At 63.4% G+C, this 56,830-nt stretch carries 54 protein-coding genes; 29 read left to right on the top strand and 25 right to left on the bottom strand.

Translation table 11 applies throughout. From position 1 onward, the window contains the following. Positions 1-557 precede the first annotated feature (557 nt). From rpsF to VB618_RS09310, 12 genes are all read left to right on the top strand, one after another. The gene (gene rpsF / locus VB618_RS09365) at positions 558-962 is read left to right on the top strand and encodes a 30S ribosomal protein S6 (protein ID WP_036353515.1); all 405 of its coding nucleotides are present in this window, start codon (positions 558-560) and stop codon (positions 960-962) included. Between the two features lie 2 nt (positions 963-964). Continuing rightward, on the top strand, positions 965-1,225 hold the full coding sequence (gene rpsR / locus VB618_RS09360; RefSeq protein ID WP_329796353.1) for a 30S ribosomal protein S18: 261 nt from the start codon (positions 965-967) through the stop codon (positions 1,223-1,225). Positions 1,226-1,354: 129 nt separating this feature from the next. Next, a complete protein-coding gene (locus tag VB618_RS09355; protein ID WP_329796352.1) occupies positions 1,355-2,317 on the top strand; it encodes a DUF2232 domain-containing protein in 963 nt (320 codons plus the stop codon). A gap of 23 nt (positions 2,318-2,340) precedes the next feature. After that, positions 2,341-2,907, top strand: coding sequence for a 50S ribosomal protein L9 (gene rplI / locus VB618_RS09350; RefSeq protein ID WP_329796351.1), 567 nt, complete (start codon positions 2,341-2,343; stop codon positions 2,905-2,907). Positions 2,908-3,164: 257 nt separating this feature from the next. After that, a complete protein-coding gene (locus VB618_RS09345) occupies positions 3,165-4,658 on the top strand; it encodes a replicative DNA helicase (RefSeq protein WP_329796350.1) in 1,494 nt (497 codons plus the stop codon). Further along, entirely contained in the window at positions 4,655-5,821 is a 1,167-nt protein-coding gene (gene alr, locus VB618_RS09340; protein WP_329796349.1) for an alanine racemase, read from the top strand. The genes VB618_RS09345 and alr overlap by 4 nt, the downstream gene beginning before the upstream one ends. Then, positions 5,821-7,233, top strand: a complete 1,413-nt coding sequence (radA, locus tag VB618_RS09335) for a DNA repair protein RadA (RefSeq protein ID WP_329796348.1) — start codon at positions 5,821-5,823, stop codon at positions 7,231-7,233. Before alr ends, radA begins: the two co-directional genes overlap by 1 nt. A gap of 137 nt (positions 7,234-7,370) precedes the next feature. Next, a complete protein-coding gene (locus tag VB618_RS09330; RefSeq protein ID WP_329796347.1) occupies positions 7,371-8,909 on the top strand; it encodes a cadherin domain-containing protein in 1,539 nt (512 codons plus the stop codon). 157 nt (positions 8,910-9,066) lie between these two features. Continuing rightward, positions 9,067-10,083: an NADP-dependent oxidoreductase gene (locus VB618_RS09325; protein WP_329796346.1), complete on the top strand. Its 1,017-nt coding sequence runs from the start codon at positions 9,067-9,069 to the stop codon at positions 10,081-10,083. Positions 10,084-10,232: 149 nt separating this feature from the next. Further along, positions 10,233-10,841 carry a CvpA family protein gene (locus VB618_RS09320; RefSeq protein WP_329796345.1) on the top strand — a complete coding sequence of 203 codons (609 nt, stop codon included), beginning with the start codon at positions 10,233-10,235 and terminating at the stop codon, positions 10,839-10,841. A 107-nt stretch (positions 10,842-10,948) separates the two neighbouring features. Continuing rightward, entirely contained in the window at positions 10,949-12,436 is a 1,488-nt protein-coding gene (gene purF, locus VB618_RS09315) for an amidophosphoribosyltransferase (protein ID WP_329796344.1), read from the top strand. A gap of 6 nt (positions 12,437-12,442) precedes the next feature. Then, positions 12,443-13,186 carry an SDR family NAD(P)-dependent oxidoreductase gene (locus tag VB618_RS09310; protein WP_329796343.1) on the top strand — a complete coding sequence of 248 codons (744 nt, stop codon included), beginning with the start codon at positions 12,443-12,445 and terminating at the stop codon, positions 13,184-13,186. Here VB618_RS09310 and VB618_RS09305 read toward each other — a convergent pair whose 3' ends face one another. Continuing rightward, on the bottom strand, positions 13,187-14,491 hold the full coding sequence (locus tag VB618_RS09305; RefSeq protein ID WP_329796342.1) for an NAD(P)H-dependent oxidoreductase: 1,305 nt from the start codon (positions 14,489-14,491) through the stop codon (positions 13,187-13,189). A gap of 189 nt (positions 14,492-14,680) precedes the next feature. Between VB618_RS09305 and VB618_RS09300 the strand changes: the two genes are divergently transcribed. After that, the gene (locus VB618_RS09300; protein WP_329796341.1) at positions 14,681-15,244 is read left to right on the top strand and encodes a calcium-binding protein; all 564 of its coding nucleotides are present in this window, start codon (positions 14,681-14,683) and stop codon (positions 15,242-15,244) included. A 110-nt stretch (positions 15,245-15,354) separates the two neighbouring features. Here the strand turns inward: VB618_RS09300 and VB618_RS09295 are convergent, their stop codons facing one another. Further along, positions 15,355-16,200, bottom strand: coding sequence for a class I SAM-dependent methyltransferase (locus VB618_RS09295; RefSeq protein ID WP_329796340.1), 846 nt, complete (start codon positions 16,198-16,200; stop codon positions 15,355-15,357). A gap of 103 nt (positions 16,201-16,303) precedes the next feature. Between VB618_RS09295 and VB618_RS09290 the strand changes: the two genes are divergently transcribed. Further along, entirely contained in the window at positions 16,304-18,328 is a 2,025-nt protein-coding gene (locus VB618_RS09290) for a BTAD domain-containing putative transcriptional regulator (RefSeq protein WP_329796339.1), read from the top strand. A 62-nt stretch (positions 18,329-18,390) separates the two neighbouring features. Here the strand turns inward: VB618_RS09290 and VB618_RS09285 are convergent, their stop codons facing one another. Then, positions 18,391-18,651: a hypothetical protein gene (locus VB618_RS09285; RefSeq protein WP_329796338.1), complete on the bottom strand. Its 261-nt coding sequence runs from the start codon at positions 18,649-18,651 to the stop codon at positions 18,391-18,393. Positions 18,652-19,199: 548 nt separating this feature from the next. Between VB618_RS09285 and VB618_RS09280 the strand changes: the two genes are divergently transcribed. Both VB618_RS09280 and VB618_RS09275 read left to right on the top strand, forming a co-directional pair. Then, positions 19,200-19,826 carry a hypothetical protein gene (locus tag VB618_RS09280; RefSeq protein ID WP_329796337.1) on the top strand — a complete coding sequence of 209 codons (627 nt, stop codon included), beginning with the start codon at positions 19,200-19,202 and terminating at the stop codon, positions 19,824-19,826. After that, the gene (locus tag VB618_RS09275; RefSeq protein WP_329796336.1) at positions 19,780-21,402 is read left to right on the top strand and encodes a hypothetical protein; all 1,623 of its coding nucleotides are present in this window, start codon (positions 19,780-19,782) and stop codon (positions 21,400-21,402) included. Before VB618_RS09280 ends, VB618_RS09275 begins: the two co-directional genes overlap by 47 nt. 361 nt (positions 21,403-21,763) lie before the next feature. Here VB618_RS09275 and VB618_RS09270 read toward each other — a convergent pair whose 3' ends face one another. From VB618_RS09270 to VB618_RS09255, 4 genes are all read right to left on the bottom strand, one after another. Beyond that, entirely contained in the window at positions 21,764-22,057 is a 294-nt protein-coding gene (locus tag VB618_RS09270) for a GIY-YIG nuclease family protein (RefSeq protein WP_329796335.1), read from the bottom strand. A 251-nt stretch (positions 22,058-22,308) separates the two neighbouring features. Further along, positions 22,309-23,658 carry a ribosome biogenesis GTPase Der gene (gene der, locus VB618_RS09265; RefSeq protein ID WP_329796334.1) on the bottom strand — a complete coding sequence of 450 codons (1,350 nt, stop codon included), beginning with the start codon at positions 23,656-23,658 and terminating at the stop codon, positions 22,309-22,311. Between the two features lie 30 nt (positions 23,659-23,688). Then, positions 23,689-24,363: a tetratricopeptide repeat protein gene (locus tag VB618_RS09260; protein ID WP_329796333.1), complete on the bottom strand. Its 675-nt coding sequence runs from the start codon at positions 24,361-24,363 to the stop codon at positions 23,689-23,691. Between the two features lie 83 nt (positions 24,364-24,446). Continuing rightward, positions 24,447-25,037 carry an NnrU family protein gene (locus VB618_RS09255; protein WP_329796332.1) on the bottom strand — a complete coding sequence of 197 codons (591 nt, stop codon included), beginning with the start codon at positions 25,035-25,037 and terminating at the stop codon, positions 24,447-24,449. Positions 25,038-25,327: 290 nt separating this feature from the next. Here VB618_RS09255 and VB618_RS09250 point away from each other — a divergent pair, with 290 nt between their 5' ends. Both VB618_RS09250 and VB618_RS09245 read left to right on the top strand, forming a co-directional pair. Further along, positions 25,328-25,957, top strand: coding sequence for a TRAP transporter small permease subunit (locus VB618_RS09250; RefSeq protein ID WP_329796331.1), 630 nt, complete (start codon positions 25,328-25,330; stop codon positions 25,955-25,957). 38 nt (positions 25,958-25,995) lie between these two features. Beyond that, entirely contained in the window at positions 25,996-27,888 is a 1,893-nt protein-coding gene (locus VB618_RS09245) for a TRAP transporter large permease (protein WP_329796330.1), read from the top strand. Between the two features lie 538 nt (positions 27,889-28,426). On the opposite strand, the gene VB618_RS09240 is transcribed toward VB618_RS09245, so the two are convergent. The 4 genes from VB618_RS09240 to VB618_RS09225 form a co-directional block, all read right to left on the bottom strand. Next, positions 28,427-28,777, bottom strand: a complete 351-nt coding sequence (locus VB618_RS09240; protein ID WP_329796329.1) for an ArsC family reductase — start codon at positions 28,775-28,777, stop codon at positions 28,427-28,429. 3 nt (positions 28,778-28,780) lie between these two features. Continuing rightward, positions 28,781-30,337, bottom strand: coding sequence for a glutamine-hydrolyzing GMP synthase (gene guaA, locus VB618_RS09235; protein WP_329796328.1), 1,557 nt, complete (start codon positions 30,335-30,337; stop codon positions 28,781-28,783). Between the two features lie 218 nt (positions 30,338-30,555). Beyond that, positions 30,556-31,779, bottom strand: a complete 1,224-nt coding sequence (locus VB618_RS09230; protein WP_329796327.1) for a calcium-binding protein — start codon at positions 31,777-31,779, stop codon at positions 30,556-30,558. Between the two features lie 241 nt (positions 31,780-32,020). Further along, positions 32,021-33,319, bottom strand: coding sequence for an RsmB/NOP family class I SAM-dependent RNA methyltransferase (locus VB618_RS09225; protein WP_329796326.1), 1,299 nt, complete (start codon positions 33,317-33,319; stop codon positions 32,021-32,023). A 123-nt stretch (positions 33,320-33,442) separates the two neighbouring features. Here VB618_RS09225 and VB618_RS09220 point away from each other — a divergent pair, with 123 nt between their 5' ends. After that, positions 33,443-33,592 carry a hypothetical protein gene (locus VB618_RS09220; RefSeq protein WP_329796325.1) on the top strand — a complete coding sequence of 50 codons (150 nt, stop codon included), beginning with the start codon at positions 33,443-33,445 and terminating at the stop codon, positions 33,590-33,592. A 41-nt stretch (positions 33,593-33,633) separates the two neighbouring features. Here the strand turns inward: VB618_RS09220 and VB618_RS09215 are convergent, their stop codons facing one another. Both VB618_RS09215 and guaB read right to left on the bottom strand, forming a co-directional pair. After that, complete coding sequence (locus VB618_RS09215; RefSeq protein WP_329796324.1) at positions 33,634-34,065, bottom strand: MAPEG family protein; 432 nt, start codon at positions 34,063-34,065, stop codon at positions 33,634-33,636. 19 nt (positions 34,066-34,084) lie between these two features. Then, positions 34,085-35,578 carry an IMP dehydrogenase gene (gene guaB / locus VB618_RS09210; RefSeq protein ID WP_329796323.1) on the bottom strand — a complete coding sequence of 498 codons (1,494 nt, stop codon included), beginning with the start codon at positions 35,576-35,578 and terminating at the stop codon, positions 34,085-34,087. A gap of 174 nt (positions 35,579-35,752) precedes the next feature. Here guaB and VB618_RS09205 point away from each other — a divergent pair, with 174 nt between their 5' ends. Next, entirely contained in the window at positions 35,753-37,189 is a 1,437-nt protein-coding gene (locus VB618_RS09205) for a DHA2 family efflux MFS transporter permease subunit (protein WP_329796322.1), read from the top strand. Positions 37,190-37,226: 37 nt separating this feature from the next. Further along, positions 37,227-38,084, top strand: coding sequence for a dienelactone hydrolase family protein (locus VB618_RS09200; protein ID WP_329796321.1), 858 nt, complete (start codon positions 37,227-37,229; stop codon positions 38,082-38,084). A gap of 246 nt (positions 38,085-38,330) precedes the next feature. On the opposite strand, the gene VB618_RS09195 is transcribed toward VB618_RS09200, so the two are convergent. The 5 genes from VB618_RS09195 to efp form a co-directional block, all read right to left on the bottom strand. Next, the gene (locus tag VB618_RS09195; RefSeq protein WP_329796320.1) at positions 38,331-39,266 is read right to left on the bottom strand and encodes a Gfo/Idh/MocA family protein; all 936 of its coding nucleotides are present in this window, start codon (positions 39,264-39,266) and stop codon (positions 38,331-38,333) included. A 41-nt stretch (positions 39,267-39,307) separates the two neighbouring features. Then, positions 39,308-40,018: an RlmE family RNA methyltransferase gene (locus VB618_RS09190; RefSeq protein ID WP_329796319.1), complete on the bottom strand. Its 711-nt coding sequence runs from the start codon at positions 40,016-40,018 to the stop codon at positions 39,308-39,310. Beyond that, positions 40,015-41,133: a Ppx/GppA phosphatase family protein gene (locus VB618_RS09185; RefSeq protein WP_442931724.1), complete on the bottom strand. Its 1,119-nt coding sequence runs from the start codon at positions 41,131-41,133 to the stop codon at positions 40,015-40,017. The genes VB618_RS09190 and VB618_RS09185 overlap by 4 nt, the downstream gene beginning before the upstream one ends. A 227-nt stretch (positions 41,134-41,360) precedes the next feature. Then, complete coding sequence (locus tag VB618_RS09180; RefSeq protein WP_329796318.1) at positions 41,361-42,545, bottom strand: aminotransferase; 1,185 nt, start codon at positions 42,543-42,545, stop codon at positions 41,361-41,363. A 125-nt stretch (positions 42,546-42,670) separates the two neighbouring features. Continuing rightward, positions 42,671-43,192 (bottom strand): elongation factor P, encoded by a 522-nt coding sequence (gene efp / locus VB618_RS09175; RefSeq protein ID WP_329796518.1) that lies wholly within the window; start codon positions 43,190-43,192, stop codon positions 42,671-42,673. A 187-nt stretch (positions 43,193-43,379) separates the two neighbouring features. Between efp and epmA the strand changes: the two genes are divergently transcribed. The 4 genes from epmA (at position 43,380) to VB618_RS09155 (ending at position 46,481) form a co-directional block, all read left to right on the top strand. Beyond that, positions 43,380-44,444 (top strand): EF-P lysine aminoacylase EpmA, encoded by a 1,065-nt coding sequence (epmA, locus tag VB618_RS09170; RefSeq protein WP_442931723.1) that lies wholly within the window; start codon positions 43,380-43,382, stop codon positions 44,442-44,444. After that, a complete protein-coding gene (locus VB618_RS09165) occupies positions 44,441-45,490 on the top strand; it encodes a lysine-2,3-aminomutase-like protein (protein ID WP_329796317.1) in 1,050 nt (349 codons plus the stop codon). The genes epmA and VB618_RS09165 overlap by 4 nt, the downstream gene beginning before the upstream one ends. Before the next feature lie 134 nt (positions 45,491-45,624). Further along, positions 45,625-46,005, top strand: a complete 381-nt coding sequence (locus tag VB618_RS09160) for an SPW repeat domain-containing protein (RefSeq protein WP_329796316.1) — start codon at positions 45,625-45,627, stop codon at positions 46,003-46,005. 107 nt (positions 46,006-46,112) lie between these two features. Next, entirely contained in the window at positions 46,113-46,481 is a 369-nt protein-coding gene (locus tag VB618_RS09155) for a hypothetical protein (RefSeq protein WP_329796315.1), read from the top strand. Positions 46,482-46,578: 97 nt separating this feature from the next. Here the strand turns inward: VB618_RS09155 and arfB are convergent, their stop codons facing one another. Next, complete coding sequence (arfB, locus tag VB618_RS09150; RefSeq protein ID WP_329796314.1) at positions 46,579-47,001, bottom strand: alternative ribosome rescue aminoacyl-tRNA hydrolase ArfB; 423 nt, start codon at positions 46,999-47,001, stop codon at positions 46,579-46,581. Between the two features lie 160 nt (positions 47,002-47,161). On the opposite strand from arfB, the gene VB618_RS09145 reads away from it, so the two are divergent. Both VB618_RS09145 and VB618_RS09140 read left to right on the top strand, forming a co-directional pair. Next, the gene (locus tag VB618_RS09145) at positions 47,162-48,088 is read left to right on the top strand and encodes an AEC family transporter (protein ID WP_329796313.1); all 927 of its coding nucleotides are present in this window, start codon (positions 47,162-47,164) and stop codon (positions 48,086-48,088) included. A gap of 107 nt (positions 48,089-48,195) precedes the next feature. Continuing rightward, positions 48,196-48,438 carry a hypothetical protein gene (locus tag VB618_RS09140; RefSeq protein WP_329796312.1) on the top strand — a complete coding sequence of 81 codons (243 nt, stop codon included), beginning with the start codon at positions 48,196-48,198 and terminating at the stop codon, positions 48,436-48,438. A 55-nt stretch (positions 48,439-48,493) separates the two neighbouring features. On the opposite strand, the gene dprA is transcribed toward VB618_RS09140, so the two are convergent. From dprA to VB618_RS09115, 5 genes are read right to left on the bottom strand one after another with little or no spacing between them, the layout of a single operon-like run. After that, the gene (dprA, locus tag VB618_RS09135; RefSeq protein WP_329796311.1) at positions 48,494-49,678 is read right to left on the bottom strand and encodes a DNA-processing protein DprA; all 1,185 of its coding nucleotides are present in this window, start codon (positions 49,676-49,678) and stop codon (positions 48,494-48,496) included. A 3-nt stretch (positions 49,679-49,681) separates the two neighbouring features. After that, positions 49,682-50,284 carry a glycerol-3-phosphate 1-O-acyltransferase PlsY gene (plsY, locus tag VB618_RS09130; protein ID WP_329796310.1) on the bottom strand — a complete coding sequence of 201 codons (603 nt, stop codon included), beginning with the start codon at positions 50,282-50,284 and terminating at the stop codon, positions 49,682-49,684. A gap of 10 nt (positions 50,285-50,294) precedes the next feature. Further along, entirely contained in the window at positions 50,295-51,590 is a 1,296-nt protein-coding gene (locus VB618_RS09125) for a dihydroorotase (RefSeq protein WP_329796309.1), read from the bottom strand. Beyond that, on the bottom strand, positions 51,587-52,030 hold the full coding sequence (locus VB618_RS09120) for an endonuclease domain-containing protein (RefSeq protein WP_329796308.1): 444 nt from the start codon (positions 52,028-52,030) through the stop codon (positions 51,587-51,589). The genes VB618_RS09125 and VB618_RS09120 overlap by 4 nt, the downstream gene beginning before the upstream one ends. 53 nt (positions 52,031-52,083) lie before the next feature. Beyond that, positions 52,084-53,031: an aspartate carbamoyltransferase catalytic subunit gene (locus tag VB618_RS09115; RefSeq protein WP_329796307.1), complete on the bottom strand. Its 948-nt coding sequence runs from the start codon at positions 53,029-53,031 to the stop codon at positions 52,084-52,086. Positions 53,032-53,314: 283 nt separating this feature from the next. Here VB618_RS09115 and topA point away from each other — a divergent pair, with 283 nt between their 5' ends. Continuing rightward, on the top strand, positions 53,315-56,023 hold the full coding sequence (gene topA, locus VB618_RS09110) for a type I DNA topoisomerase (RefSeq protein ID WP_329796306.1): 2,709 nt from the start codon (positions 53,315-53,317) through the stop codon (positions 56,021-56,023). Between the two features lie 5 nt (positions 56,024-56,028). After that, a complete protein-coding gene (locus VB618_RS09105) occupies positions 56,029-56,535 on the top strand; it encodes an MgtC/SapB family protein (RefSeq protein WP_329796305.1) in 507 nt (168 codons plus the stop codon). Here the strand turns inward: VB618_RS09105 and VB618_RS09100 are convergent. Then, positions 56,524-56,718: a hypothetical protein gene (locus VB618_RS09100; RefSeq protein ID WP_329796304.1), complete on the bottom strand. Its 195-nt coding sequence runs from the start codon at positions 56,716-56,718 to the stop codon at positions 56,524-56,526. The genes VB618_RS09105 and VB618_RS09100 overlap by 12 nt on opposite strands. Positions 56,719-56,830 lie beyond the last annotated feature (112 nt).

Genomic DNA, 56,830 nt, shown 5'->3' with positions numbered 1-56,830 from the left:
CTAAAGCAGTAGCAGCACTTGCAGAGCAACAGACCTCTCGGCTGCAAGGGCTTATTCAAGAGGCCTGTCGCGGGTGCGGTTGTCGCGGAGGAGCAGGTTATAGGCTTGCGAACGGCAAGTGCGCTCCTCGTCGGCGATAGGCAAATTCATCTACTGGTCCTGCCTTCCGGGCTACAGCTATAGGGATGCCGTCTTCCCAGTCATGGCCGGGCTCGTCCCGGCCATCCCGATCCTGAAAAGCGCAGCACCTCTCCAATCGTCATCACCGGCACAAGGCCGATGATGACGAAGGGCGCGATTGAACGTGACGACCCTTGCCTTCCAGGCCCAAATCAACTATAGCCCCCGCTTCGCGTTCGCTCCGGCCGGGGGCTGAACGGACGGTATGGCTTGGCCATGCAGGGTTTTTACGAGCCCGTCGTCCCGTGTCTCCGCCTTCGACAATCGCTCGGGCCTTGCAGGCTCGAAGGGCTTGGCGCCGATCGGATGCGCGAAACGGCCGAGACACTCCTCAAAACAGTGCAAGGCTTGAACCTCAAACCTGAGAAAGGCCCACTATGCCTCTCTATGAGCATATCTTTATGGCTCGCCAGGATGTCACCCCGCAGCAGGTCGAGACCATGGTCGACCAGTACAAGGGCGTCATCGAGCAGAATGGCGGCACCGTTGACAAGACCGAGATGTGGGGCGTGAAGTCCCTCGCCTACCGCATCAAGAAGAACCGCAAGGCGCATTTCACGATGTTCAACCTCAACGCTCCGGCTCCGGCCGTTGCCGAGATGGAGCGTCAGATGCGCATCAACGAAGACATCCTTCGCTTCATGACCATCAAGGTCGAAGAGCTCGAGACCGAGCCGTCCGTGATGATGCAGAAGCGCGACCGTGACGAGCGCAAGGACCGCGAGCGCCGTGAGCGCGACGGTGGCGGCTTCGATGGCGCCGGCGAAGGCGAGGAGGCTTAATCATGGCATTTGGTGCAACCGGTGGCGCCGCTGGCGGCGGCCGTCGTCCGTTCTTCCGCCGTCGCAAGACCTGCCCGTTCTCGGGTGCCAACGCGCCGAAGATCGACTACAAGGACACGAAGCTCCTGTCCCGCTACATCTCCGAGCGCGGCAAGATCGTTCCGTCCCGCATCACGGCCGTATCGGCCAAGAAGCAGCGTGAGCTCGCTCAGGCGATCAAGCGCGCCCGCTTCCTGGGCCTGCTGCCCTACGTGATCCGCTAATCAAGACCTCGATGCGGGCCGTCTCAAACGGCCCGCATCTCCATGATGATCGCCCAGCGGTGGAACCCCGCCGGGTCAGTTGAGGCGGAAGCCTCTAACCCTGCCGGTGAGCAGCGGGACAGCGAGACGATGAATTTTATTGCTACAGGCATAGGCGCGGGCCTCGTATCGGCCCTTCTGACCGCGGTGATCGTCAAGGCGACTCCGCTGGCGGCCATGCTGTATCTGCTTGCCCCCATTCCCGTCCTGATCGTGTCCCTCGGCTGGGATCACCGCTCCGGCCTCGTGGCTGCCCTCGTGGGTGGCCTCGCCATCGCGCTGATCCTGTCACCGCTGAGCGGCATCGGCTTTGCACTCATCACCGCCCTGCCCGCCTGGTGGCTGTCCTACCTCGCGCTGCTCGGGCGCCCCGGATCGGACGGCACCATAGAATGGTATCCGGTCGGGCGCCTGCTGGCCTGGATCGCGGCGACGGCTGCTCTCACCATCATTGCCGCAGGGGTGATCTCGACCGGCGGCGACTACGCGGCCTTCGACCAGAATACCCGCGAGGTAGCCGGGGCCTTCGTGAACGCCCAGTTCCCTGCCAATGCGCCCGAGGGCATCGATACTGAGACCCGCGAGCAGCTGATCGCCATCTTCGCACGGCTGACGTCGTTCCTGTCGGCCCAGGGCTTCGTGACCATTCTGGTGATCTATCTGTGGGCCGCCGGCCGGATCGTCCTGGCGTCCAAGCGCCTGCCGCGCTCCTGGCCGCCGGTGCCGGAGCTGTTGATGCCGCGCTCCGCCGGGCTGATCCTGATCGGCGCGCTCATCCTGGCGAATTTCGGCGGCTTCATCGGCGCACTGGGCCTGGCCCTGTCGGGCGCTTTCCTGATGGCCTTCGCCCTGCAGGGCTTGGCTGCCGTTCATGACCGCACCCGCGGCAAATCAGGGCGTTCGTTCCTCCTGAGCGCCATGTACGTCCTGATCTTCGTTACCCAGGGCATCCTTCTGCTAGCCCTGGCCCTCTTCGGCATCGCCGATTCCACCTTCGGCCTGCGCCGCCGTTTCGGCACGCGGCCGAACCCGCCTCCAACCCTTTCCACCTGATCACGAACCTAAAGGAGACAACCATGGATGTGATTCTTCTCGAGCGTGTCGCAAAGCTCGGCCAGATGGGCGAGACCGTGAAGGTCCGTTCCGGCTACGCCCGCAACTTCCTCCTGCCGCGCGGCAAGGCTCTGCGCGCCACCGAGACCAATAAGAAGCACTTCGACGCTCAGCGCGCCCAGCTCGAGGCCCGCAACCTCGAGCGCCGCAAGGAAGCCGAGACCGTCGGCGAGAAGCTGAACGGCCAGAGCTTCATCATCCTGCGCCAGTCCGGCGAGACCGGCGTGCTCTACGGCTCGGTCTCCACCCGCGACCTCGCCGAGATCATGACCGAGAACGGCTTCACGGTTGACCGCAACCAGATCGCCATTCACCAGCCGATCAAGACCATCGGCCTGCACAACGTGCCGGTCGCCCTCCATCCGGAGGTCGAGGTTAAGGTGACCATCAACGTCGCCCGCAGCCCCGAGGAAGCCGAGCGTCAGGCGCGCGGCGAGGCGGTCACGACCCGCGAGGAGACCAACCTCGACGACCTCGGCCTCGAGGTCGGCGCGGCTCTGGCCGAAGCTGGCGGCGACGACGAGCTCTAAGCTCGAGCGGTTGCTCTAGTTCTTGCTTTGTTCTAAAATGGCGCTCTCCGTCGATTCGACGGGGAGCGTTTTTTCTTTGGGATTCGGGCTTGTGGGAGAGTCAAGCCGGGACGCCCGCGAAAAGATGGACGGTGTGAGAATCGAGGACAGCGAGGACAGTTCGAACGGAGTCGGACGTCGTGTCGATCCGGCAACCTTTAGGACACCAATTGCGGTCTAAGAGACTCTAAACCTTCTTCCTGTTTCCGGAGCGCCAGATGGCCACCGCCAACGCCCTGATCGCCCGTCTCGAGACCGCTGAACCGCAGTTTCGGACGCCGCCCAGCAACATCGAGGCCGAGCAGGCCCTGCTGGGTGCGATCCTGGTCAACAACGATGCCTATTACCGCGTCTCCGACTTCCTTGAAGCCGTTCACTTCATCGAGGACCTGCACCGGCGCATCTATGAGGTCGCCACGAGCCTGATCAAGGCCGGCAAGGTCGCGACCCCGATCACCATGAAAACCTTCTTAGGGGATCAGGATCTCGGCGGCATCACGGTCTCGCAGTATCTCGCTCGTCTCGCGGCCGAGGCGACGACCGTCATCAACGCGGAGGATTACGGCCGCGCCATCTACGACCTCGCGATTCGCCGCAACCTGATCAATATCGGCGAGGAGATGGTCAACGTCGCGTTCGACGCGCCTGTGGATTCCTCACCTCGCGAACAGATCGAGGAGGCGGAGCGCCGCCTTTATGCGATCGCCGAGACCGGCCGTTACGATGGTGGCTTCCAGCGCTTCTCCGATGCGCTCACCGCCGCCATCGACATGGCCGCCGCAGCCTACAAGCGCGAAGGCTCCCTGTCGGGCATCTCGTCAGGCCTGAAAGATCTCGACAAGGCTCTCGGTGGTCTGCAGCCCTCCGACCTTGTTATTCTCGCCGGACGTCCTGCGATGGGTAAGACCTCGCTGGTGACGAACATCGCGTTCAACATCGCCAAGGCTTACAGGGCCGAGAAGCAGCAGGATGGCTCCTTAAAGACCGTCAACGGCGGCATCGTGGGCTTCTTCTCCCTCGAAATGTCGGCGGAGCAGCTCGCCACCCGTATCATCGCCGAGCAATCGGGCGTGCCGTCCTACAAGATCCGTCGCGGCGACATGCGCGAGGATGATTTTTACAAGATCACCGAAGCCGCCCGCGAGATGCAGTCTATCCCGTTCTACATCGACCAGACCGGCGGCATCTCCATCGCCCAGCTCGCCGCCCGCGCGCGGCGCCTCAAGCGCCAGCGCGGTCTCGACATCCTCATCGTCGACTATCTCCAGCTTCTCTCAGGCTCGGCCAAGAAGGGCGAGAACCGCGTGCAGGAACTCACCGAGATCACCACCGGCCTCAAGGCGCTCGCCAAGGAACTGTCGGTTCCGCTGGTCGCCCTGTCCCAGCTCTCCCGTCAGGTGGAATCGCGCGACGATAAACGCCCCCAGCTCTCGGACCTTCGTGAATCGGGCTCGATCGAGCAGGACGCCGACGTGGTCATGTTCGTTTACCGCGACGAGTACTATCTGAAGAACAAGGAGCCGAAACCCGGCACCGAAGAATACTTCAAGTGGCAGTCGGAAATGGATCAGGTCCACGGCAAGGCCGAGGTCATCATCGGCAAGCAGCGTCACGGACCGACCGGCACCGTGCAGCTGGCCTTCCAGGCCGATATCACCCGCTTCACCGACCTTGCGGATGAAGACAAACTTCCCGAACGGATGGGCGATTGACCAAGCTTACCTCTCACGGCAACACCGCCGGCAGCATCCCTGAAAATGCCGCCGGCGGTGTCCTCCACATCGATCTCGACGCCCTGGCCGCCAATTGGCGCATTCTGCGCGACCATGCAGGCGGTGCTGAGACGGCGGCCGTGGTCAAGGCGAATGCCTACGGCACAGGTATCGAGAAGGCCGTGCCTGCCCTCAGCAAAGCCGGCTGCCGCACCTTCTTCGTGGCTCACTTAAGCGAGGCGATCCGTGCACGGGCTGCTGCGCCCGATGCCGCGATCTACGTGCTGAACGGGCTCTTTTCGGGCACCGGATCCACTTACGCGGAGTTCGACCTGCGCCCCGTTCTCGGCTCCTTCGAGGAGATCGAGGAATGGGCCGGGTTCTGCCGCGCTGAAAGCCGGAAGCTGAAGGCCGCGATCCATGTGGATACCGGCATGAACCGGCTCGGCCTCACCATGCCGCAGGGACTGACACTGAAGGATCGCAAGGAGCTGAACGACTTCGAGACGACCCTTCTCATGAGCCATTTCGTGAGCGCCGAGGAGAGCGACAACCCGCTGAACGCTCAGCAGATCGAAGCCTTCGAGGCCGTCCGTTCGTCGCTGCCCGGTGTTCCGGCGTCGCTGCCCAACTCCTCGGGCATCTTCCTGCGCGACAAGCCCAGCTACGATCTGGTGCGTCCCGGCTATGCCCTCTATGGCGGCAACCCGACGCCGAGCCGCGACAACCCGATGCGCCCGGTTGTTGGCCTTGAAGGCCGCATCGTGCAGTTGCGCTGGGTCGAGGCGGACGACACCGTGGGCTATAACGGTCGCTGGCTCGCGCTAACGAGGCGCCGCATCGCCACACTCTCTATCGGATACGCCGACGGCTACCCGCGCTCATCGAGTGCCCGCGGCAAAAGCGGCGACGAACTGCTCGCTGGCACGGCGCTAGTAGGCGGACATACCTGCCCCTTTGCTGGCAACGTCTCCATGGACCTGATTACCGTTGACGTGACGGATGTGCCTGAAACCGACGTGAAACGCGGCGACACCGTCACGCTGATCGGCGGTGAGCTGACCATCGACGAGGTCGGCCGCCGCGCCGGCACCATCGGGTACGAGATCCTCACCAATCTTGGGGCGCGCTACGCCCGCACATATCGCGGGGGAGAAGGCTGATGGCCAAGCAGCGTCACCCCTCCTTCGTGTGCCAGGAATGCGGCGCGGTTCACAATCGCTGGAAAGGCAAGTGTGAGGCCTGCGGCGGCTGGAACACCATCGTCGAGGAGACAGGCTCCGCAAGCACCATGGCTGGCCCTGTCGCCACCCGCCCTTCCCGCGCCAAGGGCCGGATCTTCCCCCTCGAAGGTCTCCAAGGCGAGACCAAGGAAGCCCCGCGCACGCCCTCTGGTATTGCGGAACTCGACCGCGTCACCGGCGGCGGCTTCGTGCACGGCTCGATCATCCTGCTAGGCGGCGATCCCGGCATCGGCAAGTCCACGCTCCTCATGCAGGCCACGGCAGCGCTGGCCATGCGCGGTGAGCGCGTGGCCTACATCTCGGGCGAGGAGGCGGTGGCCCAGGTGCGTCTGCGAGCCGAGCGCCTCGGCCTCGGTCAGGCGCCCGTCGAGCTCGCCTCCGAGACCAATGTCGAGGACATCATCGCGACCTTAAGCCAGGGCCGTCCGCCGGCACTCGCCATCATCGACTCGATCCAGACCATGTGGACCGAAACGGTGGAATCCGCCCCCGGCACCGTCACCCAGGTGCGCGGCTCGGCCCAGGCGCTGATCCGCTTCGCCAAGACCACAGGCACCACCGTGATCCTCGTGGGCCACGTCACCAAGGACGGCCAGATCGCCGGCCCCCGCGTGGTCGAGCACATGGTCGATGCGGTCGTCTCCTTCGAGGGCGATACCGGCCATCATTTCCGCATCCTGCGCGCTGTGAAGAACCGCTTCGGGCCGACCGACGAGATCGGCGTGTTCGAGATGTCCGACCAGGGCCTGCGCGAAGTGCCGAACCCCTCCGAGCTGTTCCTGGCCGGCCGTGACATGGCGACCGCCGGCACGGCCGTGTTCGCCGGCATGGAGGGCACGCGCCCGCTGCTCGTCGAGATCCAGGCCCTCGTCGCACCCTCATCTCTTGGCACGCCCCGCCGCGCGGTGGTCGGCTGGGATCAGAGCCGGTTGTCGATGGTTCTGGCGGTGCTGGAGGCCCATGGCGGCCTGAAGCTCGGCATGCATGACGTCTATCTCAACGTCGCCGGTGGGCTGCGCATCACCGAACCTGCGGCGGATCTTGCGGCAGCCGCCGCCCTGGTCTCATCCCTATCGGGCAATCCCCTGCCGCCCGATACGGTCTATTTCGGCGAAATGGGCCTCTCCGGCGCCATCCGCCCCGTAGCCCAGGAGCAGGCGCGGCTCAAGGAAGCGGCCAAACTCGGCTTCTCGAGCGCTGTCGCGCCAGCTGTCCGGGTAGACAAGTCCAAGAGCACCAAGAACGAGCGCCTTCCGCTGGCAACCTCATCCATCGGTCACATCACGGATCTCGTGGCCGGGATTGCTGCCAGACGCCGCAAAGCCTCGTAGGTACTCTTCCGAAAGACTAAGCCGAACAGCTAAATTGACAATTCTTTGCTATATTATAGCATATATTAAACTTAGGAGTCCGCTCCTCGTGATGTGGATTCAGAATAATGCACGTCGTACCTTTCCGGGGAACAAATATGCCTGCAACAATTACGCTTTCATATAATTTGCCTGAAAATTCAATTGCCCAAGACGGGATCGGGACCTTTAGGGTAGTAGATGAAAATGGACAACAAATTCCAGGATATAAATTCGAATTTGTTGATGGTGATGATGTAGGTGGGCGATTTGGGATTTGGGATGGGTATGATCAGTATTTGTATCTAAAGGCCGCTGGGAGCAGTCTGTTTAACTTCGAGGATGACACCTTGAATTCGTTCAAACTTTCGGTTCGAGCGATCAAAGACGGATACCCTGCTGAAGAGGCTACGTTCACAATCAATGTGTCTGACTCCCAGGAAGCTCCAATGGGGCTGACTATGACCGGAGGCGAAATTGCCGAGGGTGCGGAGATCGGAACGGGATTTGCTACGCTGGATGCCTACGACGAAGATGAAGGCAACACAACGATTACATATGATTTCGTCACGGACGAGTCTGGAGAAACTGTCGCACTCGACAACCTGTTCGAAATCGATGGCGCAACCATTCGGTTGAAAGCCAAGCTAGACGATGCTTTGGTCGGCCCCCATGAGCTTTGGCTACGCGTCATGGATGAAGACGAAAGCTATTCCGTCAGCAAAATTACCTTGAACGTGACGAACGTAAACGAGCCCCCGACCGACATTACGTTCACCGGCGGTATCATTGCTGAGAATGCACCTATCGGTACGGTTGTTGGCACTCTCTCGGCTCAGGACCCGGACAAGAACGATACCTTCAGCTACGCAATCACCGACTCGAAGGGAGCAGTTGTCGCCAATCCGTACTTCACAATCGATGGCAGTACGATCAAGTTGAAAGCTGGCCTCGACAATCCCCAGCTCGGTGTTCATACCTTCTGGATCAAAGTCACGGATTCAGGTCAACTGTCCTATCTGGAGCAGGTTACGGTCACTGTGACCAATTCCCCGGAAGTGGTCAGCGGCACCAACAGGAACGACAATAAGCTCAACGGCACCACCGACAATGACATCCTCAACGGTCTCGGCGGCAACGACAAGATTTACGGCCTCGCCGGCAACGACACCATCAACGGCGGTCTTGGCAAGGACAAGCTCTATGGTGGCGAGGGTCAGGACACCTTCGTGTTCGACACGGCCGTCAAGAAGGGGCACTTCGATCAGATAGAGGACTTCAAGGCCTCGGACGATACGATCCAGATCAGCCTTGCGGCCCTGAAGGCGTTCAAGGTCAAGGGACCGAAGAAGAGCGATGTGCTGTCCAAGAAGGGCGCAGACGACGACAAGGGCGGCAAACCTGATGACAAAGGTGGCAGCAAGTCGGTGGGCTTCGACAAGCTCTTCGTGAAGGGGCAGAAGCTCGAGAAGAAATTTTTCAACGTCGGCACCAAGCTCAACGACACCCCGGATGGGTCGAACGACTACGTCTTCTACAACAAGAAGAACGGCTTCGTTTACCTGGACGTGGACGGCTCGGGCAAAGGCAAAGGCATCGAGATCTTCAAGGTGAAGCCCGGCACCACGCTCACTGCCGACGACTTCCTGTTCATCTAAGACCACCAATCTGAAAATCTGAGAGGCTCCGGCGGCAGCGCCGGAGCCTTTCTATTTCTGTACGATCCATTGGAGGCGAAGAGCTGAGACTTGACGGAGCAAGGCGACGCGCCGACCGTAACGAGGCGAGCGCGCCCAAACCTCAGGAGCCCCAACGGTGTCAGAGCAGAACCTCCAGATCGTCCTCGCCTCACGTCCAACCGGGCGCCCCTCGCCGGAGAACTTCGAGTTCGTGCGCACGCCCGTTCCCACTCCCGGCGACGGTCAGGTGCTGCTGAAAATCCGCTATCTCTCGCTCGATCCCTACATGCGGGGACGCATGAGCGCCGTGAAATCCTACGCGGCCGCGGTGGAGATCGGCGATGTGATGGAGGGCGGCACAGTGGCCGAGGTGCTGGAAAGCCGCCATCCCGACTACAAGCCCGGCGACCTCGTTCTCTCCTATTCCGGCTGGCAGTCCCATGCGGCTGCGGATGCCAAGGCGCTGCGCAAGCTCGATCCGAACCTGGCGCCTGTCACGACGGCGCTCGGCGTTCTCGGCATGCCGGGGTTCACCGCCTATGCGGGGCTGCTCACCCTCGGCCAGCCCAAGGCCGGCGAGACCGTGGTCGTGGCGGCCGCGAGCGGCCCCGTCGGCTCGGCGGTCGGACAGATCGCCAAGATCAAGGGCGCCCGGGCCATCGGCATTGCCGGCGGGGCTGACAAATGCGCGCTGGTTAGGGACGAGTTCGGCTTCGATGCCGCGCTGGACCATCGCTCGCCCACCTTCGCGGAGGATCTTCGGGCCGCCTGCCCGGACGGGATCGACGTCTATTTCGAGAACGTCGGCGGCAAGGTCTGGGAGGCGGTCTTTCCCCTACTCAACACCTTCGCCCGGATCCCAGTCTGCGGCCTCGTCGCGCAATACAACGCCACAGGGCCTTTTGAGGGGCCGGACCGCCTGCCGATCCTCATGCGGGACATTCTCACCAAGAGCCTGACCATCCGCGGCTTCATCCAACGCGAGTTCAGCGCCCAGTACCCCGCCTTCTTCCGGGACATGGGCGGGTGGATCGCGGAAGGGAGCGTGAAGTACAAGGAAGACATCGTCCAGGGGCTCGAGAACGCGCCGGAAGCCTTCATCGGCCTGCTGGAGGGCCGGAACTTCGGCAAGCTGATCATCGAGGTCGCCTGAGCCTGCACCCTGCGTGAGGCGGCGCACCCCGCCTCCCAGGGCCAGATCAACTTCCCTGGGGTGACGAAAGCCTTTCTTAACGCTATAGAGCCAGGCTTCGAGGCCGCAAAGGCGGCTCCACTCCTGTTCCATCTGCGTAGGCCCGGCCCATGCCCTTTTCCGTTCTGGACCTCGTCGTTATCGGTATCGTCCTGATCTCGGCTCTTCTTGCTGCCGTGCGCGGCTTCACCCGCGAGGTGCTCGCCATCGTGGCGTGGGTGGTTGCGGCCGCTGCCGCCTGGTACCTGCACCCGACCGCCCTGCCGATCGCCCAGCAATACATCAGCAGCGGCACGGTGGCGCTCGTGGCGACCATTGGGGCCATCTTCGTCATCACCCTGATCATCGTGTCGATCATCACGGTGCAGATTTCCGACCTGATCCTCGATTCCCGCATCGGCGCCCTCGACCGGACCCTGGGGTTGTTCTTTGGGGCGGCCCGCGGCTTCCTGATCTGCGTGATCGGCTGGGCTTTCCTCGGCTGGCTGCTCCAGGGCAAGGAGCCCGAATGGGCGACCGCCTCCAAGACCCGCCCGGCCATGGAGAACACCCGCGACAACATCATCGCCATGCTGCCGGAGAACGCCGAGGCCCTGATCCAGCGCCTGCGCAACAAGGACGCCGCGCCGACGGAAGCCGAGCCGGCCGAGCCCGATCCGCAGCGCCCGGCTACGCCGGCCGCCCCGGCCGCGCCAGCTGCCCCCCCGCGGCGCAGCTAAACAGCGGCTCAGGAGCCGGCAGCGTCAGAATAGACGTTGGCGTTTGGGCTAAGGACGACTACATAAGGGCGGCGCCGGTGGAGGCGCGAATCCCAAAGGTATGATCGATGTCTGCTTTGTCCGAGACGTGGCAGGTCACGCCTAAACAGGTGGACCTCGACCTCGAAGGCGATACCCTGCGCGAAGAATGCGGCGTCTTCGGCATCTACGGGCACCCGGACGCGGCAGCCATCGCGGCGCTAGGCCTCCATGCCCTGCAGCACCGCGGCCAGGAGGCCGCCGGCATCGTCACCTTCAACGGGTCGGTCTTCAACTCCGAGCGCAGGCTCGGCCTTGTGGGAGACAACTTCTCCGACCGGGCGACCATCGAGCGCCTGGAAGGCCTCTCGGCCATTGGCCATACCCGCTATTCGACTACGGGAGAGACAGTGCTGCGCAACGTGCAGCCTCTCTTTGCCGAGCTGGACGGCGGCGGCTTCGCGGTGGCCCATAACGGCAACCTGACCAACGGCCTGACGCTTCGCCGAAACCTGATCCGGGACGGCGCGATCTGCCAATCCACCACCGACACGGAGGTGATCGTCCACCTCGTCGCCCGCAGCCGCAAGGACCGCGTCATCGACCGCTTCGTCGAGGCGATCCAGAAGATCGAGGGCGCCTTTGCCCTGGTGGCGCTCACCAACAAGAAGCTGATCGGCGCCCGCGACCCGTTAGGGATTCGCCCGCTGGTGCTGGGCGAGCTCGACGGCCGCTATATTCTCGCCTCCGAGACCTGTGCGCTCGACATCATCGGCGCCCGCTTCGTCCGCGACATCGAGAACGGCGAATGCGTGGTGATCTCGGACGATGGGCTTGAGTCCTTCCGCTACGCGCCGCAAGTGGCCCCTCGCCCCGACATCTTCGAGTACATCTACTTCGCCCGGCCGGATTCCATCGTGAACGGCCATAGCGTTTATGAAATCCGCAAGGGGATGGGCCGGGAACTGGCCCTTGAATCCCCGGCCGATGCTGACGTGGTGATTCCGGTGCCGGATTCCGGCGTGCCGGCAGCGCTCGGCTATGCCCAGACCTGCGGGCTGCCTTACGAGCTCGGCATCATCCGCAACCATTATGTCGGCCGCACCTTCATCCAGCCGACCCAGTCGGTGCGCGAGCTCGGCGTGCGCATGAAGCACTCGGCCAACCGCGCGGCCATCGCGGGCAAGCGCATCGTGCTCGTAGACGACAGCCTGGTGCGCGGCACGACCTCGGTGAAGATCGTCAGGATGATGCGCGAGGCCGGCGCCAAGGAGGTTCACTTCCGCATTTCCAGCCCGCCGATCACGCACCCGGATTTCTACGGCATCGACACGCCGGAGAAGGAGAAGCTGCTCGCCGCCACCCATGACCTGGAGCAGATGCGCCAGTATATCGGGGCGGATACACTTGCCTTCCTGTCCATCGAAGGCGTCTACCGGGCCATGGGCGAGACCGGCCGCAACGCAGCGCAGCCGCAATTCACCGACCATTGCTTCACGGGCGATTACCCGACGCCGCTGACGGACCTCACCGTCGCCACCCCGCGCCGTCTTGCGGTTCTCGCCGAAGCTGACTGAGGAACCATGGACAAGCCCCTTCAGAACCGCGTCGCGGTCGTCACCGGCGCCTCGCGCGGCATCGGCCGCGCGGCGGCGCTCGCTCTGGCTGAGGCCGGCGCGCATGTGATCGCGCTGGCCCGCACGCAGGGCGCGCTCGAATCCCTCGACGACGAGATCCGCGCCAAGGGTGGCTCCGCCACTCTCGTGCCGGTGAACCTGAAGGATCTCGAAGCGCTCGACCGCCTGGGAGCTGCTATCCACGAGCGCTGGGGCAAGCTCGACATCCTGCTCGGCAATGCGGGCCAGCTCGGCGAGCTCGCGCCGATTGCCCATGTCGACCAGCCGGTCTGGGACGAGGTGATGGCGGTGAACGTCACGGCCAATTACCGCCTGATCCGCTCTCTCGATCCGCTGCTGCGCGCCTCCGACGCCGGCCGCGCGATCTTCATCACCTCGGGCGCCGCTCACAAGCACAAGGCTTATTGGGGCGTCTATGCGGTCTCGAAGGCGGCGCTGGAGGCCCTGGTGCGCACCTATGCGGCCGAGACGGTGACGACGGCGGTCAAGGTCATGCTGCTCAACCCGGGGCCGCTGCGCACGAGCATGCGCCGCGCCGCCATGCCGGGCGAGGATCCGCTGACCCTTAAGACGCCCGAGGAGCTTGCTCCCCACATCCTAAAGCTCGCCCTGCCCGCGTGGGACCAGACCGGTAAGATCTACGACTTCACGCAGGACGGCAAAGTCATCGAGCCGCAGCCGCCGGCGTAATCACACGAAGCGCTCCACCATCTCCCGGCGCACCCGGACGGCGAGCCGCTCGGCATCCAGGCTGACATCGTCCTCCGTCACCACGGCACCGGCGGCCACATCGCGGGTGAGGGACACCCCATGCGCCAGCCCGATGGGCAGCATGCGCCCGGCCTTGCTCCGCGCAGCCGGTGCGAGCCGGCCGTAAACCGTGTAGCCGCCCTCGCCGTCCAGCATCTCGCCCGCCTTCAGATCGCGCTTGGCGACCGCCACCGCATCGCCGCGCCAGGCGCGGGTCGAGCCCGTCGGCTCGACCCGCAAAGCCGCACTCAGAACCGAGATAGACAGCTCCAGGCCGATCAGGTGGAAGGGCTTGTACATGGCGGCATAGCGGCCAGTTAAATCCGTCGGCAGGCCATACTGCTTGAAGCAGGCGGCGGCATAATCGTTGGGGGCTTTCAGCACCACATAGACGCCCCAGCGCAGGTCGCGGAACACGAGCCGCCCATCGCGTTCCAGGGACGAGACCACCTCTACCATGCCGTCACGGTCGAGCTGGCCGCCGACGCTCTTCGGGCGCAGCACATGGGCCAGGTCGTCGACCCCGCAGGGCGGAAAGCGCAACCCATCCTCCGGCACGTCCAGATCGCAGGCATTGGCGATGGCCGCCATCTCTATGGCCGACTTGGTGCCGTCGAGAAACGAGTTGAACATCTGCGGGTTCATGCCCCCGGCCTTGGCCTGCTCAGGACTCAGGCCGTAATGGGTCCAGACGTCGTCCGGCGTGACCTGATGAAAATGCGGCAAGTACTTGGTGCCCTTGCCGGCGGCCGCCACCGTGAAGCCTGCCGCGCGAGCCCAGTCCACCATCTCGGCCACCAGCGCCGGCTGGTCGCCATAGGCCATGGAATAGACGATGCCCCGCTCCCGCGCCTTCTCGGCGAGCAAGGGCCCCGCCAACACATCCGCCTCCACATTGACCATGACGATGTGCCGCCCGGCTTCGATGGCGGCGAGCGCATGGCGGATGCCCGCCTCCGGGTGCCCGGTCGCCTCGATCACGACCTCCGCGTCGTCCGCCCGGCAGGCGTCGAGCCCATCGGCCACAAACCGTGTGCCGGCGATCCGCGCCTCGTCCCAGCCGACATTGCGGCAGGCCTCCCTGGCCCGATCCGGGTCGAGATCGGCGATCACTGCGACATCGAGTCCTGCGATGGTCGGGACCTGGGCGAGGAACATGGAGCCGAATTTTCCTGCCCCGATCAGTCCTACGCGGACGGGCCTGCCGGTATCAGAACGCTGGTGAAGCAGGGCGAACAGGTTCATGGGCGGCGCCTCTGATCTCGAATTCCTTCAATTCCTGAGGCTCGAAGCTGCGGCCCGCCCTGTCAATGACTTCCAGTGTGCGTTAGGACACATATCTTTCGTTAGGTAATAGCATTGTGTTAATCAGCGCCTGCTTTTATTCCATCCTGATTCGAGCCAAGGGCGAGATCGCATTTCGAGGACCATGAGATGAGCACGAAGACCACTTCCAAGACCAGCTGGACCATGCCAAGCCTCGGGCAGGATGCCCTGTGGGGCGCGGCGGCCATCAACATGCCTCCCATCGGGACTTCTGGGAACGACGTGATGAAGGGTGACGACGGCATCAACGGCTTCTACGCCCTGGGCGGCAACGACACCATTTATGGCTACGGCGAATACGACGCTATCTCCGGCGGCGCCGGCAACGATAAGCTCTATGGCGGCCGGGGCAACGACAACTTCATCTTCGATGCCAAGCTGAACGCCAAGACCAACGTCGACCGGATCATGGACTTCAGGGTCTCCGAGGACGACACGATCAGCCTCTCGCGCTCCATCTTCAAGAAGGCTGGCAGACCCGGCGAGCTCAAGGAGGCGGCGTTCTACGCAGGCACGAAGGCCCACGATAAGGACGACCGCATCATCTACGACAAGAAGACCGGCTCGCTCTATTACGATGCGGACGGAAAAGGCGGGGTCGCTCAGATCAAGTTCGCCACCCTTTATAACAAGGCGACCATCACGCATGACGACTTCGCGATCGGCTACTGAGGTCCTCGCCTGAGAATGAGAGCAAGCCCCTCCGGCAGCGGAGGGGCTTTTCTTTTCGTAAAACGGGCGATCTCAGAAGGCACCGATGCGGGAGCGACCTCCCCGCTCGGCTAGCGCGTAATCACCACCTCGAGATACTCGCTCGGCACCACCATGGTGTCGTCGCCCGAGCGGTTGAACTCGGAGATGAGCCAGAGCAGGTCCTTGCGCAGGGCTGCTTGAGCCTCGGGCTGCAGGGCCGCGAAGGTTTTCAGGACCGGGCCGTAGAAGGTCGTGAACACCTCCAGGCAATGCTCGGGCGAGCGGTAGCGGAACACGAAGTGCTTCCGGCGCGCCTGGATGGATGTCGCGTCATGGCCGAACAGGTGGTCGAGGTGATCGCGCTGTCCCCACAGGGAGGGCGGGCGAATGCCGGCCGGCGGGGGCATGTGGCGGCCGATGGTCTTGAACAGCTGGCCGATGAAGCCGTCCGGCGTCCAGTTCGCGAGGCCGATCTTGCCGCCCTTCCGGCACACGCGCAGCAGCTCGGAGGCCGCGCGCTCCTGGTCGGGGGTGAACATCACCCCGAAGGTGGACACGACCACGTCGAAGCTCCCGTCCTCGAACGGCAGGGCCTCGGCGTCCGCCGTCTGGATGGTCATGGGGAGACGTTCGGCCTCGGCCCTTTCCCGGGCACGGACGAGGAGCGCCGGCACATAATCGGTGGCGACCACGTCGCACCAGCGGCGGGCGGCAGCCAACGACACGTTGCCGTTGCCGGCCGCCACATCGAGCACGCGCTGGCCGGCGCGCAGGTCGATGGCCTCGCACAATTCCTCGCCGACGATCTGAAGGGTCGTTCCGACGACCGCGTAGTCTCCGGACGACCACGCGCCCTGCTGGCGGACCTTGATCGCCTCGAGGTCCGGTTGGACGGCCTGGGGTTCGTGGTTTATCGTGACAGCGGCATCAGCCATGACGGCCTCCTTAGGGTTTGGATGGGCCTGCCTTTCGGCATTCAGCGACCTCAAGACTTCGGGCCCATTGGTGAGACCGTAGCAGCCACACGTGGAGGTGAACGTGGGAGGCAGCGTGGGTTCGGCCGTGGAAACGACCAAGACCGCAGACTTAAACCGCGTTGCGCCCGTCGCCGTGCGGATGCTCGGGCCTCTGACCGTCACGTGCGGCGACATCCCCATCGCGTTGCCGGCCTCGCGCAAGGTGCGCGGCCTGTTCGCGTATCTCGCGCTCGCCCCTCATGCAGTGACGCGCAGCCATCTCTGCGAGCTGCTCTGGGATGTGCCGAACGATCCGCGCGGCGAGCTGCGATGGTCCTTGAGCAAGATCCGCCGCCTCGTGGGCGAAGCGGGCCGGATCAGAACAGACAACGACACGATAAGCCTCGACCTCACGGGCTGCCATGTGGATGCTCTGCAGCTCGATGGAATGGCCGCGCAGGGCGTCCCGCTGGAGCCCCTGACAACCCTGTGCCGGATGGCCGACGGCTTCGCGGGCGAGTTTCTGGACGGCCTCGAACTCGACCGCAGCCCCGCCTTCAATGCCTGGCTCGTGGCGCAGCGCCGCCGGTTCAGAGGCCTCCAGACCCAGGTTCTGGAGCATCTTGTCGATCACCTCGAAGACATTGAGGCAGGGCGCTATCTCGAACGATGGGTGGCGCTCTGCCCTCTCGACGAGCGGGTCCACGGTCGGCTTCTGCGCATGCTGGCGCGGCAGCAGCGCGTGCAAGAAGGCAAGGACCATCTCGATGCCGTCATCCGGCTCTTCGACGCCGAGGGTCTCGACAGCGCGCCTCTGCGCGAGGTCTGGCGGCAGGCGATAGTGCAGCCCCCTCGCGCGGCTCCGACACAAGCGGTTGTGGCTGCCGATGCTCCGGCACCAGCGGCAGCACCCAGCCACGGCTCCATTGCGGTGATGCCGTTTGCGGATGAATCCGGCACTCCGCGCATTCGCGGCGGCGTGGCGGACGCCCTCGTGCATGACGTGATTACGCGGCTCGCCAAGCTGCGCAGCCTCTTCGTGATCTCGCAGGGCTCGACCTTCGCGCTGCACGAGCGGAACGTCCCTCCGGACGAGGCCGGGCGGCTCCTGAACGTAGATTACGTTGTCAGCGGCTCGATCCGCCGCAGCACGGGCCATCTCACCGTTCAGGTGGAGCTCGCCGAGGTGCGCACGGGGCGGATCGTCTGGGCGGACATCCTCAGCCATTCCATCGACGATGCCTTTCTGGTGCTCGACGAGATCGGCAACAGGATCGTGGCCACGGTGGCCAGCGAGATCGAGGCGGTGGAGCGCAACCGCGCCATCCTGAAGCCGCCCAACTCGCTCGACGCCTGGGAGGCGCATCACCGCGGCCTCTGGCACATGTACCGGTTCAACAAGCAGGACAACGATGCGGCGCAACGCTTCTTCACGCAGGCGCTCACCATCGACCCGACCTTCGCCCGCGCCTATGCCGGCCTGTCCTTCACGCATTTCCAGAACGCCTTCCAGGGCTGGGCCGAGCGCCGCCCGCAAGTCGACCACGCGCTCCGGGCCGCAGGCCAGGGCCTGATGATCGATGACCGCGATCCCGCCGCCCATTGGGCGATGGGCCGGGCCCTGTGGCTGCACGGGAACTTCGAACAGACCCTCCGGGAGCTGGAGACGAGCGTGGACCTCTCGCCCAACTTCGCTCAAGGGCACTACACGCTGGGCTTCGTCCATTCCCAGGCGGGCGATCCGGAGATTGCCATCGCGGCCGCGGACCAGTCGCGCCGGTTGAGTCCTTACGACCCGCTGCTGTTCGGCATGCTGGGCTCGCGCGCCATGGCGCTCATCCGGTTGGGCCGGTTCGAGGAAGCGGCGGTGGCGGGCATGACCGCAGCGAGCCGACCGAACGCGCATGCCCATATCGCGGCGATTGCGGCGCTCGCCCTGTCGTTCGCCGGGCGGCTCGGCGAGGCGCGGGACTATCTCGCCGGCATCCGCGCCACCCTGCCCGGCTACGGCGTCGGCCATTTCCTGAGCGCGATGCAGCTCGGACCGGACGACCAGGCCCTGTTCCGCGAGGCCGCCCGCCGGATCGGCATGGACGACAGCCCGTAAGCCATCGGGAGAAGCGGACAAGCCCCTCGGGCCACAGGAGAGGCTTGCCCGTCAGGGCGTCCTCACCGCCGCAGCACGGCCTCGAAGCTCGTGCGCTGGGCGATGCAGAACTCGCGGTGCTGGTGCATGTCTTCCAGCACCGCGTCGGCAAAGCGCTTGCGATCCTCGAAATAGCACGGCGGGCCATAGCCGCCCTGGCAGCGCCCCTGGTTGCGGCACTTGCGGCGGCGGCAGGTGGACGGCACCTGGATTACGTCGGCGAGGCGCCTCAAGGTATCGTCGGCATCGGGCATGCCGGCAAGGATGGTGCGAACACGGCTCATGATGAAACCTCGTGCAATGAATGGCTGAAAAGAAACGCTTTGGGATAAAGGCATGGCCTTGCGGGCTCAGGAGCCGTCGCGGCTCCGAGCCTTCTCAAGGCAATCGAGGGTGGCGCGAATGGCAGCCCGGCTCGATGATGGATGGTGATAGGGAAGAGCCGGAGTGCCTCTTCGCGCACGGCTTCTTTAGGCGTTCAAGCGGTGCCGGCCCGGTGACCGTTCAAGGCGTGGTCCGTCTGCTCGACGGGGGCCTTGAACCGATTCCGACCACCGGCACGCAGCCTGGGCCTCTCGTCGGCACGGCGTGCGAGGCCATGCCACGAGACCGTGTCTGCTCCCACACTGCGACGCCTCGCGAGCGCGCCCCTCATAGGAGCAGATCTAGGGAAACGATATAGCCGAGGTTAGGAGGATTGTCAAGAACAAAAAAGGAACATAACTTTATCTGTGAGTCGAGGTTCGTGTCACTTACATCAAGACTACAACTGCTAGTACCTTCTTTTGTAAAGTTATGACATCCAACTTCAGAGGTCGAAAGGCATTGTGTGATGGCTGATAAAGAAAAGAAAAATCGCCCTATCACGCTCCCATACTTCAATCACGTCGTACGCCAGTTCGATGAAACTTTTCATCACCGCATCCATGAGCAAGCTCGCGCGGATGGGGTTCTATCTCGGATATCCTCGTACATAATTCATGAGGGAGACAGCAGCAAAATTATTCGCAACTCAGATGAAGCGGAAGCAACCGAGATGCACGAAGCCTCCGCAACGCTCGACATGAAAAAATCTGACGTTGAGCATTTTACGGTTACTGATGCTTATGAGGCGATCGGGAAACTAGCAGAGCAATTTCGGCAGCATCATAGCCAGACACTTTTTTCCACGATCGACCGAGTAACTCAAAAAACCGGAAATGTTGTAAGTGGCAAAGGCCAGCCTTTGAGCCATGAAATGCTTTTCGAAATCTTAGGCAGAATTGAACAAGATTTCTCAAGTAACAGCAATCAAGGCGATCTTGTCATGGTGGTAGCCCCTGAAATGATGGGCCGCATCGAAGAACTCAGAGAGCAATTTTCCACATCCCCGGAACTTCAGGAAAAATATAAGGCTTTGATGGCGAAAAAATATGAGCAATTCCGAGATCGTGAAATGGATCGAACTTTGGCTGGATAGCGCTGGCGAGAGAGCTTACCAGCCTGCGTTTGTTAGCGCTTTAGCCCATAACAAGTTCGAGATAATACATAATACTAGCCACAACTCGCTAGAGTTGGGAAAAGATATAATTTGTCTATCTCCTGACAAGGAATTGATAGCGATACAGTTGAAGGGGAATCCTGGATCGCGCTTCACGATAAGCCAATGGCACGAAATCTATACACAGGTAGTTCAGCTAGTTACCGTACCTATTTCAAGGCTACTGACAGGTCGCGTGGCTGCTAAACACACTCCAATTTTGGTCACCAATGGCGAAGTTGAAGAGGATGTTCAGGCAGCAATAGCGCAGTTCAATGCGGAATTTCTACCCAATTACCCTGGAGCAAAGCCTCTTCAAATATGGACAAGAGGCAAACTCATAGAGTTGTTCTCTAATGTTGCGGAAACTGTATGGCCTGCAGATCTTGAGAGGCAAGTTCGCTTATTACGAAGTGTAACATCAGATTATCGTCAAAGCATCTCTCTCGAGGACATTCACGAGGTAACGCTTGGAACTCTAGGGTGGAGTGATCGTAAACCCTCCGCACCTCGTTCACTCGAACGCGTCTCGGGCTTGGCAACCGTGATGGCAATATTCGTATCTTCATACGTAAATGCTGGAAACCTCTTCGAAGTCATCAAGGCAAAAGTCATCGCGTTGACTATTGCAGCTGGCTACCTTGAAAAGCACGGCATGTTACAGAAAAAACAGAAGAGACTTCTAGCGGTTATGCGAAAGGACTTGTTTGATACTGTTGAGGAATTTTCTCTCGGAGTTGCCGCGCAATATTCAAACAAGCCATTTTTGAATGATAACATCTATAGTGAGTTTGGCGTATATCATCCAAGAAAAATGTTAGTGACATCTATCCTAGCTATACATTCGCTTGAGCACCGACATGGCCCCATCAACGATGCTGTTAAAGCTATAGTTCTAAAGGACGTCAACTATCCTTTTCTAGAGAGCGAAGCTCTAGTCCCAGCTTTTTTGGCTGTATTTTGGGCGAAGGATTTCTTCAGCGCATCCTATCGATGCGACGTGGAGGCCACAATTACGCTTAGCACATTGATTCTGGCCGCCAACAACGGCAGCTCTATTTCAACATTCTACACGCTTGAGGAAGCTGTTGAGAAGCGTCACAAAGAATACCTTGGTCGACATTGGCACGAAATTGATCGGGATCGCCGTCTTAACATGTCACAGTTTGTATTTTCTTTGGCCTGCCTACTTGCGAAGCGCAATTGGAAACAAACAGTGAAGCTTATATGGTCAAATGTAACACGTACACTACGCCATGAGTCTCATTTGTCTGAAGCCACTGAGTTCGGGTTCTTTCGATCTCGTTCTGCTACTGACGTTACTTCTCGAGTTGAATTTCCACAGACTTGGGACGGACTTATCAATGAAGCGAAGAAAGAAAGAAATCCACGAGCTCCCAAAATACTCTTGGAGGACCCTGTACTCTGCGCTCTAATGCTTATTTTCCTGCCATTTCGAGCAACTGAAGATGTCGTTTTATGGCTTGACCGACAGCTTTCTAGAACGTGGTACTAAGAACCAGAGTCCCGTCTCACAGATATACGACTAGCGGCTGTCTCGCTCCTGCCGTCAAATGCTATCATGGACATTGCTCGTATCTCGTATCGATAATGAAAAGATGAGCTGCGAATGGAGCCTCGGACTTCCCGGTATTTCGCTTCGCACGCTTCTTGGCGGGGAGTGACGGGAGACGGAGCGAACAGCCCTCCCCGTTACTCCCGGACTCGATCTGGGAATCCACGTCTTAAGCGCTCGCAGACGTGGATGGCCGGCACAAGGCCGGCCATGACGGTGGTGATATGGGCGCGATGCATGAGCTGGATGGCCGCGTGATCCCCGGATCAAGTCTGGGAACGGCCGTGACCCTTGGGGGCGCCTACTGGTTCAGAATCTCGTAGAGGTCGTCCCAATCCGGGTTCATGCGATGGATGAGGCGGACCTTCCAGGCGCGGGGCCAGTGCTTCATGGTTTTCTCGCGCTGGATCGCATCGCGGATGTCGGGGAAGTGCTCGTACCAGACGAGGCGCTTGAGGCCGTATTGCCTGGTGAAGCCCTCAACCAGTCCCTCGCGGTGCTGCCATGCGCGGCGGGCAAGATCGCTCGTCACGCCGCAATAGAGCGCGCCGTCGCGCCGGTTGGTCATGAGGTAGACCCAGCCGCCTTTTTGCATAGGCCTAGGGTACTCGGTTGCATAGGATCCTCAATCGTCATGCCCGGCCTTGTGCCGGGTATCCACGTTTTATTCTGCGCCGGGGTAAAGACGTGGATGGCCGCAACGAGTGCGGCCATGACGGCGGAGGGTGGCAGGACGTGGAGGTGTCATTCCCGGCGAGCGCAGCGAGGGACGGGAAGCCATCGCGCTCGGCGTGTCGATGGATCCCCTTCCCGCACTTCGTGCGCCGGGGATGACGCGGCGGGTGCCTACCCGCGCTTCTCCTTGTCGAACGGATTCTGGCCCATGCGCAGCGATATGCGGATGGGTGTGCCGGGCAGGTCGAAGGCTTCGCGGATGCTGTTGACGAGGTAGCGGGTGTAGCTCTTCGGCAGGGCGTCGAGCTGGTTGCCGAAGATCGCGAAATGTGGCGGGCGCGACTTGATCTGCGTCATGTAGCGGATCTTGATGCGGCGGCCGGAGACGGCGGGCGGCGGGTTGGCGTCGATGGCCTCGGACAGCCATTGGTTGAGCCGTGCGGTCGAGATGCGGGTGTTCCACTTCTCGTAGACGTGCAGCACCGCCTTCATGAGCGGATCGATGCCGCTGCCGGCGAGGCCCGACAGGGGAACGACGGGAGCGCCGCGCACCTGCGGCAGCAGGCGGGTGGCCTTCTCCTTCAGGTCGGCGAGCAGGCCCTTCTGGTCGGCCACGAGGTCCCACTTGTTGAGGCCCATCACGAGGGAGCGGCCCTCCTGCTCCACCAGATCGACGATGGTGAGATCCTGCTTCTCGAACGGGATCGTGGCATCGAGCAGGATGACCACGACTTCCGCGAAGCGCACGGCGCGCAGGGCATCGGCCACGGAGAGCTTTTCGAGCTTGTCCTCGACCCGGGCGCGCTTTCTGATGCCCGCCGTGTCGAACAGCTTGATGGAGCGTCCGCGCCATTCCCAATCGAGCGAGATGGAATCGCGGGTGATACCGGCCTCGGGGCCCGTGAGCATGCGGTCTTCGCCCACCATCCGGTTGATGAGGGTGGATTTGCCCGCATTGGGGCGCCCGATGATGGCCACCTGCAGGGGCTTGTTCGGATCGTCCTCATCGCCCTCCATGTCGTCCGGATGGGGGAAATGAGGCATCAGGGCCTCGAACAGGTCGGCCAGGCCTTCGCCGTGCTCGGCGGAGAGCGGCACCGGATCGCCCAGGCCCAGCGAGAAGGCGTCGTAGGCGCCCGCCATGCCGCTGGAGCCCTCGGCCTTGTTGGCGATGAGGATCACGGGCTTGCCTGAGCGGCGCACCATCTCGGCGAAGGGCCGGTCGGCGGGAAGGACGCCCGCGCGGGCATCGATCACGAAGAGGATGACGTCGGCATCCACGATGGCGGCCTCGGTCTGGGCGCGCATGCGGCCGAGGAGCGACTCTTCCGTCGCCTCCTCCAGGCCCGCCGTGTCGATGATGCGGAATTCGAGATCGCCGAGGCGTGCTTCGCCCTCGCGGCGGTCGCGGGTCACGCCCGGGCGGTCGTCCACGAGCGCCAGCTTCTTGCCGACGAGACGGTTGAACAGAGTCGATTTGCCGACATTCGGCCGCCCGACAATGGCGACGGTGGGCGTCATGTCTTGTCCTATCTTACTGGGTCTCTTGTCTTACTGCGTGGCCTGAACCGGACCGCCCGCCACGAGAGCCGTGTAGACGGCAAGGCGCTGCCTGAGGGCGGCAGGCGTCTCGCGGTCGGCGGCGATCTGGTCGAACCAGCGGCCGGCATAATCCATGTCACCGGCCTTAAGACCGGACAACCCCAAGAGTTCCCTGGCCGAATGGCGCCAGGCATTGGCGGGCGCGGCCAACGGCTCGATGGCCTGGCGCAGGGCGGCGGGCTCCGCGCTGTCGAGGCGCAGCCACGCGGCGCGAAGACGCGCGAGGTCTTTCCAGAGCGCAGGCACGGCGGCGTCGTTTGCGAGAGCATCGTAGGCCGAGGCGCCGTTCTCCGCGTTCTGCTTGCCGAGTTCGGCGGCAAGCCGGAAGCGGGCCAGCAGGGCATAGCCCGTGCCGGCATCCTGCTTCAAAACATTCTCGAGGGCTCCTTGAGCCTCCTGGCTCTTGTCCTCGGAGGACAGGCGAAGCGCCTCCTCGTAGCGAACGGCCGCTTCCTGGGCGAGGCTCTGCTCCCGGTACTGCCAGAAGCGCCAGCCGCCAATGCCAGCCACAACCAGAACGACCACCGCAATGATGATGCCGTTGTAGCGCTCCCAGATCTTGGCGAGCTGGTCGCGGCGGTATTCCTCATCGACTTCGCGAATGAACTCGTCGTTCTGAGCCATCGTGTCTCTCATGCGGCCCGGATGCCGCCTCCTGCAATTGAAGGAGGTCGCCTAACATAGACAACTGCACAAGGCGAGAGGCTTCATGCCCGCATGGGGAGAACCGGAACCCCGATCAGCCAGGGATGGAGCCAGAACACGAAGGCGAGATACACACCTACGCCGATCGCCACGGCTAGAATGTCGTTGCGCCAGCCCGCGGGCGCTGCCGTGCCGCCGTGCTGGGCCGCCACGTCCCGGCGCTTGGCGCTGATGCGGGCGAGCACCGCCCAGACGAGGAATGAGCCGAAGAGCAGGATCGACCCGAGATCGCCGTTGGCGAGAAGATGCGCCAGCGCCCAGATCTTCACGCCCGCCAGCATGGGGTGCTTGAGACGCGCCTTGATGCGGCCGGGCAGGTAGGCCGCAGAAAAGCAGATAAAGCCGATCAGGACGAGGAGCAGCGCCAGATGCCGGGTCCAGACCGGCGGGTCCCAGACCGGGATGTAGCCATCGGCCCGGTACTGCCCGTAGCCGATGGAGACCAGGACAATGCCGGCGAGGGACAGCGCGGTATACAGCAGCTTGTAGGGCCCCTCCCCGATCCTGCCGATGATGGCGGCCCTGGGCCCTCGCGCCATGCTGAAGGAATGGGTGCCGAGAAAGAGCACAAGGCCGAGTACGAGCAGGGTCACGGGAAGCCTCCGAAGGAGAGGAACCTATAGCCGATCCCTTCGAGAAACCAAACTTGACCGTTGGATGATGGCGGGCACAAGAAAAATGCCTTAAGGCCGCAAGTTTCAAACCGAACACAAAGCCTTGCCCTGCCTAAACTTTTAACAGGAGGGCCACTTGCGGCCCTAATATTTCCCCGCTAGGACCCGTCAAAACCTTGCGTTGGACTAAAGCGGCTCTAGCAGGGCTGGCTCAAGTCCGGTAGCTAGGCCGCAAGAATTTCAACCAACAGGTTCCAAGGGGGAGACAGGTGACGGCACTTCTCGGGCTATCCCGTGTCATCGACTCGATCAACGAACGCATCGGCAAGGTGGCCGCCTGGGCCATCGTGGTGGCCGTTCTGGTCTCGGCCATCAATGCGATCATCCGGCGCATCTTCGGCGTCTCGTCCAATGCCTGGCTCGAGCTGCAATGGTACCTGTTCGGCGCCGTGTTCATGCTCTGCGCGGCCTGGACCCTGAAGGCCAACGAGCACATCCGGATCGACATCATCTCGAACAAGCTCACGAAGCGGGGGCGGGACACGATCGACCTGATCGGCCATCTCTTCTTCCTGTTCCCCTTCGTGGCCCTGATGCTGTATCTGGCCTTCCCGTATTTCATCGGCTCTTACCGCTCCGGCGAGGTCTCGTCCAATGCCGGCGGCCTGCTGATCTGGCCGGCCAAGGGCCTCATCCTGCTGGGCTTCATCTCGCTCGGCTTCCAATGGGTCAGCGAACTCATCAAGCGCGTGGCGATCATGAACGGCCAGCTGGTCGACGAGCACGATCATGTGGGCGCCCATGCGGCCGCCGAGGCCGAGGCCGAGCGGCTGATCGCCGAGTTGGCCGACACCACGACAACCAAGGGCGGCGAGCCTCCGGGCGACGGCATCCGCTGACGCCCCTCGCCTGATTAGAATTCCGGAGTCTCACGTCCATGGCTGCATTCATTGCCCAGAACCTCGCACCGATCATGTTCGGCGCGCTGGTGATCTTCCTTCTCCTCGGCTACCCGGTCGCCTTCGCGCTCGCGGCCAATGGCCTTCTGTTCTTCTTCATCGCGGTGGAGCTTGCTCCCTATGCGCCCACGGACATCAACCTGTCCTGGCCCCTGCTCCAGGCCCTGCCGGACCGCATCTACGGCACCATGTCGAACGAGGTGCTGCTGGCGATCCCGTTCTTCACCTTCATGGGCTACATCCTCGAGCGATCCGGGATGGCGGAAGACCTGCTCGACACCATCGGCCAGCTCTTCGGGCCGCTTCGCGGCGGTCTCGCCTATGCGGTGATCTTCGTGGGCGCGCTGCTCGCCGCCACCACGGGCGTCGTGGCTGCCTCGGTGATCTCCATGGGCCTCATCTCCCTGCCGATCATGCTGCGCTACGGCTATGACCGGCGCCTCGCATCCGGCGTGATCGCTGCCTCAGGCACTTTGGCGCAGATCATCCCGCCCTCCCTCGTTCTCATCGTCATGGCCGACCAGCTCGGCCGCTCGGTGGGCGATATGTACGAGGGCGCGTTCCTGCCCGGCATCATCCTCGCCGGCCTCTATGCCGGCTACGTGCTCATTGCCTCGTTGATCGATCCGAAGGCCGCTCCGGGCCTACCCCTGGAGGCCGTCGGCTTCCGCGAGCCCAACGGCTCGCGCGGCGTGTGGCAGCTCGGCATTCTCGTGCTGTTCTCGGGCCTCGTCGGCTACTACGTCCTGTCGCAGACGAACACGAAGGCCGGTGCGGATTTCGTCATCCTGACGATCTGCGTCGGAACCGTGGTGGCGCTCATCTGCGCCCTCATGAACAAGATGCTGGGCGCCAAGCGCATCGCGATCTCCGCCGTGCTGACCGTGCTCCTCGTCGGCGCCTATTTCTACCTGAACCAGCAGGGCCATGAGAATCTCGCGCTGACGCTGGAGATGGTGATTGCCGGCGCGATCTATGCGCTGGTGGTCGGCATCGTCGAGCGGTTCACTGGCCTCCGGCTCATGTCGAACATGGCGCAGCAGACCACCTTCGTCATGGTGCCTCCGCTGCTGCTGATCTTCCTCGTGCTCGGCACCATCTTCATTGGTCTCGCCACCCCGACCGAAGGCGGCGCCATGGGCGCGCTGGGCTCCGTCATCCTGGCAGCGATCAAGCGCCGGCTCGACAACAACCCGAACCGCTTCAACTTCACCATCGTGCGTCAGGCGACAGAGGCGACCGCGAAGCTCTCCGCCTTCGTGCTCTTCATCCTGATCGGCGCCCGCGTGTTCTCGCTTACCTTCTACGGTGTGAACGGACACGTCTGGGTGGAGCACCTGCTGACCTCGCTCCCGGGCGGTCAGGTAGGCTTCCTGATCGTGGTCAACATCCTGGTCTTCCTGCTGGCCTTCTTCCTCGACTTCTTCGAGCTGGCCTTCATCGTGGTGCCGCTGCTCGGCCCCGCGGCCGAGAAGTTGGGCATCGACCTGATCTGGTTCGGCGTCATGCTGGGCGTGAACATGCAGACCTCGTTCATGCACCCGCCCTTTGGCTTCGCGCTGTTCTTCCTGCGCTCGGTGGCCCCCAAGGTGCCGTACACCGACCGCCTCACGGGCAAGCGCATGGAGCCGGTGACAACGGGCCAGATCTACTGGGGCGCGATCCCCTTCGTGGTCATCCAGCTCATCATGGTGGCTATCGTGGTGCTCTTCCCGAACATCGTGATGCACTACAAGGCGGCTGGCCCCGTGGTCGATCCGGCGGCGGTGCAGCAGAAGCTCGACGATCTGCTGGTGCCCGGCCTCGGCTCTCCCGGCGACCCGGGCGGCCTCCCCGCCCTGAACTTCGACGCACCGCCGAAGATCCAGTAAGTCGGTTTATACGAGACACAACAAAGGCGGGCTTTGCGGCCCGCCTTTGTTTGTGCTGATCGTCGTTCACCGCTGCTGAAGCGCAGTAGTGTCATCCCCGGACTTGATCCGGGGATCAGTCCAGGCCATCCACGTCTTAGGAAACACCGCCCTCATCCTGAGGAGCAGCCCAAGGCTGCGTCTCGAAGGAGCCTCCAGTGCTCTCTGGACCCTCCTTCGAGACGGCCGCTGCGCGACCTCCTCAGAGTCTGGCTCATAGAGGGAGCGCAGTACGCCCCAAGCCCTCCTCCCCCTTGTGGGGAGGAGTTGGAGGTGGGGGTGTGAGCGATAGCCTATAACGCTCTGGCGCCCGCACCCCCACCCCGGCCCTCCCCACAAGGGGGAGGGAGGAAGCGGTTGCGTCGGTGGCGACCCAACGGTGGTTTATGAGACAGACTTTCAGGATGAGGACTGAGTATTGTTAGGCTCCAGAACGTGGATGCCCGGCACAAGGCCGGGCATGACGGGGAGAGGAGTGGCAGGATGCAAATACGACCGCCTACCGAACCGCCTCCTCATAAAGCTCGGGCTTGAGCCCGACGAGAATGCGCCCGCCGAGGTCGAGCACAGGGCGCTTGATCATCGAGGGCTGGTCGAGCATCAGCGCCATCGCCCTGCCCTCATCGATATCGGCCTTGTCCGCATCCGGGAGCTTGCGAAAGGTCGTACCGGCGCGGTTGAGCAGGGTCTCCCAGCCGACGCTCTGCGCCCAAGACTCCAGCCGTGCCCGGTCGATGCCTTGAACCTTGTAGTCGTGGAACGCGTGGGCCACGCCCCTGGCATCGAGCCAGGCGTGCGCCTTCTTTATCGTGTCGCAGTTCTTGATGCCGTAGAGCGTGACAGGGGCCATCGCCTATTCCCACTCGATGGTGCCGGGAGGCTTCGAGGTGATGTCGTAGGTGACGCGGTTGATGCCCTTCACTTCGTTGATGATGCGGGTCGCGACCCGGCCGAGGAAGCCCATGTCGAAGGGATAGAAATCCGCCGTCATGCCGTCGATGGAGGTCACGGCGCGCAAGGCGCAGACGTGGTCGTAGGTGCGCGCATCGCCCATCACGCCCACGGTCTTGACCGGCAGCAGCACGGCGAAGGCCTGCCAGATCTCATTGTAGAGGCCGGCATTGCGGATCTCTTGGAGGTAGATGGCATCGGCCTTGCGCAGGATGTCGAGCTTCTCGCGCGTGATCTCGCCGGGCACGCGGATGGCGAGGCCCGGACCGGGGAACGGGTGGCGGGCGACAAAAGCGTCGGGCAGGCCGAGCTCGCGGCCGAGCACCCGAACCTCGTCCTTGAACAGCTCTCGCAGGGGTTCCACGAGCTTCATCTTCATGCGCTCGGGAAGACCGCCCACATTGTGGTGGCTCTTGATGGTGACGGATGGACCGCCCGTGAAGGAGACGCTCTCGATCACATCCGGATAGAGCGTGCCTTGCGCCAGAAAATCGGCGCCGCCGATCTTCTTCGCTTCCTCATCGAATACGTCGATGAAGAGCCGGCCGATGGTCTTGCGCTTGACCTCCGGGTCCGACACGCCTTCGAGCGCGCCGATGAAGAGGTCCTGCGCCTGCACGTGGACGAGCGGGATGTTGTAGTGGTCGCGGAACAGCGTCACCACCTGCTCGGCCTCAGAGGCGCGCAGCAGCCCGTGATCGACGAACACGCAGGTGAGCTGGTCGCCGATGGCCTCGTGGATGAGGACTGCAGCCACCGCCGAGTCGACGCCGCCGGAGAGGCCGCAGATTACCCGACCTGTGCCGACCTGGGCGCGGATGCGTTCGATGGCCTCCTCGCGGAAGGCCTTCATGGTCCAGTCGCCCTTACAACCAGCGATGTCGCGCACGAAGTTGCGGATGAGCTGCGCGCCTTGCGGCGTATGCACCACCTCCGGGTGGAACTGCACGCCGTAGAACCGGTGTTCCTCGTCGGCCACCACGGCGAAGGGGGCATTCTCGGAGGCCGCGAGAACCTCAAACCCTTCGGGGAGCTTGGTCACCCGGTCGCCGTGGCTCATCCAGACGGGATATTTCTTGCCGACCTGCCAGACGCCCTGGAAGAGCGGGCTCTCGGACAAAACCTCGATCTCGGCCCGGCCGAACTCCGAGTGATGGCCGCCCTCGACTTGGCCGCCGAGCTGCGCCGCCATGGTCTGCTGACCGTAGCAGATGCCGAAGATTGGAAGGTCCGTGTCGAACAGCTCCTGCGGGGCTCTCGGAGAGATGTCCGAAGTGACCGATTCCGGCCCGCCCGACAGGATCACGCCCTTGGGCTTCATGGTCCGGATCGCCTCGGCGGCCTTCTGGAACGGCACCACCTCGGAATAGACCCCATCCTCGCGCACGCGCCTTGCGATGAGCTGCGTCACCTGGGAGCCGAAATCGATGATGAGGATCTTGTCGTGGGTCTGGGTCATGGTCTCTCGCGTGGGCCCTGAGGGTAGGAGCTTGAAGCCCCCGTGCTTTACCCCCATCCCGCCCCGGCTGTCATGCCTTTTGAAGTGTGAGGCCTCCAAGTCCCACGATTTTAATGACTAGGCGGATTGGACGCGGGCATCCTGGGGCCCGTCAAGCAGAAGCCCCGGCCGCCATGAAGGCAACCGGGGCTCGGGTGATTTCTGTTGGGATCCGCTATCTAGAACACGAAGAAATCGTCATTCTTCAAACCGACCCTCGGAGTCATGCGGGCGAACTGGACCTGGGCAGCAGCCCCATCGCCGTCGGGATCGAAGTAGACCGCTCCCGTCACCCGGTCGTAGATGATGCGGTCGTTGCTGTCGTGGGCTTCCGTTCCCCTGTAGAAGGCCGCGTCCGTGAGAAACCCGCGCGCCAATCCGGTGAAGATCGCATCGTCGAGCCGGATCGTGTCGTTCTTGATCGAGAAGCTCCGGATCCGGTCCACATTCTCCAGGGCGTTCAGGGCGCTGTCGAACGTGAAGACATCGCGTCCCGCGTCCCCCTGCAGCAGATCGTTTCCATAGCCGCCACTGAGGTTGTCGTTCCCTGATCCGCCAATGACCGTATCGTTTCCGAGATTGCCGATGAGCCTGTCGTTGCCCGATTGCCCCTGCAGGTTGTTGGCCGCATCGTCGCCCACGAGGCGATCCGCGAAGCGCGTGCCAATGACGCCTTCGATGCCGGTATAGGTGTCCCCAAGAGCATTGCGGCCGGTGTTGCTGGCGGGAGCAGCGAGGTTGACGATCACCCCTTGAGATCCGGCGTGATACATGTCGTAGCGAACAAAGTCGAAGCCGCCGCGGCCATCGAAGGTATCGGCACCGCGTCCGCCGACTAGGACATTGTTGGCATCATTGCCGATCAGCGTGTCGGCAAAGTCGCTGCCCTGGAGGCCTTCGATCGAAAAGTAGGTATCTCCGGCGGCATGCCCGGTGTTCACGGACGGATCCGCGAGACTGGCGGTCACACCGGTGAGGGCCGCCTTGTAGCGAGCGAAGTCGAAGCCGCGGCCTCCGTTGAGAATGTCTGCACCGGTCACCCCTTCAAGAACGTTGTCCCGAGAGTTGCCTGTGAGGTTGTCGTCGAAGCGTCCGCCTCTGAGGCGTTCGATCGACGAGTATCGGTCTCCCAGGGCTTCTCCCGTATTTCGAGCCGCATTACCCAGGCTCACGGTCACGGCCGTTGTCGCATCCCGGTAATCGGCCCAGTCCTCACCGAACCCGCCGATGAGACGGTCGCGACCTTGTCCGCCGCGGAGAAGGTCATCGCCTGCTCCACCGTTCAGAATGTCGTTCCCCCGTCCACCGACGATGGTGTCGTCTCCTCCCAGGCCCTCAAGGGTGTCGCTCGCCCTCGTTCCTCTTAAGGCATCACCGCGATTGGTTCCCGTGCGTACCGCCACTGTTGTTCTCCTTTGGCAGTCGCCCCCTCCATAATATGATTATTGCCGCGAGCTTAGATGTCTTTGCAAAGCGGGCAACATCTCTTAGTGCCTAAGCATAATGGGCACATGCGATCCTCAGGCATTTACGCCTCATTTTCGGATTGTATTCCTATTTATCTGCTCAGATACTATAGCGCAGCCAGCGAATACGCTTGCTATCGCGCTTCTGGGGTAATTCGGGAGAGCCTGAAGCTTCAGCTCAGGAGCGTCGGTGCAGCACAGCGATGAAGAAGCCGTCGGTGCCGGTCTGCTCCGGCGTCAGCTGGAGCCCATAGGCGGTCCGGCGGGTGGCGTTCTTGAGGAAGCCAAGTGCAGACTTCCCGAGCAGTTCCTCATGGGGGACTGGCGTAAAGCCTTCGTGACGCCCCAGGAAGCCTGAGAGTGCGTCGTCGTTCTCCTCGGGCAGGATCGAGCAGGTGATGTAGACGATACGGCCGCCGGGCTTCACAAGGCCTGCTGCCCGGTCGAGGACCGTCGCCTGCTCCCTGCATCGTATCTCGAGGCTGCCGGGCCGCAGACGCCATTTCGCATCGGGGTTGCGCCGCCAGGTGCCGATCCCTGTGCAGGGCGCATCCACGAGAACACAGTCCATGCGCCCGTCGAGATCGGACACCGCATCGGCCTTGGCTCTGGGCGTGCGCACCTGGACGTTACGGACACCCGCCCGGGTTAGACGCTCATGGATCGGAGCCAACCGGCGCGCATCGTTGTCGGTGGCATAGATCTGGCCGTGATTGTCCATCATGGCAGCCAACGCCAGGGTCTTGCCGCCACCGCCCGCGCAGAGATCCACCACCTGCTCGCCGGGCTTGGCCCCGGAGAGCAAGGCCACGAGCTGCGAGCCTTCATCCTGGATCTCAACCCAGCCCTTCAGAAATTCCGGTTCGGACTGCACGGCGGGACCGCGCCCGTCCTCGCTCGGCATGATGCGCAAGCCAAAAGGCGACAGCGGCGTTTCGACGGCTGCCAAATGCGGCAGGGCATCGTGCGCCTCCTCGCGGGAGGAGACTTTCAGCGTGTTGACCCGCAGGTCCAGCGGCGCCCGGGTGGCAAGCGCCTGCATCTCAGGGATAAGATCCTCGCCCAGAAGGCGCTGGAGCGAAGTCTCGATCCACTCCGGGAAATCGCCGGCCACATAAGCCGGAGCGCCGGAGAGATCGGCCTTTTCCAGCCGCTCGCGCTCGCTGCCTGAGAGCGGCTCCGGCGCAAAGCGATCGCCGGAGCAGAGCGCCGCGATGGCATCGATATTGAGCCCGCGTTGCAGCCGCAGCATGCCGAGCATAACGGACCGGGGCGTGTTCTCGCCCATGATCCAGGCCGCAGACGCCTTCCGGCGCAGGGCGTCGTAGACGAGGCTCGCGATGGCGGCCCGGTCCTTAGACCCGGCGAAGCGGTGCGACAGGCCCCAATCCTTGAGGGCATCGGTTGCCGGGCGGCGCCGGGTCTCGATATCGGCCAGAACCTCGATGGCAGCGGAAATGCGGGCGGCAGGTGTCATTGGAAGAGCACACTTAAGCTTGGCCGTAGATACGACACAAAGTTTCCTATTTTCCGTCGAGATCAGACGTGACTTGAGAGAGTACGTGCATTCCGCACGATTCCTCTTTCGGAGACCACCTCTATGTTGACCCGCCTGTCCCGCGGCATTGTCGCCCTCGGCCTCACTCTCGCGATCGCCGCCTGCGCCACGGCCCCGGCTGCCGACATCCAGCCGCCTCCGATGAAGCAGCTCGATGCCAAGACGCAGCTCGAGAGCGGCCGTCGTTACTAATCATGTGAGTGGGATGGGCGCAACGTCCATCCCGTCCTCGCTTAAACGCCGGCCTCCGCCACAAAGATGCGGACGGCGAAGATGATCCACATAACCGCCAGGATCAGCACCCCGACTGTGAAAGCCATAAAGCGCCGGGAAACCTTGTTCGAGGTGACGTGGATGGCTGCGTGAACCAGGCGGCTCACGACGAACATCCACGACATGACCACGAACAGCAAATCCGCCTTGCGGGTGATCAGCGCCAGGGCTACCAGCACATAGAACATCACCGGCAGCTCGAACTGATTGTGGTACGCGTTCTGGAGCTGCAAAATGCGCTTGGGCCAGACGCGCTCGCCCAGCGCGATGTCCCTCACCTTCAGCTCGCCGGATTTAAGCGTCGCGAGACGCGAGCGGCCCAGCCAGAACAGTAGGATAAGGGTGAGCCCGACCTGGACGAGGACGGGCAGGATGACGGCGGAGATGCTCATGTGGGGACTCGACTGAAGCTTAGCTGCGAGTCGGATAGTTAGGACTTTCCCGCGTGATAGTCACGTCATGAACGTGGCTCTCGCGCAGGCCCGCAGAGGTGATGCGAATGAACTGCGCCTTGTCGCGGAATTCCGTCAGGGTCGCTGCGCCCACATAGCCCATGGAGGCGCGAAGGCCGCCGGTGAGCTGGTGCAGGACGCCCGAGACGTGACCTTTATAAGCTACCTGCCCCTCAATGCCTTCCGGCACGAGCTTGAGGGTGTCGCGCACCTCCGCCTGGAAGTAGCGGTCAGCCGAGCCGCGGGCCATGGCGCCCACCGAGCCCATGCCGCGATAGGACTTGTAGGAGCGGCCCTGGTACAGGAACACCTCACCCGGGGTCTCGTCCGTACCGGCAAGCAGCGAGCCCACCATGGCGCAGGAAGCGCCGGCGGCAAGCGCCTTAGCGAGGTCGCCCGAGAACTTGATGCCACCGTCGGCGATCACCGGAATGTCGGCCTTAGCCGCCGCTTCGACGGCCTCCATGATGGCGGTGAGCTGAGGCACGCCGACGCCAGCCACGATGCGGGTGGTGCAGATGGAGCCCGGCCCGATGCCGACCTTGACCGCGTCAGCGCCGGCATCGATGAGTGCCTGGGCGCCCTCGCGCGTCGCCACGTTGCCGGCGATGACCTGAACGGCGTTGGAGAGCTTCTTCACGCGGGTGACGCTCTCCAGCACCTTCACGGAATGTCCGTGGGCGGTATCGACCACGACCACGTCGCAGCCCGCATCGATGAGGCGCTCGGCGCGCTCGAAGCCCTGCTCGCCCGTGGTGGTGGCGGCCGCCACCAGAAGGCGGCCTTGAGAATCCTTGGCGGCGTTCGGATAGGCCACCTGCTTCTCGATGTCCTTCACGGTGATCAGGCCGATGCAGCGGAAGTGATCGTCGACAACCAGAAGCTTCTCGATGCGAAACTGGTGCAGGAGGTGGCGGGCCTCCTCCTGGCTCACGCCCTCGCGAACCGTGATCAGCCGGTCCTTGGTCATGAGCTCCGAGACCTTCTGGCCCGGATTGCTGGCAAAGCGCACATCACGGTTGGTCAGGATGCCCACGAGCTTGCCCTTGGCGCCCCCGGGTCCGCGCTCGACCACTGGAATGCCCGAGATGCCATGATGCTTCATCATCGACAGGGCATCGGCCAGCGTCTCGTCCGGGTGGATGGTGATGGGGTTCATCACCATGCCCGACTCGTAGCGCTTCACGAGGCGCACCTGCTCGGCCTGAACCTCCGGCTCGAGGTTGCGGTGAATCACGCCCAGGCCGCCGTTCTGCGCCATGGCGATGGCCATGCGGGCTTCCGTCACCGTGTCCATGGCGGAGGCGATGATCGGCATGTTGAGGCGGATTGTCTTGGTCAGCTGGGTGGCAACGTCCACGTCGCTGGGCAGAACTTCGGAGCGGCCAGGCCGGAGCAGCACGTCATCGAAGGTCAGTCCATCGATGATCTTATCGGCGAATACAGAGGCCATGGCCAACTCCTTAGACAGCTGCGCGTATGACGAAATAACGCTTAGGCGGGTTGGCACGGGTCCGTAGCACGGCGTTTCGTTTTCGCAAAGGGTTGAGAGACGCATCCCCAGAAGATCTGCATTGCGCTGTTTAGCCCTTTGCATCGGCGTTACAGAGCGCTAAGTCCGGCGGTCATGCGTCAATCCCGCCTTCTCCCGCTGATCATCGCGACGGCCCTGTTCATGGAGAACATGGATTCGACCGTGATCTCCACGTCGCTGCCGATGATCGCGCAGGATCTGGGAACGGAACCCATCGCCCTCAAGCTGGCGCTGACCTCCTATCTGGTGAGCCTCGCCATCTTCATCCCGATCTCCGGCTGGATGGCCGATAAATACGGGGCCCGGACCATCTTCACCGCCGCCATCGGGGTGTTCATGGCGGGTTCGCTTGCCTGCGCCTGGGCCAATTCCCTCGAAGGCTTCGTGTTCTCTCGCTTCGTCCAGGGTGCGGGCGGAGCCATGATGGTGCCTGTCGGACGTCTCGTGCTCCTGCGCAGCGTCGCCCGCAGCGAGGTGGTGCAGGCGCTCGCGACACTCACGATCCCGGCCCTCATCGGCCCCATCATCGGGCCGCCGCTCGGAGGCTTCATTACGGAATACTTCCATTGGCGCTGGATCTTCTTCATCAACATCCCTATCGGAATTCTTGGCATCGTCTGCGCCTTGATGTTCGTCCCGAACATCAAGGAGGATGACACCCCGCCGCTCGACTTTATCGGCTTTATGCTGACCGGGGTGGGTTTCTCCCTGCTGATGCTCGGTTTCTCAACAAGTGGGCAGCATCTCATCCCGGCCGAGATCTCACTCGGATGCACGGTAATTGGCGCCATCAGCCTGGTTCTCTATGTCTTCCATGCAAGGCGCACCCCCTACCCGGTCCTGCAACTGAGCCTATTGAAGGTGCCGACTTTCGGGGCGAGCGTGCTTGGTGGCTCGCTCTTCCGCATCGGCATCGGGGCGATCCCGTTCCTGCTGCCGCTGATGCTGCAGATCGGCTTCGGCTTGGGCCCGCTGGCCTCGGGTTCGCTCACCTTCATCGGGGCCGTGGGCGCGCTGTTCATGAAGACCATGGCCAAGCGCATCCTCGAGCGAACGGGCTTCCGCCGACTGCTGACCATCAACGCCTTCATCGGAGCCGCTTTTGTTGCGGCCAACGGGTTCTTCACTCCCGAGACGCCGCACTGGATCATCATGATCGTTCTGCTGGTCGGCGGCTGCTTCCGGTCGCTCCAGTTCACCAGCCTCAACGCCATCGGCTATGCGGAAATCTCCAACCGGGAGATGAGCTACGCCACGAGCCTGGGAAGCGCCCTGCAGCAGGTCTCGCTCAGCATCGGCGTGGCATTCGGCGCCTTCGTGCTGGAAATGGCCTCCAGCATGGACGGCACACCGGGGATCACGGCGGCCGACTTCGGACCGGCCTTCTGGGCGGTCGCCGCCATCTCGGCGCTGTCCGGTTTCGTCTTCACTCGCCTCTCGCCGAATGCCGGTGCCGAGATGTCGGGACACAAGATTGTGAAGGACAGACCGCCCTCCACCGGACTCGGAGACGGTATGTCCGGCCGCTAAGCTGCGTAAGCATCCCGGCAAAGACCGGGAGGACCATATGGACCAGCGCATCATCGATCTCTACGACGACTTCACCCATGGCGGCATGAGCCGCCGCTCCTTCCTCGACAAGCTCGCGGCTCTCGCCGGCAGCACGGCCGCGGCAAGCGCCCTTATGCCGATCCTGCAGAACAACTATGCCCACGCCCAGACCGTGCCGGAGACCGACCCTCGCATCACGGCAGAAACCGTGGACATTCCCGGCGCTCAGGGTCTCAAGGGTTATCTGGTCAAGCCGAAGGATGCTCAGGCCAAGCTGCCGACCGTGATCGTCATCCACGAGAATCGGGGCCTGAACCCGCACATCAAGGACGTGACCCGCCGCATGGCCATGGAAGGCTTCATCGCTTTGGGTGTGGACTATCTCTCGCCCATGGGCGGAACGCCCGCCGATGAGGAGAAGGGCCGCGAGATGATCGGCCAGTTGAAGCAGCCGGACGTGATCGCCAATGGCAAGGCCGCTGTGGCCTTCCTGAAGGGTCGCCCGGACGGCAACGGCAAGGTCGGGGCCATCGGCTTCTGCTGGGGCGGCGGCGCGGTGAACAACCTCGCGGTCAACGAACCGAACCTGAATGCGGGCGTGGCCTATTACGGCGGGCAGCCGAAGGCGGAGGACGTGCCGAAGATCAACGCCGCCATGATGATGCATTACGGCGGTCTCGACGAGCGCATCAATGCCGGCATCCCGGCCTATGAGGCGGCCCTGAAGCAGGCCGGCAAGACGTATGAGATCCACGTCTACGAGGGCGCCAACCACGCGTTCAACAACGACACGAACGCGGCGCGTTATGACAAGACGACTGCCGATACGGCGTGGCAACGGACGGTGGCGTTTTTGAAGAAGAACTTGGCATAGGTCACGGTCATCCCGGACGAAGCGCAGCGCAGATCCGGGATCGCGGGACGAGAGTGGCGCTAAAGCCCTCCTCCCCCTTGTGGGGAGGAGTTGGAGGTGGGGGTGTAAGCGCTGAACTGGATCAGCGTGGCGCCAGCACCCCCACCCTTGATCCCTCCCCACAAGGAGGAGGGAAATCGCACCTCATTCTGCACCCGATCGCAGATCTTCGCTGCGCTTCGTCCGGGATGACGTCTAGGATTGAGATCAATCCTCGAACGCCTCCACCTGCACCCGCTTGCCGACCATGAACGCATCGGCCACGAGGCGGAAGGGGGCGTCGTCAACCTCGGAGTGGCCGATGGTCAGCAGGGCGTCGAAGCGCCGGTAGATGCCCTGATATTCCGCAGGGTCCTCCTGCACCATCAGACGACTGCCGATTTCCAGGCGGCTGCCGCCATGGGTGAGCTTGAGTGTCAGACCGGCCTCGGTCTCCACCTCGACATCCCAGGTCTGCGGGCCGGTCTGGCGCCAGTCGAACACCGCCTGGAGATCGCCCTGCCCGTGGCTCATGGAGAAGGTCAGGTTCGCGGCGATCGGCGCGTCGCGGTTGGCCGGGAATTCCAGGCTCGAAGCCTTGATGAAGACCGGCTCCGGCATGATGCGCGTGACGATGGAGAGCGCGTTGATGCCAGGGTCGAAGACCCCGAAGCCGCCCGCCTCCCAGATCCATTGCTGGCCCGGATGCCAGTGGCGGACATCCTCCTTCCAGGTCACCAGGAGGCGCTTGATCGACCAGCCGGCGAGCGCCTTCTTGGCCTCCTCGACGGCCTTGTTGTACTGGGCGTGCCAGGTGGTGAAGACCACCTTGCCCATCTTCACGGCAAGCGCCCTCAGATCCTCGAGTTCGCTCAAAGTAGCGGCCGGGGGCTTTTCCAGCAGCACGCTCTTGCCGGCCAGAAGCGCCTCGCGGGCGATCTGATGCCGGACCTGCGGCGGGGTGCAGATCGAGACCGCATCCAGGTCCGGCAGCTTCAAGAGCTCGCGGTAATCCTGGAAGGTGTATTTCGCATCCTCATGCGAGAGTCCTCGTGTGCTCGACACGGCGAGAAGCTCGAAATCCGGGTTGGCCTTGATCACAGGCAGATGCTGATCCTGCGCGATCTTGCCGAGGCCGATGATGCCGATGCGATGCACTGCCATGATGCGACTCCTTCCATCCAGGGCTTTAACGAAAGCCCGTCTTAGGCGGAAGGTGTCTCGTCCGCCCGTCCCCGGAAACCGGTGGCCATCACATAGAGTTCCGCGGAATCCGCCCGGCTCGCCGCCGGCTTCACGTGGCGCACCACGGCAAAGTCGCGCTTGAGATCGGCCAGAAGCTGGTTTTCGGTGCCGCCCTGGAACACCTTGGCGATGAAGGCGCCGCCGGGCGCCAGGATCTCGCGGGCAAAGTAGATCGCGGCCTCGGCCAAGCCGATGATGCGCAGGTGATCGGTCTTCTTATGGCCCGTGGTGTTGGCCGCCATGTCGGACATGACCACGTCGGCGGGACCGCCCAGCATCTCGACCAGCTTGCCTGGGGCACTCTCGTCCAGGAAGTCGAGTTCGATGAACTCGACGCCCGGCATCGGGTCGATGGGCAGGAGATCGATGCCGACCACCTTGCCCTTGGCGCCCACCACCCTGGCGGCGATCTGGGACCAGCCGCCGGGAGCCGCACCGAGATCGACGATCTTCTGGCCGGGCTTGAGGATTTTGTATTTCTCGTCGATCTCCAGCAGCTTGTAGGCGGCGCGCGAGCGATAGCCCTCGCGCTTGGCGCGGGCGACGTAAGGATCGTTGAGCTGGCGCTCCAGCCACTTCTGCGAAGAGAGGGACCGCTTGTTGGCGGTTTTTACGCGCTGCTTGAGATTGCGGACACCCGAACCGGACCCCGAACTGGACTTGGCACTCACCGTGGGCTGCCCCCTCGCCACACAGAATCCTCTCGCATCATGTTCATCAAAATTCCTTCGCGCAGTCCGCGATCCGCGATGCGCAGGCGCTCCGACGGGAAAGCCCGCCGGATCGCTTCCAATATGGCGCAGCCGGCGAGAACCAGATCGGCCCGCTCCTTGCCGATGCACGGATTCTCCGCCCGCTGACTGAAATCGGAATGCAGCAAACGATCCATCACTGTCGAGATCTCGCCGTTGCGCATCCACATCCCGTCGACCCGGCGCCGGTCATAGCGCGCCAGTCCCAAATGAATGCCGCCCACGGTGGTGACGGTTCCCGAGGTTCCGAGCAGATGGAAGTTTTGGGCGCGCCCCGCCGGGGCCGCCACGAGGGCGAACTCCATGAGAAGCCCGGACACTTCCTCGACCATGCCCTCAAAAATTTTGGGCGTGACGTCGATGCCGCCGTGGCGCTCGGCGAGCGTCACCACGCCGACAGGCAGCGAATCCCACGCGCGGATACGCTTGCAGGGATCGGCGAAGGCATGCGGCGCCCGGCCGTCGAGCCAGGCGATTTCGGTGGAGCCGCCGCCGATGTCGAAAATGATGACGGACTGCGCCTTGGGATCGACGAGGGAAGCGCAACCGGTGACCGCGAGATAGGCCTCCGTCTTGCGGTCGACGATTTCGAGTTCGAGGTCGATCTCCTCGCGGACACGCTCGATGAAGGCGGGGCCGTTCTCGGCGAGTCGGCACGCTTCCGTGGCCACGAGACGCGCGCGCCGCACATCCTTAGCAGCCATCTTCTCCCGGCACACGCGCAGGGCATCGATTGTGCGATCAATGGCACCGTCGCTGAGCCGGTTGCCAAGGCCAAGGCCTTCACCCAGCCGCACGATTCGCGAGAAGGCATCGACGACCCGGAAGCCGAAATGCGCAGGTTCCGCAATGAGAAGGCGGCAATTGTTCGTGCCGAGGTCGAGAGCGGCATAGCTTCTCGACGAGCGCCGCCGCGTCTCTACGCTGGACGCAGGCGCAGGACGGTCAGCAACCCAGGACGCACCGTTTGCAGAACCGTTGAGCGGTTCGGCAACCCGGTCTCCTTCTGCTGTTACGTCCGCTTTGGCGGTCAAAATTCAAATCCCCGCGGCACCCGTTCGAGCGCCTGTTTGACCGAGAGAGTAACCATCGCCCCACCCTCCTGCCAAGGGTGACCCCCGTAGTTTATGGCTTTGCCTCCGAGCACCGGCCCCAAAAGTGGATACCACTTTTGGGATCAAGCCGATGCTCACTCTCTTAAAAAGCGCATCGTTCGATGCGGAAAACCGGAACCACTTTTCCGCACGATGCGCTGGAGGTATCAGATGGACAGGCCGCGAAAACGGTCAGTCAAGCCGCTCAAAACGTCTGCGCTCACATTGGCAATCGCCACCCGCAGGTGCCCCTCCTGACCGGGCCCGAAATAGCTTCCGGGCAGGCACAGAACGCCTCGTTCGGTTGCGAGCTTCTCGGCAACCTGCTGCGCTTTTACGCCGGAAAATGGATGGCGCAGATAGGCGAAATAGGCGCCGACCGAATCGATTGTCCATTCCGGCAATGGGGCGAGCGCGTCCTGAAATACCTGTGCACGGCGGTTGATCTCGGCCCGGTTGTCTTCACGCCAGTCGCGTAAGCCGTCGATGGCCCAGGGCAGCGCCCCTTGAGCGGTGCGCGGAGGGCAGATCTGGATGCAGTCGAGAATCTTGGCGATCTGCTCGATGAGCGCCACGTCAGCCGTGATCGCACCTGTGCGGTGGCCGGGGATCGCATAGGATTTCGAGAAGGAATAGAGCTGGATGACCGTGCTGCGCCAGTCGTCACGAGTGAAGAGCCCATGGGCGCGGTTCATACCCGGCGGCAGGAAATCCCGGTAAGTCTCATCGATCACGAGATAAATTTCGCGCCTGGCGCACAATTGTGCGAAGCTCTCGATCACATGAGCCGGATAGACGGCGCCGGTCGGGTTGTTGGGCGTGACGAGAACAATGGCCCTGACCTTCTCGTCGATCAACGCCTCGGCATCCTCGATGCGCGGCACGAATCCGTTCTCCGCCCGGCACGGCAGCGGGCGCGGCTCGATGCCGAGCATGTCCAGCGTCATCTGGTGATTGAAATACCAGGGCGTCGGCAGCAGCACCGCCTCATTGCGATGGGCCAGCAGCATCATGGCGGCGAAGAACGCCATGTTGCAGCCGGCCGTCACCGCAATGTCCTCCGGCTCGATGCGGCCCTCGTAGATGCGGGACAAATCGGCCGCGTAGGCCGCTTTGAGCGGCGCATCGCCGTTGATCGGGCCGTATTGCGAGCCCGCCGCCGTGCCGGCAATGGCGGCCATTCTCTCCAGGAGTTCCCGATGGGGCGCATTGCCCGGGACCGCCTGGGACAGGTTGATCAGCGGCCCGTACGACCCGTCATAGCGCCCGGTCCAGGCCTGCGCCTCCGGGATCGGAGGGCTGCCGACATCGGCGACGAGAGGATTGATGGGATGGGCAGGACCGCTCGTCATGAGACTGCTCGACTCCGCAGAGTGAGAAAGGGCAGGACGCCCGGTGAGCCTTCACCGAAACCTCCTGCCCTGCAAGCTTTGTTCAACCCGGCTCCACGAAAGAGCCGGGTGTGGCGCAAGGATGATTAGTCCTTCGCGCGCTCCACGTAGGAGCCGTCTTCCGTCATGATCACCACGCGGGTGCCGGCCTGGATGTGGGCGGGCACCAGGGTGCGCGCGCCGTTCGACAAAATGGCGGGCTTGTAGGACGAGGAGGCCGTCTGGCCCTTCACGACCGGCTCGGTCTCGGTGATCTCCAGCGTCACGCGGGCCGGCAGCTCGATAGCGATCGCGATACCGTTATGGATTGAGAGCATCACGGCCATGCTCTCCTGGAGATAGGCCTTCTGGTCCCCGATGATGTCCTCCGGCACCACGACCTGATCGTAGTTCTCCGGGTTCATGAAATGGTAGCCCTCGCCATCCTGATAGAGGAAGGTGTGCTCGCGGTCCTCCACGAAGGCGCGCTCGACCTGCTCGGTTGTGCGGTAGCGCTCCGAGACCTTCACGCCGTCGGAAATGCGGCGCATGTCGAGCTGGGTGACCGGCGTGCCCTTGCCGGGGTGGATGTTCTGGGCGGTGAGAACCACATAGAGCCTGCCGTCCATATCGAGGACGTTGCCTTTGCGGAGCGTAGAGGCGATGACCTTCACGTGAGGCTTTCCTTGTGACAGATAGGGGTGCGTCGTGAGGGTCGGGTCGCCCGAGCCCCAGTGGCACCGAAAAATGCTTTCGGTGCCGCAAGTAGCCTATCTTGGCGCAAATCGCCAGTCCGACCTCGCGGAACCCTTTGGAATGAATAAGCCTATCGCCGCTCCCTCCCCCTGGTGGACGCCTCACGTCCACGCGGACCGCCGCCCCTTCCTCATGGGCCGCAACCGCATCCAGGCAGCCCTGCGCGGCTTTTTCGCGGAACGGGACTTCGTGGAGGTCGACACCGCCACGCTCCAGACCTCGCCGGGCAACGAGGCGCATCTCCATGCCTTCGTGACCGAGGCCATCGGCCTCGACGGCTCGCGGACGCCGCTTTACCTCCACACCTCGCCGGAATTCGCCTGCAAGAAGCTGCTGGCTGCGGGCGAGCCCCGGATCGCGTGCTTTGCCCATGTGTACCGCAACCGGGAGCGCGGCCCCCTGCACCACCCGGAATTCACCATGGTCGAATGGTATCGGGCCGGAGAGAGCTACGAGATTCTGATGAAGGATTGCGGGGAGATCCTGGGCTTAGCGGCTGAGACGGCCGGCACCCGCACCCTCACCTTCCGTGGTCGCGAGACCGACCCATTCCAGACGCCTGAGCGCCTGAGCGTGGCCGAGGCCTTCGAGCGCTTCGCCGGCATCGACCTTCTGGCCTCCATCGACCGAAACGGCGAAACCGACCGGGATCGGCTCGCCGTCAGCCTCAAGGCTGCGGGCATCCGGGTGGCTGAAGATGATGCCTGGGCCGATCTGTTCAGCCGTGTCATCGTGGAGCGGGTCGAACCCAATCTCGGCCTCGGACGCGCCACGATCCTGGACGAGTACCCCGTCGCCGAAGCGGCTCTGGCCCGCCCAACTGCCCATGACCCGCGGGTGGCCGAGCGGTTCGAGCTCTATGCCTGCGGCGTCGAACTCGCCAATGCCTTCGGCGAATTGACCGACGCGGCCGAGCAGCGCCGCCGCTTTGAAGGAGAGATGGCGGAAAAGACCCGAGTGTATGGAGAAAGCTACCCCGTGGACGAGGATTTCCTGGCGGCCCTGGCGCAAATGCCGGAAGCCAGCGGCATCGCGCTCGGCTTCGACAGGCTGGTGATGCTCGCCACCGGGGCCTCCCGCATCGATCAGGTGCTCTGGGCTCCCGTGCCGGAGACGAGCCGGTGAACGCGATACGCCCTCTTCGCACCCCGGCCGAGTTGGCTGAGGCCGGTCTCATCGCGCCCGAAGAACTCGCGGGAATCGAGGCGGTGGCCGAACGCTATGCGGTCGCCATCAGCCCCGCCATGGCCGGCCTGATCGACCGGAGCGATCCGAACGACCCCATCGCCCGCCAGTTCGTGCCCGATCCGGCGGAGCTGACCACCACGCCTGAGGAGCGGGACGATCCCATCGGCGATCTCGCCCACAGCCCGGTCGAGGGCATCGTCCATCGCTATCCCGATCGGGTGCTGCTCAAGGCCGTGCATGTGTGCCCGGTCTATTGCCGCTTCTGCTTCCGCCGCGAGATGGTAGGGCCGCAGGGGCTTGGCACCCTCTCGCCCGAGGCTATGGACAAGGCTTTCGCTTATATCGCGGATCATTTGGAGATCTGGGAGGTGATCCTCACCGGCGGCGACCCGCTGGTGCTGTCCCCGCGTCGCCTCGCCGAGATCATGCAGCGGCTCTCCGCCATCGACCACGTGAAGATCGTTCGCTTCCACACCCGCGTGCCTGTGGTGGAGCCGGAGCGCGTGGACGAGGCTCTCATCGCGGCCCTGAAGGCCAGCGGCAAAACAGTCTACGTAGCGCTCCACGCCAACCATCCGCGCGAGCTGACCCCTGAAGCACGCGCTGCCTGCGCGCGCCTCATCGATTCAGGCATCGTGATGATCAGCCAGTCGGTGCTGCTGAGGGGCATCAATGACGACCCCGACACGCTGGCCGCCCTCATGCGCGCCTTCGTGGAGACGAGGGTGAAGCCCTATTACCTGCACCATCCCGATCTCGCGCCGGGCACGAGCCATTTCCGTCTCTCCATCGAGGAAGGCCGTGCCCTTGTGGCGGGCTTGCGCGGACGGATCTCGGGACTGTGCCAGCCAACCTACATCCTCGACATTCCGGGCGGGCATGGAAAGGCCGTGATCGGACCGGATGCGATCCGGGAGAACGGCGGCTGCCACACCGTCGCGGATTTCAGGGGCGGCGAGCACGTCTATCCGCCAGAGGGATAACATAAGTTAATTCAAATACTTCGCGGGACGGCCAGCGGCCATAAAAGCCCCCCGGGACGGGAACATTGTCCGCAGACCCGGCTTTGACTGATGCGCCCTTGCGCGTCTCCAAACATGACGGATGAGGATTGTCCATGCGTTTCATTCCAACCCGTATCCATGGCGCCATCGACTACCTGACCGGGCTCGTCCTGATCATGGCTCCGTTCGTGCTCGGCTTCGCCGATGACGGTGCGGCCCAATGGGTGCCGATGCTGCTCGGCGTGGCCATCCTGATCATGAGCATCATGACGGATTACGAGCTGTCGCTGGCCAAGGTGATCCCGCTGCCGCTGCATCTCGGGGTCGATGCGGCTGGCGGCCTGCTGCTCGCAGCCTCCCCTTGGCTCTTCGGGTTCGCCGACCAGGTGTTCTGGCCGCACCTGATCATCGGCCTGATGGAGATCGGTGTCTCCCTGATGACCCATACGGTGCCGGACACCGCAGAGGTTGGTGCTGGTCGCAACTACAGCTGATTAGTGCAGCGCCATCGGGGTCGTCGGGACGACCCTGCCCATAAACTGCGTTAAGATCGCATCCGAGCGGGATCGAGAGTTGACCCGCTCGGATGCGGAGCCCGACAATGACGAGGGATGCGATTGAGCCTGCCCAACGCGAAGAGCAGCAGCGCATCGACTCGACCTTCCGCAACGGCTCGGTCACGGCCATTGGCGTCGTAGTCGGCTTCTCCCTTGGCTTCTTGAGCCGGTGGTCAGCGCTGCCAGGGGAGTGGAGCCCTTCCGATCTCGTCTCGGTTGCCTTGATCACCCTAGGCCTTGCGCTGCAGGTCAAGTCGCTGGCCGATCTGCTGCATGTCTCGTCCCTCGAGCTCAAGCGCTACAACCGTTCGGTCCGCCTCTTTCTGATCGGACTTGTTCTCGTGGGTCTTGGTGTCGTGTTTGCGGTCTTTGCCGATCTTCTGGGCCTCGGCGGCATCGTTCTTCAGGGCTGACCCTAGAGCATTTTTCGGCGAAGTGGATCCGGTTCGCCGTCAAAATGCGGCAGCTCAAAGAAGAGAGATGATTCCACCTCAGTGGAAACATCTCTGGTCAGTCGAACCCCGGCTTGCCGCTGCGCCCCTTCTTGATCTCGGCACGCCGACCTTTCGATTCGAGCCTGCGCTTCTTGGAAGCGAGCGTCGGCCGCGTGGGTCGGCGCGGCTTCGGCCGTTCAGTTGCCTGACGGATCAGCTCCACAAGGCGCTCGACGGCATCCTCCCGGTTGCGCTCCTGGGTTCGGAAGCGCTGTGCCGTGATAATCAGCACTCCGTCATTGGTCAGGCGCCTGCCCGCAAGCCGCTCCAGCTTTTCCTTCACGTAATCCGGCAGCGAGGGCGAGTTGCGCACGTCGAAGCGCAGCTGGACGGCGGTTTCCACCTTGTTGACGTTCTGCCCGCCCGGACCCGAGGCGCGGATGAAACTCTCCTGGAGCTCCGCTTCATCGAGCGCGATGGAGTTCGTGACCTGGATCATGGGGCCTCTGGCGGAACGCGAACAAAGACAAGTGGAGTATCGGGACGGGATTCCAATGCAGGCTTATCCGGCGCTTGTCGATGGCCCCGATCCGCCTTAAGCGGCTCATGCACGCCGCTTTTTTGCCGGATTGCCCGCTCCCCTCCTGCCTGGGCTCCCCATGTCCGCCGTCTTCGCCAGCCTGATCCCGACCTTCCTGATCATCGCCACCGGCTGGCTGTGCCGGGCCACGGGCTTCGTCAATGAGCAGCAATGGGCCGGGATGGAGCGCGTCACCTATGTGATCTTCTTTCCGGCGCTCATCATCGACACCCTGTCGCGGGCCGACCTTTCCTCCGTGCCGGTGCTGGGCGTGGGCGGCGCGCTGGTCGGCGCGATCCTCGCCATGGCGGTGCTCGTGCTGGCGATGCGGCCAGTGCTCGAGCGCCATTTCGGCATCGACGGCCCCAGCTTCACATCGATCTTCCAGGGCGCGACGCGCTGGAACACCTTCGTGGGCCTCGCAGTCGCCGGCAGCCTGTTCGGGCAGCGCGGCATCGCGCTCATTGCGGTTGCCATCGCCGCCATGGTGCCGCTCCTCAACCTGCTCGCCTTCTATGTCTTCATCCGCTTTGCCGGCCAGCCCCGGCGCAGCCCCTGGGACATCCTGCGCTCCTTCGTGACCAACCCGTTCATCTGGTCCTGCGCGGTGGGGCTCGCCCTCAATCTTCTCGCTCCGCCGCTGCCGAAGCCGCTTGCGGCCTATATCGACGTCATCGGCCGGGCTGCGCTCGCTGCGGGTCTCCTGATCGTCGGCGCGGGACTCGACATTCGACGCCTCGCCCGTCCGGGCCTGCCCCATGCCCTGTCGGCCGGTCTCAAGCTTGTTCTCCTGCCGATCATGGCTGGAACTCTCGCGGGCCTCATGGGCATCGCCGGCAGCGACATGACGGTGACCATCATCGCCGCGTCCGTGCCATCTGCCAGCGCCGCCTATGTGCTCGCTCGCCAGATGGGAGGCAATGCCGGGCTCATGGCGGAGATCCTGACGCTGCAGACCCTGCTCGCCCTGCTCTCCATGCCGGTGCTCATCTCTCTCCTAGGTTGACCAAGGTTAGCGATTTTACAACTAAAGGTATAAGTATGACGACTTGTGTTATCATTAGTTGTGCTGCTAACTAGGCGAATTGCAACACTGAGACAGCGTCATTCCTCATGACCAAAGCCCTGCGCCCCTCCGGAAAAGACCTGTCCGCGAAAGACGTTTCGGGCGCTGAGGACAGCGCTCGCCCCGGCCGCAGGATGAGCCCGGCGGAAACCGCCCAGTACGTGGCCGAATTCTCGGCTGAGCTGTCCTATCTCGCCCGCGAGGCCAATCTCGATCTTCTGGCCTACCTGCTCGATATGGCCCGGCTGGAGGCTATCCGGACGGTGCAGTCGGGCGACAAGGAGGGCTAGCGGATTGAGCATCGGATAGACCCCAAAAGTGCGGATCCACTTTGGGTCCGAGGCTCTAAGACCCGAGCAGCGACACCGCATTGCCGCCGTGGCGTTCCAGACGCCCGGCGATTTCGAGTTCCAGCAGGGCGGTCTGAACCGAGCGGATCGACAGGCCGGTCTGCCGGACGAGATCGTCAATGGCGACCGGAGACGGGCCAAGGAACGTGATCAGATCCGCCTGACCCTCCTGCGCCTCGTTCTCGATCCCGGCATCGGGCATGACAGGCCGCACCGGCGCGCGGGCGATATCGGGCAGATCGAGCTCGTCCCAGAGTTCTTCCGACCCAAGGGCGTAATGCGGCTCCTCGGCGCTCCGGTCGAGGCGCGGGCCCGAGGCGATCAGTGGCTCGAGCACGCTCGTGACATGCTCGATTCCGGCGCAGAGAGTGGCGCCGTCGCGAATGAGATCGTTGGTGCCCTCGGCGCGGGGATCGAGGGGTGAGCCTGGAACAGCAAAGACCTCACGCCCCTGCTCCAGGGCGAAGCGCGCGGTGATGAGCGAGCCGGATCGGCGGGCCGCCTCCACCACCACGACGCCATAAGACAGGCCGGATACAATGCGGTTCCGGCGGGGGAAGTCGCGCCCGCGCGGCTCCCAGCCCATGGGCATCTCCGATATCACCGCCCCGCCCTGATCGAGGATCGCCTGCAGCAGCGGCTCGTTCTGGGCCGGATAGATACGGTCGTGCCCGCCGGCCAACACCGCGACCGTGCCGGTCTCGAGAGTCGCCTTGTGGGCCTTCGTGTCGATGCCCCGCGCCAGCCCCGATATCACCACGTAGCCCGCCTCGCCCAGCTGCCTTGCGAGGCGCTCGGTGAAGGTCAGGCCGGACGCGGAGGCGTTGCGCGAGCCGACGATGGCAACGGAGGGCTTGGCCAGCACCGCAGCGTTGCCGCGCAGCCCAATCAGGGGCGGTGCGGTGTCGACGGCCTGGAGGGTCTTCGGGTAATCCGGCTCGCCCATGGCGATGAAGCGCACGTCGAGGCGCGCGGCAGCAGTCATTTCCTTCTCGGCCTCGGCCCGGCTGTACACTTTGAGCAGCAGGCGCCCGCCGCGGCGGGCGAGATCCGGCAGGGCGTCGAGAGCGGCTGCGGCTCCGCCATACTGGTTGATCAGGGCGCGGAAGGTGCGCGGGCCGACGTTTTCCGAACGGATGAGGCGAAGCCAGTCGAGACGCTGCTCATCCGTCAGGATCATGCCTTATCCCTTCTGACCGATCTTGCCTTCAGTCCCGGCAAGGAGGCGGCTGATGTTCTGGCCGTGCTTCCACCACAAGAGCGCCACGAGCACCACGGCGATACCGGCCATGCCGGGTTCACCCAGAAGCCAAAGAATGATCGGTGACGCTGCGCTGGCGACCAGGGCCGAGAGCGAAGAATACTTGGATGCGAAGGCAACCCCAAGCCAGATCAGGACGAAGACCAACGCCGCCAGGGGCTTCAAGCCGATCAGCACGCCGATAAAGGTGGCAACACCCTTGCCGCCCTTGAACCCGAGCCAGACCGGAAAGAGGTGTCCGAGGAATGCCCCGAGGGCAGCCAGCATGGCGAACTGAGGTCCCCACTGTGCCGCTATGAGAACCGCCGCCGTGCCCTTCAGGGCATCGGCCAGGAGCGTCGCCGCCGCGAGCCCCTTGCGGCCGGTGCGCAGGACGTTGGTGGCGCCGATATTACCGGAGCCGATCTTCCGCACATCGCCTAAGCCGGCCATGCGGGTGAAGATCAGGCCGAACGGAATCGAGCCCAGGAGATAGCCGAAAAGCAGAGCCGCCAGCAGGTACAGGAGATTGGCCTCGTCAGACATTCATTTCTCGTTACATCGTTTCGCGTTGGAAAACCACCCGGCCTGCAACCATCGTGATGTTCACCTGGCCCTCAAGACGCGCTTCGTCGAAGGGGGTGTTCTTGGATAGTGACTTGAGCTGGCGCTTGTCGAGCACGTAGGGTGCGTCCGGATCGAACACGATCAGATCCGCGGGAGCGCCCACGGTGAGGCGTCCGCCGGAAAGCCCGAGGATTTCGGCGGGTTTCGTCGACAGAGCCCGTAGCAGCCGCGGCAGGGAAATACGGTCCGAATGGACGAGGCGCAGGGCCGCCGACAGCAGGGTTTCAAGCCCTACGGCCCCGTCGGCCGCTTCCGCGAAGGGCAGGCGCTTGTTCTCAACATCCTGTGGATTGTGATCCGAGACGATCACGTCGATGGTGCCGTCAGCCAGCGCCTCGATCATGGCCTGCCGGTCGTCCTCATGGCGGAGCGGCGGCGAGAGCTTAAGGAAGGTGCGATAATCGCCGATGTCGTTCTCGTTGAGCGCCAGATGGTTGATGGAAACCCCGCAGGTGACGGGCAATCCCCTCGCCTTCGCGGCGCGCACGATATCGGCCGAGTCGGCGCAGGAGATCATGGCCGCGTGGTAGCGCCCGCCGGTGAGGCGCACGAGGCGGATGTCGCGCTCAAGCATCACTGTCTCGGCCTCGCGTGGAATGCCCGGCAGCCCGAGCCGCGAGGCGAACTCGCCCTCGTTCATCACGCCCTGCCCGACGAGATCGGGATCCTCCACGTGATGGATGATCAGCGCGTCGAAGTCGCGCGCATAAGTCAGTGTCCGACGCATGACCTGCGCATTCGTGACGGAGCGCGCCCCATCGGTGAATGCAATGGCGCCGGCTTCCTTCAGGCGGCCGATCTCCGCCATCTCGGCACCGTGCAATCCCTTCGTGAGAGCCGCAGCCGGGAGGATATTGACCATGGAGGTGTCGCGCGCGCGGCGCACGATGAAGTCGATCACCGCCGGATCGTCGAGCGCCGGGCTCGTGTCCGGCATCGACACGACGGTGGTGACGCCGCCCGCCGCAGCGGCTTCGCCGGCGCTCTTCAGGGTCTCACGATAAGGCCCGCCCGGCTCGCCGATGAAGGCGCGCATATCGATGAGGCCGGGGCTGAGCACCTGGCCGCCGCAATCGATCACCTGCGCGCCGGCCGCTTCCGTCACCTGCGGGCCGACAGCCGCGATCACGCCGTCGCGCACCAGCACGCCGCCGCGCTCCTCACGGTCGCTGGCGGGGTCGATGAGGCGGGCGTTCTTCAGCAGCAGCGGACGGTCAGCGGTCATGATGCACCTTCTTGCCCTCTCCCCTCTGCGGGAGAGGGTGGCCTGCGAAGCAGGTCGGGAGAGGGGCCGAGCTCGGCTTCAATCGCTTGGCGGACGGAGTCAAGAACCAGATTGCCATTGCCGAGCATGAGATCGTTGGAAAAGCGCAGAATGCGAAAGCCTTGGCTTCTCAGAAAGGCATCGCGCCGTTCGTCATGTGCCTTTTGTTCAGCCCTCTCATGAGGAGTCCCATCCAGTTCCACGATCACCCTCGCCTCGGCACACAAGAAATCGACGATGTAGGGTGTAATCGGCACCTGTCGCTTGAACTTGTAGCCGTGGAAGCGGCCAGCCCGAACCTGCTGCCAGAAGAGGGCCTCGGCCCTGGTCGAAATCGAGCGCTGCCCCTTGGCGAAGGAGCGGAGGTTTGGGGTGACTTGGTTCTTGCGTATTCTGTCCACGGCCCCTCTCCCGGCCCTTCGGGCCACCCTCTCCCGCTTCGGGAGAGGGGTTTTCACCTGTTCGGCAGATGGCTCGCCAGAGCCTCCAGCACCGCCATGCGCACGGCGACGCCCATTTCGACCTGTTCGCGGATGAGCGATTGCGTGCCATCCGCGACGTCGGACGAGATCTCGACGCCCCGGTTCATGGGGCCGGGATGCATCACGAGCGCGTCGGGCTTGGCGAAGCTGAGTTTTTCCTGATCGAGCCCGTAGAAGCGGAAATACTCCTTCACGGAGGGCACGAAGGAGCCGTTCATGCGCTCGCGCTGAAGGCGCAGCATCATGACGATGTCGGCGTCCTTCAAGCCCTCCTCCATGCTGGTGAAGGTCTCGAAGCCCAGCCGCGCGATGCCCGGCGGCTGAAGGGTCGTGGGCGCCACGAGGCGCACCCGCGCGCCCATGGCGGCGAGCAGGATCATGTTGGAGCGCGCCACCCGCGAATGCAGGATGTCGCCGCAGATCGCCACGGTGAGGCCCTCGATGCGACCCTTGTTGCGCCGGATGGTGAGTGCGTCGAGCAGTGCCTGGGTCGGGTGCTCGTGCGCGCCGTCGCCGGCATTCACCACCGAGCAGTCCACCTTCTGGGCCAGCAGATGCACGGCGCCCGCTGCGTGATGGCGCACGACGATGATGTCGGGCCGCATGGCGTTGAGCGTCACGGCGGTGTCGATCAGGGTCTCGCCCTTCTTCACCGAGGACGAGCCGACCTGCATGTTCATCACGTCGGCGCCAAGGCGCTTGCCGGCGATCTCGAAGGAGGATTGCGTGCGGGTCGAGGCCTCGAAGAAGAGGTTGATCTGGGTCCGGCCCCGGAGGGTCGTCTTCCGCTTCTCGACCTGCCGGCTCACCTCGACCTGTTCGTCGGCGAGGTCGAGCAGCGCCCGAATGTCCAAGGGAGACAGCCCCTCGATGCCGAGGAGATGCCGGTGGGGGAAAACGGATCGGGGGGCGTCTGTCATCTTAAAGCGATGGCTATAGGGGTTCCGGGAAACGGCGGCAAGCAAGGGATTGGCTTGGCGCCATCTTATGCCCAGTCGCCGCGCCCACGACCTTGGCCATAGGGCGACTCTCTTGCTGGTGCCGGCAATCGTGGCCATATACCAAGGAGCACGTCGACCGGCTTGATTTGACTTGTCGGCGATCATCACCCACTTATCGCGCCCTGCTGCGGTCAGCCTCTGGCCGCCGTCTGTCGTCTGGGCAGAAGGGCACCGGTCCGCTGCCGCTTTTAGGAAGTCGTTCATGAAAGTCCTCGTCGTCGAGTCGCCTGCCAAGGCCAAGACGATCAACAAGTATCTCGGCAAGGATTACGAGGTCCTGGCCTCCTTCGGGCATATCCGCGATCTGCCCGCCAAGGATGGTTCAGTCGACCCGGATGCCGATTTCCGCATGATCTGGACGCTCGAGGACAGGGGCTCGAAGCGGATCGCCGACATCGCCAGGGCGATCAAGGGAGCAGAGAAGCTCATCCTCGCTACCGACCCGGACCGCGAGGGCGAGGCGATCTCCTGGCACGTGCTGGAGGCACTGCGCGAAAAGCGCGTGCTGAAGGACCTGCCGGTCGAGCGCGTGACCTTCAACGCCATCACCAAGGATGCCGTGCAGACGGCGCTCCGCAACCCGCGCCAGATCGATCAGGCCTTGGTTGACGCCTATCTCGCCCGCCGCGCCCTCGATTACCTTGTGGGCTTCACCCTGTCGCCCGTTCTGTGGCGAAAACTCCCCGGCGCCCGCTCGGCCGGCCGCGTGCAGTCGGTGGCCCTGCGCCTCGTCTGCGACCGCGAGCTCGAGATCGAGACCTTCAAGGCACGGGAATACTGGTCGCTGATCGCCACGCTCGCCACCAAGGACGGCGGCGTGTTCGACGCGCGCCTCGTCGGCGCCGACGGCAAGAAGATCCAGCGCCTCGACATCGGCAACGGCGCCGATGCGGAGGCCTTCAAGAAGGACCTGGAGCTCGCAACCTTCTCGGTGGCGAACATCGAGGCCAAGCCCGCCAAGCGCCACCCCTACCCGCCCTTTACCACCTCGACCCTGCAGCAGGAGGCCTCGCGCAAGCTGGGGCTGGCGCCTGCCCAGACCATGCGCATCGCGCAGCGTCTCTACGAGGGCGTGGATATCGGTGGTGAGACGGTTGGCCTCATCACCTATATGCGAACCGACGGCGTCGACATGGCGCCCGAAGCCGTGCAGGAAGCCCGCCGGGTCATCGGCAAGGAATATGGCGACCGCTACGTGCCGGGCGCGCCGCGCAAATACACCACCAAGGCCAAGAACGCCCAGGAGGCACACGAGGCCGTCCGCCCGACGGACATGAGCCGCCTGCCGAAACAGGTGGCGAAGTACCTGGAGCCCGAGCAGGCTAAGCTTTACGATCTGATCTGGACCCGCACCATCGCGAGCCAGATGGAATCGGCCGAGTTGGAGCGCACCACGGCCGACATCACGGCTCAGGTGGGCCCGCGCAAGCTCGACATGCGCGCCACCGGCCAGGTGATCAAGTTCGACGGCTTCCTGACGCTCTACAACGAGAGCAAGGACGACGATGCGGACGAGGACGAGGGCCGCCTGCCCCCGATGAAGGCAGGGGATAGCCTGGAGCGCCGCCGCATCGCTGCCACCCAGCACTTCACCGAGCCGCCGCCGCGCTATTCGGAAGCCTCACTGGTCAAGCGCATGGAAGAGCTCGGCATCGGTCGCCCCTCGACCTATGCCGCCGTGCTCCAGACCCTGCGCGACCGCGAATACGTCAAGATCGAGAAGAAGCGGCTTGTCCCGGAGGACAAGGGCCGCATCGTCACCGCCTTCCTTGAGAGCTTCTTCCGCCGCTATGTGGAATACGATTTCACCGCGGACCTGGAGGAGCAGCTCGACCGGGTCTCGAACAACGAGATCGACTGGAAGCAGGTGATGCGCGAGTTCTGGGAGCACTTCTCGGCCGCCATCGGCGAGACCAAGGAGCTGCGCACCACGGAAGTGCTCGACGCCCTTAATGAACTGCTCGGCCCGCACATCTTCCCGGACAAGGGCGATGGCTCCAACCCGCGCACCTGCCCGACCTGCGGCACGGGCCAGCTGTCGCTCAAGCTCGGCAAGTTCGGCTCCTTCATCGGCTGCTCCAATTATCCCGAGTGCAAGTTCACCCGCCAGCTTGCCGCGACAGGTGTCGACGGCGATGGCGAAGGCTCGTCCGAGAACGGCGGCCAGCCCGGCGTGAAGGTGCTGGGCCAGGACCCGGAGACGGGCCTGGAGGTCACCCTGCGCGATGGCCGCTTCGGCCCCTTCGTGCAGCTCGGCGAAGGCGAGAAGCCCAAGCGCTCCTCCCTGCCCAAGGGTTTGAGCCCGGCGCAGGTCGACCTAGAGAAGGCCCTGAAGCTGCTGGCGCTGCCGCGTCAGGTGGCAGTCCATCCGGAATCGGGTGAGCCGATTCTGGCGAGCATCGGCCGCTACGGGCCTTATGTTCAGCACGGCAAGACCTACGCCAACCTGGGAGCAGGCGACGACGTGCTGGAGATCGGCGGCAACCGGGCCATTGACCTGATCGTCGCCAAGGAAAGCGGCGGAAGCGGCGCCCGTCGCGGCGCGGCCGATCCGGGCCGTCCCCTGGGCGAGGACCCGGAATCGGGCAAGCCCATCGTGGTGAAGGCCGGGCGCTTCGGGCCTTATGTGACGGACGGCGAGACCAACGCCACGCTGCCGCGTACGATGGCTGCCGAGGCGGTGACGCTGGATGACGCGGTGGAGCTTCTGAAGGTACGGCGGGCAGCCGGTCCGTCGAAGAAGCCCGCCCGCGGCCGCAAGGCCCCGGCCAAGAAGGCTGCCTCGAAAGCTCCTGCTGGGAAGAAGACGGCGACCAAGACCGCCGCCAAGAAGAGTACGGCCAAGAAGGCGGCTCCAAAGAAGGCAGTCACCAAGACGGCTGCTGCGAAGAAGACCGCCAAGGCGGGCTGAGCGCGATGGAGCAGTGGCTGTTCTGGCTCATGGAGGAGCACGGCGATCAGGTCGAGATCTCGCTGCGTCTGCTGGTGGCGACGGTGGCCGGCATGATCGTCGGCATCAACCGGGACATACACAACAAGCCGATCGGCATGCGGACCCTCGGCCTCGTCTCGCTGGGCTCGGCCCTCGTGATCCTGGCGGGCTCGGTCTATGAAGGGCTTCACTTCTCGCAGGATGCGGTCAGCCGCGTCGTGCAGGGTATCCTGACGGGCTTAGGCTTTCTCGGCGCGGGCTCGATCCTGCGGGCCAAGGATGGAACGGAGGTTCAGGGCCTCACGACGGCTGCAACGGTCTGGATCGCGGCTGGTCTCGGTATTACGGCAGGCCTGGGCGCGTGGTTCATAACAGTGGCCGGCACCCTGGTCACGCTGTTCCTGCTGACTTACGCGACCCGTCTGGAGGCAAGGCTCATCCTGTTTTTCGGCAAGAGCAAGCGTTCGGACGATGAAACTTTAGAAGACTAGGCTCAAGCCCAATAAAGCCACGGCCGCCATGCCGAGCCAGATCAGGCTTGCACCATAGGAGCGCGGCGCGGCCGGTGTGGTGTCGGGCTCGTCGAAGGCGAAGGCTTCGCCCGCATTGCGTGCGGCGCGGTCGAGGTGGAGGTGGAGCTTCTGGGCTGGTGCCAAAGTCGTCCGCGTCGTCACGATCAGATCTCCCGTTAAGCTCATGCTTAACTATTCAACGTGAATGGAATTTAAACAGTTCCGGATGACATCCGTAAGACAGCCTTTAGGGGGAGTTCGCCGGTAACCTTTA

Origin of the sequence: Microvirga sp. CF3062 (assembly GCF_036314045.1) — a bacterium.
GTDB lineage: Bacteria > Pseudomonadota > Alphaproteobacteria > Rhizobiales > Beijerinckiaceae > Microvirga.
This window is presented reverse-complemented; position numbering and strand designations above follow the sequence as displayed.

Excerpts from the sequence above, each read along its gene's own strand:
- rpsF (WP_036353515.1), top strand. The coding sequence starts at position 558 with ATGCCTCTCTATGAGCATATCTTTATGGCTCGCCAGGATGTCACCCCG.
- rpsR (WP_329796353.1), top strand. The coding sequence starts at position 965 with ATGGCATTTGGTGCAACCGGTGGCGCCGCTGGCGGCGGCCGTCGTCCG.
- VB618_RS09355 (WP_329796352.1), top strand. The coding sequence starts at position 1,355 with ATGAATTTTATTGCTACAGGCATAGGCGCGGGCCTCGTATCGGCCCTT.
- rplI (WP_329796351.1), top strand. The coding sequence starts at position 2,341 with ATGGATGTGATTCTTCTCGAGCGTGTCGCAAAGCTCGGCCAGATGGGC.
- VB618_RS09345 (WP_329796350.1), top strand. The coding sequence starts at position 3,165 with ATGGCCACCGCCAACGCCCTGATCGCCCGTCTCGAGACCGCTGAACCG.
- radA (WP_329796348.1), top strand. The coding sequence starts at position 5,821 with ATGGCCAAGCAGCGTCACCCCTCCTTCGTGTGCCAGGAATGCGGCGCG.
- VB618_RS09330 (WP_329796347.1), top strand. The coding sequence starts at position 7,371 with ATGCCTGCAACAATTACGCTTTCATATAATTTGCCTGAAAATTCAATT.
- VB618_RS09320 (WP_329796345.1), top strand. The coding sequence starts at position 10,233 with ATGCCCTTTTCCGTTCTGGACCTCGTCGTTATCGGTATCGTCCTGATC.
- purF (WP_329796344.1), top strand. The coding sequence starts at position 10,949 with ATGTCTGCTTTGTCCGAGACGTGGCAGGTCACGCCTAAACAGGTGGAC.
- VB618_RS09310 (WP_329796343.1), top strand. The coding sequence starts at position 12,443 with ATGGACAAGCCCCTTCAGAACCGCGTCGCGGTCGTCACCGGCGCCTCG.
- VB618_RS09305 (WP_329796342.1), bottom strand. The coding sequence starts at position 14,491 with ATGAACCTGTTCGCCCTGCTTCACCAGCGTTCTGATACCGGCAGGCCC.
- VB618_RS09300 (WP_329796341.1), top strand. The coding sequence starts at position 14,681 with ATGAGCACGAAGACCACTTCCAAGACCAGCTGGACCATGCCAAGCCTC.
- VB618_RS09295 (WP_329796340.1), bottom strand. The coding sequence starts at position 16,200 with ATGGCTGATGCCGCTGTCACGATAAACCACGAACCCCAGGCCGTCCAA.
- VB618_RS09285 (WP_329796338.1), bottom strand. The coding sequence starts at position 18,651 with ATGAGCCGTGTTCGCACCATCCTTGCCGGCATGCCCGATGCCGACGAT.
- VB618_RS09280 (WP_329796337.1), top strand. The coding sequence starts at position 19,200 with ATGGCTGATAAAGAAAAGAAAAATCGCCCTATCACGCTCCCATACTTC.
- VB618_RS09275 (WP_329796336.1), top strand. The coding sequence starts at position 19,780 with ATGAGCAATTCCGAGATCGTGAAATGGATCGAACTTTGGCTGGATAGC.
- VB618_RS09270 (WP_329796335.1), bottom strand. The coding sequence starts at position 22,057 with ATGCAAAAAGGCGGCTGGGTCTACCTCATGACCAACCGGCGCGACGGC.
- der (WP_329796334.1), bottom strand. The coding sequence starts at position 23,658 with ATGACGCCCACCGTCGCCATTGTCGGGCGGCCGAATGTCGGCAAATCG.
- VB618_RS09260 (WP_329796333.1), bottom strand. The coding sequence starts at position 24,363 with ATGGCTCAGAACGACGAGTTCATTCGCGAAGTCGATGAGGAATACCGC.
- VB618_RS09245 (WP_329796330.1), top strand. The coding sequence starts at position 25,996 with ATGGCTGCATTCATTGCCCAGAACCTCGCACCGATCATGTTCGGCGCG.
- VB618_RS09240 (WP_329796329.1), bottom strand. The coding sequence starts at position 28,777 with ATGGCCCCTGTCACGCTCTACGGCATCAAGAACTGCGACACGATAAAG.
- guaA (WP_329796328.1), bottom strand. The coding sequence starts at position 30,337 with ATGACCCAGACCCACGACAAGATCCTCATCATCGATTTCGGCTCCCAG.
- VB618_RS09225 (WP_329796326.1), bottom strand. The coding sequence starts at position 33,319 with ATGACACCTGCCGCCCGCATTTCCGCTGCCATCGAGGTTCTGGCCGAT.
- VB618_RS09220 (WP_329796325.1), top strand. The coding sequence starts at position 33,443 with ATGTTGACCCGCCTGTCCCGCGGCATTGTCGCCCTCGGCCTCACTCTC.
- VB618_RS09215 (WP_329796324.1), bottom strand. The coding sequence starts at position 34,065 with ATGAGCATCTCCGCCGTCATCCTGCCCGTCCTCGTCCAGGTCGGGCTC.
- guaB (WP_329796323.1), bottom strand. The coding sequence starts at position 35,578 with ATGGCCTCTGTATTCGCCGATAAGATCATCGATGGACTGACCTTCGAT.
- VB618_RS09205 (WP_329796322.1), top strand. The coding sequence starts at position 35,753 with ATGCGTCAATCCCGCCTTCTCCCGCTGATCATCGCGACGGCCCTGTTC.
- VB618_RS09200 (WP_329796321.1), top strand. The coding sequence starts at position 37,227 with ATGGACCAGCGCATCATCGATCTCTACGACGACTTCACCCATGGCGGC.
- VB618_RS09195 (WP_329796320.1), bottom strand. The coding sequence starts at position 39,266 with ATGGCAGTGCATCGCATCGGCATCATCGGCCTCGGCAAGATCGCGCAG.
- VB618_RS09180 (WP_329796318.1), bottom strand. The coding sequence starts at position 42,545 with ATGACGAGCGGTCCTGCCCATCCCATCAATCCTCTCGTCGCCGATGTC.
- efp (WP_329796518.1), bottom strand. The coding sequence starts at position 43,192 with ATGGACGGCAGGCTCTATGTGGTTCTCACCGCCCAGAACATCCACCCC.
- epmA (WP_442931723.1), top strand. The coding sequence starts at position 43,380 with ATGAATAAGCCTATCGCCGCTCCCTCCCCCTGGTGGACGCCTCACGTC.
- VB618_RS09160 (WP_329796316.1), top strand. The coding sequence starts at position 45,625 with ATGCGTTTCATTCCAACCCGTATCCATGGCGCCATCGACTACCTGACC.
- VB618_RS09155 (WP_329796315.1), top strand. The coding sequence starts at position 46,113 with ATGACGAGGGATGCGATTGAGCCTGCCCAACGCGAAGAGCAGCAGCGC.
- arfB (WP_329796314.1), bottom strand. The coding sequence starts at position 47,001 with ATGATCCAGGTCACGAACTCCATCGCGCTCGATGAAGCGGAGCTCCAG.
- VB618_RS09145 (WP_329796313.1), top strand. The coding sequence starts at position 47,162 with ATGTCCGCCGTCTTCGCCAGCCTGATCCCGACCTTCCTGATCATCGCC.
- VB618_RS09140 (WP_329796312.1), top strand. The coding sequence starts at position 48,196 with ATGACCAAAGCCCTGCGCCCCTCCGGAAAAGACCTGTCCGCGAAAGAC.
- dprA (WP_329796311.1), bottom strand. The coding sequence starts at position 49,678 with ATGATCCTGACGGATGAGCAGCGTCTCGACTGGCTTCGCCTCATCCGT.
- plsY (WP_329796310.1), bottom strand. The coding sequence starts at position 50,284 with ATGTCTGACGAGGCCAATCTCCTGTACCTGCTGGCGGCTCTGCTTTTC.
- VB618_RS09125 (WP_329796309.1), bottom strand. The coding sequence starts at position 51,590 with ATGACCGCTGACCGTCCGCTGCTGCTGAAGAACGCCCGCCTCATCGAC.
- VB618_RS09115 (WP_329796307.1), bottom strand. The coding sequence starts at position 53,031 with ATGACAGACGCCCCCCGATCCGTTTTCCCCCACCGGCATCTCCTCGGC.
- topA (WP_329796306.1), top strand. The coding sequence starts at position 53,315 with ATGAAAGTCCTCGTCGTCGAGTCGCCTGCCAAGGCCAAGACGATCAAC.
- VB618_RS09105 (WP_329796305.1), top strand. The coding sequence starts at position 56,029 with ATGGAGCAGTGGCTGTTCTGGCTCATGGAGGAGCACGGCGATCAGGTC.